This window comes from Mycobacterium sp. ZZG (genome assembly GCF_054786995.1).
In genome coordinates this window covers 111,206-167,735 of the sequence record NZ_JBTBFV010000005.1, presented here as the reverse complement: position 1 = coordinate 167,735, position 56,530 = coordinate 111,206, and the positions used below count along the sequence as shown (strand labels likewise).

General features: G+C 67.9%; 52 protein-coding genes, 1 tRNA gene and 2 pseudogenes (1 of these 55 only partly in view). 28 read left to right on the top strand and 27 right to left on the bottom strand.

Annotated features, from left to right (window positions below):
* Nucleotides 1-21: 21 nt before the first annotated feature.
* A complete protein-coding gene (locus ACXMYJ_RS05580; RefSeq protein WP_460354534.1) occupies nt 22-693 on the bottom strand; it encodes a TetR/AcrR family transcriptional regulator in 672 nt (223 codons plus the stop codon).
* Between the two features lie 283 nt (nt 694-976).
* Here ACXMYJ_RS05580 and ACXMYJ_RS05575 point away from each other — a divergent pair, with 283 nt between their 5' ends.
* Complete coding sequence (locus tag ACXMYJ_RS05575) at nt 977-1,402, top strand: MmpS family transport accessory protein (protein ID WP_460354532.1); 426 nt, start codon at nt 977-979, stop codon at nt 1,400-1,402.
* On the top strand, nt 1,399-4,329 hold the full coding sequence (locus ACXMYJ_RS05570) for an MMPL/RND family transporter (RefSeq protein WP_460354529.1): 2,931 nt from the start codon (nt 1,399-1,401) through the stop codon (nt 4,327-4,329). Before ACXMYJ_RS05575 ends, ACXMYJ_RS05570 begins: the two co-directional genes overlap by 4 nt.
* 101 nt (nt 4,330-4,430) lie before the next feature.
* Here ACXMYJ_RS05570 and ACXMYJ_RS05565 read toward each other — a convergent pair whose 3' ends face one another.
* Nucleotides 4,431-5,510, bottom strand: coding sequence for a glycosyltransferase (locus ACXMYJ_RS05565; protein WP_460354527.1), 1,080 nt, complete (start codon nt 5,508-5,510; stop codon nt 4,431-4,433).
* A 280-nt stretch (nt 5,511-5,790) separates the two neighbouring features.
* Between ACXMYJ_RS05565 and ACXMYJ_RS05560 the strand changes: the two genes are divergently transcribed.
* Nucleotides 5,791-5,928, top strand: a complete 138-nt coding sequence (locus tag ACXMYJ_RS05560) for a hypothetical protein (protein ID WP_460354524.1) — start codon at nt 5,791-5,793, stop codon at nt 5,926-5,928.
* 75 nt (nt 5,929-6,003) lie between these two features.
* Here ACXMYJ_RS05560 and ACXMYJ_RS05555 read toward each other — a convergent pair whose 3' ends face one another.
* Complete coding sequence (locus tag ACXMYJ_RS05555; protein ID WP_460354522.1) at nt 6,004-8,436, bottom strand: S15 peptidase family protein; 2,433 nt, start codon at nt 8,434-8,436, stop codon at nt 6,004-6,006.
* Nucleotides 8,437-8,692: 256 nt separating this feature from the next.
* Here ACXMYJ_RS05555 and ACXMYJ_RS05550 point away from each other — a divergent pair, with 256 nt between their 5' ends.
* A complete protein-coding gene (locus tag ACXMYJ_RS05550) occupies nt 8,693-10,327 on the top strand; it encodes a fatty acyl-AMP ligase (RefSeq protein WP_460354520.1) in 1,635 nt (544 codons plus the stop codon).
* Between the two features lies 1 nt (nt 10,328).
* Here ACXMYJ_RS05550 and ACXMYJ_RS05545 read toward each other — a convergent pair whose 3' ends face one another.
* From ACXMYJ_RS05545 to ACXMYJ_RS05525, 5 genes are all read right to left on the bottom strand, one after another.
* Nucleotides 10,329-11,405: a fatty acid desaturase family protein gene (locus tag ACXMYJ_RS05545; RefSeq protein WP_460354517.1), complete on the bottom strand. Its 1,077-nt coding sequence runs from the start codon at nt 11,403-11,405 to the stop codon at nt 10,329-10,331.
* Nucleotides 11,406-11,522: 117 nt separating this feature from the next.
* Nucleotides 11,523-11,726 (bottom strand): cold-shock protein, encoded by a 204-nt coding sequence (locus ACXMYJ_RS05540; protein WP_260757014.1) that lies wholly within the window; start codon nt 11,724-11,726, stop codon nt 11,523-11,525.
* A 121-nt stretch (nt 11,727-11,847) separates the two neighbouring features.
* Nucleotides 11,848-12,333, bottom strand: coding sequence for a DUF5994 family protein (locus tag ACXMYJ_RS05535; RefSeq protein WP_460354513.1), 486 nt, complete (start codon nt 12,331-12,333; stop codon nt 11,848-11,850).
* Nucleotides 12,330-12,470, bottom strand: coding sequence for a hypothetical protein (locus ACXMYJ_RS05530; protein ID WP_260757012.1), 141 nt, complete (start codon nt 12,468-12,470; stop codon nt 12,330-12,332). Before ACXMYJ_RS05530 ends, ACXMYJ_RS05535 begins: the two co-directional genes overlap by 4 nt.
* Before the next feature lie 149 nt (nt 12,471-12,619).
* On the bottom strand, nt 12,620-13,963 hold the full coding sequence (locus ACXMYJ_RS05525; protein ID WP_460354511.1) for a cytochrome P450: 1,344 nt from the start codon (nt 13,961-13,963) through the stop codon (nt 12,620-12,622).
* A 161-nt stretch (nt 13,964-14,124) separates the two neighbouring features.
* Here ACXMYJ_RS05525 and ACXMYJ_RS05520 point away from each other — a divergent pair, with 161 nt between their 5' ends.
* Both ACXMYJ_RS05520 and ACXMYJ_RS05515 read left to right on the top strand, forming a co-directional pair.
* Nucleotides 14,125-16,320, top strand: a complete 2,196-nt coding sequence (locus ACXMYJ_RS05520) for an MMPL family transporter (RefSeq protein WP_460354509.1) — start codon at nt 14,125-14,127, stop codon at nt 16,318-16,320.
* A 51-nt stretch (nt 16,321-16,371) separates the two neighbouring features.
* On the top strand, nt 16,372-16,809 hold the full coding sequence (locus ACXMYJ_RS05515) for an ATP-binding protein (protein ID WP_460354507.1): 438 nt from the start codon (nt 16,372-16,374) through the stop codon (nt 16,807-16,809).
* Here ACXMYJ_RS05515 and ACXMYJ_RS05510 read toward each other — a convergent pair.
* The 5 genes from ACXMYJ_RS05510 to ACXMYJ_RS05490 all read right to left on the bottom strand — a co-directional run bounded on the left by ACXMYJ_RS05510 (nt 16,806) and on the right by ACXMYJ_RS05490 (nt 20,610).
* Complete coding sequence (locus ACXMYJ_RS05510; RefSeq protein WP_460354504.1) at nt 16,806-17,045, bottom strand: DUF6480 family protein; 240 nt, start codon at nt 17,043-17,045, stop codon at nt 16,806-16,808. The genes ACXMYJ_RS05515 and ACXMYJ_RS05510 overlap by 4 nt on opposite strands.
* On the bottom strand, nt 17,042-17,719 hold the full coding sequence (locus ACXMYJ_RS05505) for an IF2 family translation initiation factor (protein WP_460354502.1): 678 nt from the start codon (nt 17,717-17,719) through the stop codon (nt 17,042-17,044). Before ACXMYJ_RS05505 ends, ACXMYJ_RS05510 begins: the two co-directional genes overlap by 4 nt.
* A 24-nt stretch (nt 17,720-17,743) precedes the next feature.
* Nucleotides 17,744-18,280, bottom strand: a complete 537-nt coding sequence (locus ACXMYJ_RS05500; RefSeq protein ID WP_260757006.1) for a CsbD family protein — start codon at nt 18,278-18,280, stop codon at nt 17,744-17,746.
* Nucleotides 18,281-18,353: 73 nt separating this feature from the next.
* Nucleotides 18,354-20,111, bottom strand: coding sequence for a serine/threonine protein kinase StpK7 (gene stpK7 / locus ACXMYJ_RS05495; protein ID WP_460354499.1), 1,758 nt, complete (start codon nt 20,109-20,111; stop codon nt 18,354-18,356).
* Between the two features lie 301 nt (nt 20,112-20,412).
* Nucleotides 20,413-20,610 carry a hypothetical protein gene (locus ACXMYJ_RS05490; RefSeq protein ID WP_260757004.1) on the bottom strand — a complete coding sequence of 66 codons (198 nt, stop codon included), beginning with the start codon at nt 20,608-20,610 and terminating at the stop codon, nt 20,413-20,415.
* 315 nt (nt 20,611-20,925) lie between these two features.
* Between ACXMYJ_RS05490 and ACXMYJ_RS05485 the strand changes: the two genes are divergently transcribed.
* From ACXMYJ_RS05485 to ACXMYJ_RS05470, 4 genes are all read left to right on the top strand, one after another.
* Complete coding sequence (locus ACXMYJ_RS05485) at nt 20,926-21,594, top strand: winged helix-turn-helix transcriptional regulator (protein WP_260757003.1); 669 nt, start codon at nt 20,926-20,928, stop codon at nt 21,592-21,594.
* A gap of 133 nt (nt 21,595-21,727) precedes the next feature.
* Nucleotides 21,728-23,326: an aldehyde dehydrogenase (NADP(+)) gene (locus tag ACXMYJ_RS05480; protein ID WP_460354495.1), complete on the top strand. Its 1,599-nt coding sequence runs from the start codon at nt 21,728-21,730 to the stop codon at nt 23,324-23,326.
* 32 nt (nt 23,327-23,358) lie between these two features.
* Nucleotides 23,359-24,288 (top strand): 5-dehydro-4-deoxyglucarate dehydratase, encoded by a 930-nt coding sequence (locus ACXMYJ_RS05475; protein WP_460354493.1) that lies wholly within the window; start codon nt 23,359-23,361, stop codon nt 24,286-24,288.
* A 3-nt stretch (nt 24,289-24,291) separates the two neighbouring features.
* A complete protein-coding gene (locus tag ACXMYJ_RS05470) occupies nt 24,292-25,587 on the top strand; it encodes a glucarate dehydratase family protein (protein ID WP_460354491.1) in 1,296 nt (431 codons plus the stop codon).
* Here ACXMYJ_RS05470 and ACXMYJ_RS05465 read toward each other — a convergent pair.
* Nucleotides 25,579-26,481 (bottom strand): metal-dependent hydrolase, encoded by a 903-nt coding sequence (locus ACXMYJ_RS05465; RefSeq protein WP_460354489.1) that lies wholly within the window; start codon nt 26,479-26,481, stop codon nt 25,579-25,581. The two genes, ACXMYJ_RS05470 and ACXMYJ_RS05465, sit on opposite strands and share 9 nt — an antisense overlap.
* Nucleotides 26,482-26,620: 139 nt before the next feature.
* On the opposite strand from ACXMYJ_RS05465, the gene ACXMYJ_RS05460 reads away from it, so the two are divergent.
* The 3 genes and pseudogenes from ACXMYJ_RS05460 (at nt 26,621) to ACXMYJ_RS05450 (ending at nt 29,260) form a co-directional block, all read left to right on the top strand.
* On the top strand, nt 26,621-27,640 hold the full coding sequence (locus tag ACXMYJ_RS05460) for a hypothetical protein (protein ID WP_460354487.1): 1,020 nt from the start codon (nt 26,621-26,623) through the stop codon (nt 27,638-27,640).
* Nucleotides 27,641-27,672: 32 nt separating this feature from the next.
* Nucleotides 27,673-28,344, top strand: a pseudogene (locus ACXMYJ_RS05455) (TetR/AcrR family transcriptional regulator).
* Nucleotides 28,345-28,360: 16 nt separating this feature from the next.
* The gene (locus tag ACXMYJ_RS05450) at nt 28,361-29,260 is read left to right on the top strand and encodes a LysR substrate-binding domain-containing protein (protein ID WP_260756995.1); all 900 of its coding nucleotides are present in this window, start codon (nt 28,361-28,363) and stop codon (nt 29,258-29,260) included.
* Between the two features lie 308 nt (nt 29,261-29,568).
* On the opposite strand, the gene ACXMYJ_RS05445 is transcribed toward ACXMYJ_RS05450, so the two are convergent.
* Nucleotides 29,569-30,522, bottom strand: a complete 954-nt coding sequence (locus ACXMYJ_RS05445; RefSeq protein ID WP_260756993.1) for a 2-hydroxyacid dehydrogenase — start codon at nt 30,520-30,522, stop codon at nt 29,569-29,571.
* Nucleotides 30,523-30,831: 309 nt separating this feature from the next.
* On the opposite strand from ACXMYJ_RS05445, the gene ACXMYJ_RS05440 reads away from it, so the two are divergent.
* From ACXMYJ_RS05440 to ACXMYJ_RS05400, 9 genes are read left to right on the top strand one after another with little or no spacing between them, the layout of a single operon-like run.
* A complete protein-coding gene (locus ACXMYJ_RS05440; protein WP_260756992.1) occupies nt 30,832-32,406 on the top strand; it encodes an ABC transporter substrate-binding protein in 1,575 nt (524 codons plus the stop codon).
* Nucleotides 32,407-32,433: 27 nt separating this feature from the next.
* A complete protein-coding gene (locus ACXMYJ_RS05435) occupies nt 32,434-33,363 on the top strand; it encodes an ABC transporter permease (protein ID WP_260756991.1) in 930 nt (309 codons plus the stop codon).
* 21 nt (nt 33,364-33,384) lie between these two features.
* A complete protein-coding gene (locus ACXMYJ_RS05430; RefSeq protein WP_460354482.1) occupies nt 33,385-34,374 on the top strand; it encodes an ABC transporter permease in 990 nt (329 codons plus the stop codon).
* A gap of 11 nt (nt 34,375-34,385) precedes the next feature.
* Nucleotides 34,386-35,408 carry an ABC transporter ATP-binding protein gene (locus tag ACXMYJ_RS05425; RefSeq protein WP_460354479.1) on the top strand — a complete coding sequence of 341 codons (1,023 nt, stop codon included), beginning with the start codon at nt 34,386-34,388 and terminating at the stop codon, nt 35,406-35,408.
* A complete protein-coding gene (locus ACXMYJ_RS05420) occupies nt 35,401-36,414 on the top strand; it encodes an ABC transporter ATP-binding protein (RefSeq protein ID WP_460354477.1) in 1,014 nt (337 codons plus the stop codon). Before ACXMYJ_RS05425 ends, ACXMYJ_RS05420 begins: the two co-directional genes overlap by 8 nt.
* Entirely contained in the window at nt 36,411-37,133 is a 723-nt protein-coding gene (locus tag ACXMYJ_RS05415; protein WP_460354475.1) for a sulfite exporter TauE/SafE family protein, read from the top strand. The genes ACXMYJ_RS05420 and ACXMYJ_RS05415 overlap by 4 nt, the downstream gene beginning before the upstream one ends.
* A gap of 10 nt (nt 37,134-37,143) precedes the next feature.
* Complete coding sequence (locus ACXMYJ_RS05410) at nt 37,144-37,944, top strand: IclR family transcriptional regulator (RefSeq protein WP_460354473.1); 801 nt, start codon at nt 37,144-37,146, stop codon at nt 37,942-37,944.
* A gap of 16 nt (nt 37,945-37,960) precedes the next feature.
* Nucleotides 37,961-39,298, top strand: a complete 1,338-nt coding sequence (locus tag ACXMYJ_RS05405) for an enolase C-terminal domain-like protein (protein ID WP_260756985.1) — start codon at nt 37,961-37,963, stop codon at nt 39,296-39,298.
* Between the two features lies 1 nt (nt 39,299).
* The gene (locus ACXMYJ_RS05400; RefSeq protein WP_460354470.1) at nt 39,300-40,265 is read left to right on the top strand and encodes a 2-hydroxyacid dehydrogenase; all 966 of its coding nucleotides are present in this window, start codon (nt 39,300-39,302) and stop codon (nt 40,263-40,265) included.
* Nucleotides 40,266-40,343: 78 nt separating this feature from the next.
* On the opposite strand, the gene ACXMYJ_RS05395 is transcribed toward ACXMYJ_RS05400, so the two are convergent.
* Complete coding sequence (locus tag ACXMYJ_RS05395; protein WP_260756983.1) at nt 40,344-41,513, bottom strand: DUF7159 family protein; 1,170 nt, start codon at nt 41,511-41,513, stop codon at nt 40,344-40,346.
* A 104-nt stretch (nt 41,514-41,617) separates the two neighbouring features.
* Here ACXMYJ_RS05395 and ACXMYJ_RS05390 point away from each other — a divergent pair, with 104 nt between their 5' ends.
* On the top strand, nt 41,618-42,721 hold the full coding sequence (locus ACXMYJ_RS05390) for a DUF2855 family protein (RefSeq protein WP_260756982.1): 1,104 nt from the start codon (nt 41,618-41,620) through the stop codon (nt 42,719-42,721).
* On the opposite strand, the gene ACXMYJ_RS05385 is transcribed toward ACXMYJ_RS05390, so the two are convergent.
* Complete coding sequence (locus ACXMYJ_RS05385; RefSeq protein WP_460354462.1) at nt 42,671-43,630, bottom strand: AraC family transcriptional regulator; 960 nt, start codon at nt 43,628-43,630, stop codon at nt 42,671-42,673. The genes ACXMYJ_RS05390 and ACXMYJ_RS05385 overlap by 51 nt on opposite strands.
* A 165-nt stretch (nt 43,631-43,795) precedes the next feature.
* Between ACXMYJ_RS05385 and ACXMYJ_RS05380 the strand changes: the two genes are divergently transcribed.
* Complete coding sequence (locus ACXMYJ_RS05380) at nt 43,796-44,017, top strand: hypothetical protein (RefSeq protein WP_260756978.1); 222 nt, start codon at nt 43,796-43,798, stop codon at nt 44,015-44,017.
* A 17-nt stretch (nt 44,018-44,034) separates the two neighbouring features.
* Here ACXMYJ_RS05380 and ACXMYJ_RS05375 read toward each other — a convergent pair whose 3' ends face one another.
* The 4 genes and pseudogenes from ACXMYJ_RS05375 to ACXMYJ_RS05360 all read right to left on the bottom strand — a co-directional run bounded on the left by ACXMYJ_RS05375 (nt 44,035) and on the right by ACXMYJ_RS05360 (nt 49,053).
* Entirely contained in the window at nt 44,035-44,775 is a 741-nt protein-coding gene (locus ACXMYJ_RS05375; RefSeq protein WP_260756977.1) for an SDR family oxidoreductase, read from the bottom strand.
* Between the two features lie 87 nt (nt 44,776-44,862).
* Entirely contained in the window at nt 44,863-46,302 is a 1,440-nt protein-coding gene (locus tag ACXMYJ_RS05370) for a UDP-glucose dehydrogenase family protein (protein ID WP_460354459.1), read from the bottom strand.
* A gap of 207 nt (nt 46,303-46,509) precedes the next feature.
* A complete protein-coding gene (locus ACXMYJ_RS05365) occupies nt 46,510-47,334 on the bottom strand; it encodes a LuxR C-terminal-related transcriptional regulator (RefSeq protein WP_460354456.1) in 825 nt (274 codons plus the stop codon).
* A gap of 595 nt (nt 47,335-47,929) precedes the next feature.
* Nucleotides 47,930-49,053 (bottom strand): annotated as a pseudogene (locus tag ACXMYJ_RS05360) (PE-PPE domain-containing protein).
* A 359-nt stretch (nt 49,054-49,412) separates the two neighbouring features.
* Between ACXMYJ_RS05360 and ACXMYJ_RS05355 the strand changes: the two are divergent.
* Nucleotides 49,413-51,191: a PQQ-dependent sugar dehydrogenase gene (locus tag ACXMYJ_RS05355; protein ID WP_260756973.1), complete on the top strand. Its 1,779-nt coding sequence runs from the start codon at nt 49,413-49,415 to the stop codon at nt 51,189-51,191.
* 53 nt (nt 51,192-51,244) lie between these two features.
* Complete coding sequence (locus ACXMYJ_RS05350; RefSeq protein WP_260756972.1) at nt 51,245-51,403, top strand: DUF3349 domain-containing protein; 159 nt, start codon at nt 51,245-51,247, stop codon at nt 51,401-51,403.
* Here the strand turns inward: ACXMYJ_RS05350 and ACXMYJ_RS05345 are convergent.
* A complete protein-coding gene (locus tag ACXMYJ_RS05345) occupies nt 51,369-51,791 on the bottom strand; it encodes a nitroreductase family deazaflavin-dependent oxidoreductase (protein WP_443187872.1) in 423 nt (140 codons plus the stop codon). The two genes, ACXMYJ_RS05350 and ACXMYJ_RS05345, sit on opposite strands and share 35 nt — an antisense overlap.
* An 80-nt stretch (nt 51,792-51,871) precedes the next feature.
* Nucleotides 51,872-51,954 (bottom strand) — tRNA-Tyr (locus ACXMYJ_RS05340).
* Between the two features lie 154 nt (nt 51,955-52,108).
* On the opposite strand from ACXMYJ_RS05340, the gene ACXMYJ_RS05335 reads away from it, so the two are divergent.
* On the top strand, nt 52,109-52,600 hold the full coding sequence (locus ACXMYJ_RS05335) for a YajQ family cyclic di-GMP-binding protein (protein WP_460354452.1): 492 nt from the start codon (nt 52,109-52,111) through the stop codon (nt 52,598-52,600).
* Between the two features lie 8 nt (nt 52,601-52,608).
* Here ACXMYJ_RS05335 and ACXMYJ_RS05330 read toward each other — a convergent pair whose 3' ends face one another.
* The gene (locus tag ACXMYJ_RS05330; RefSeq protein ID WP_260756969.1) at nt 52,609-53,085 is read right to left on the bottom strand and encodes a WXG100 family type VII secretion target; all 477 of its coding nucleotides are present in this window, start codon (nt 53,083-53,085) and stop codon (nt 52,609-52,611) included.
* A gap of 111 nt (nt 53,086-53,196) precedes the next feature.
* On the opposite strand from ACXMYJ_RS05330, the gene ACXMYJ_RS05325 reads away from it, so the two are divergent.
* Nucleotides 53,197-54,222, top strand: a complete 1,026-nt coding sequence (locus ACXMYJ_RS05325) for an NAD(P)H-dependent glycerol-3-phosphate dehydrogenase (RefSeq protein WP_260756968.1) — start codon at nt 53,197-53,199, stop codon at nt 54,220-54,222.
* 2 nt (nt 54,223-54,224) lie between these two features.
* Here the strand turns inward: ACXMYJ_RS05325 and ACXMYJ_RS05320 are convergent, their stop codons facing one another.
* The 3 genes from ACXMYJ_RS05320 to grcC1 form a co-directional block, all read right to left on the bottom strand.
* The gene (locus tag ACXMYJ_RS05320) at nt 54,225-54,761 is read right to left on the bottom strand and encodes a hypothetical protein (RefSeq protein WP_460354449.1); all 537 of its coding nucleotides are present in this window, start codon (nt 54,759-54,761) and stop codon (nt 54,225-54,227) included.
* Between the two features lie 77 nt (nt 54,762-54,838).
* The gene (htpX, locus tag ACXMYJ_RS05315; protein ID WP_260756965.1) at nt 54,839-55,717 is read right to left on the bottom strand and encodes a zinc metalloprotease HtpX; all 879 of its coding nucleotides are present in this window, start codon (nt 55,715-55,717) and stop codon (nt 54,839-54,841) included.
* 78 nt (nt 55,718-55,795) lie between these two features.
* Nucleotides 55,796-56,530, bottom strand: the 3' portion of a protein-coding gene (grcC1, locus tag ACXMYJ_RS05310) for a nonaprenyl/(2E,6E)-farnesyl/geranylgeranyl diphosphat synthase (protein WP_260756963.1). Its footprint extends 273 nt past the window's final position; 735 of the gene's 1,008 nt are visible here — the last part of the coding sequence; the start codon falls outside the window, past its right edge; its stop codon occupies nt 55,796-55,798.

The following is a 56,530-nucleotide window of genomic DNA, read 5'->3' as shown; positions in this document are numbered from 1 at the left end:
GGCGCACCGAGGGCCCGGCGACTACGGCTCCACCACAGCAGTGGGCGGCCAGCGGTTCATCGCGGCCTCCAACTCGGCCTGAGTCAAAGCGCCGACCGGCAACCGGTCCTGCCCCGTGTGACATCGCAAGCCCTGCAACAGGATCGCGACGTAACGTCGCCACAGGTCGGCCGACACCTCGGCCGAATACTCGCTCACTGCGCCTGCCATCAAGCCCAGCAGCGGCATATCCGTCGCCGACACCTCGGGACGCAGATATCCGTCCCGTTCGGCCCGCTCGACGAGTTTCGAAATCCGCGGGTGCAGCCGGGTTCGGCCGGCGTCCACCCGCCCCCCGCAGGACGCCCGACTGAACGCGATCTCGCGCAGGCCGCGGTCGGTCGCGGTCATCTCGCTCAGCTGCCAGACGAAGCTGGACAACCCCTCCCACGAGTCCTCGGCCTCCAGCGCGGACTCGGCCAGCACCACGAGTTGGTCGATCCCGTCCTCGAAGATGGCCTCGAACAACGCCTCCTTGGTGGGGAAGCGCCGGTACACCGTGCCGACACCGAGACCGGCGTGGTGGGCAACCTCGTTGAGCGTGGCCTCCAGCCCGCGCGTGGCACACAGCTCGCGGGCTGCTTCGATGATCCGTCGCCGGTTGCGCTCGGCATCCTTGCGCAGGCCCGACGCCTGCGGATCCCCAGCACTCATGACGGCGAGTCTACGGACCGCAGCCGCCGGCCTTCGGCACCCTTGCCCACGCCCCAGCAGCAATTGTCAAATCACCGGCCCAATTTAGTGATGTGCCTTACCAAAACACAATAAACGGATTGACTCTATCCACTTGCAGGCTTAGATTCCCTAACGATCGCATGCCGTCTGATGTCCCGCGGCGCCCCTCATCGAAAGGCACGACCTTGCCTGCCGCTTCCGCGTGCGCAGAAACTTCCCGGAAGTCGCTGCACGGCAACCTCACTCAGTTCCGGAGCGAACAGTGATCACCGTCGTCAAACGGGTGTGGCTGCCCCTGCTGGTGGTGGCCGCGGTGGCGGTCGGCGTGCTGAGCGTGTCGCAACTGCGCTCCGTATTCGGATCTGACGGCGCGATCGTGACCCCGGTGGACGCCGACACCGCAGAGTCGTTCAACCCCAAGGTCGTCACGTACGAGGTCTTCGGGTCCGGCTCGTCGGCGACCATCAACTACGTCGACCTCGACGGCAAGCCGCAGCGCACCGGCGAGGTGCCCCTGCCCTGGTCGCTGACGCTGGAGACCACGCTGCCGTCCGTGATGCCGAACATCATGGCCCAGGGCGACGGCCACACCATCGGCTGCCGGGTCATCGTCGATGACGAGGTCAAAGACGAAAGGACGGCCGACGGGTTGAACGCCGCGACGTACTGCCTGGTGAAAGCAGCATGACTCTCCTGAGCAGGCGGACCGGCGACAGCCCGGACGACGCGCCCACCGACTCGATCCCGGCGGCGCGGCATGCGGCGGCCTCGCGGCCCCGGCTGCCGCGATTCATCCGCACCTTCGCCATCCCGATCGTCCTGGCCTGGATCGGTATCGTCGCGTTCCTCAACACGGCCGTGCCGCAGCTCGAAGACGTCGGCAAGCTGCGCGCGGTGTCGATGAGCCCCAACGACGCGCCGGCGCTGATCGCGACCAAGCACGTCGGCGAGAAGTTCCAGGAGTACAACACCTCCAGTTCGGTGATGATCGTGGTGGAGGGCGAAGAGCCTCTCGGGCCGGACGCGCATGCGTTCTACGACGAGGTGGTCCGCGAACTCGACGCCGACACCACCCACGTCCAGCACATCCAGGATTTCTGGGGTGACACGCTCACCGCCGCCGGCGCGCAGAGCATCGACGGCAAGGCCGCTTACGTCCAGGTGTACATCGCCGGCGACCAAGGCGAGGCGCTGGCCAACGAATCGGTTCGGGCGGTGCGTGACATCGTCGAATCGAACCAGGCTCCAGACGGGGTCAAGGCCTACGTCACGGGTCCCGCGGCGCTCACCACCGATCAGAACATCGTCGGTGACGCCAGCATGAAAACCATTGAGGGCGTGACGATCGCGATCATCATCGTGATGCTGCTGATCATCTACCGGTCGGTCGTCACGATGCTCGTCACCATGACGATGGTCTTCGTCGGATTGTTCTCGGCCCGCGGCATCGTCTCCTTCCTCGGCTACCACGAGGCGTTCGGACTCACCACGTTCGCCACCAGCATGGTGGTGACGCTGGCGATCGCCGCGGCCACCGACTACGCGATCTTCCTGATCGGGCGCTATCAGGAAGCCCGGCGGTCGGGCATGGACCGGGAATCGGCGTACTACGACATGTTCCACGGCACCGCCCACGTGGTGCTCGCCTCGGGCATGACGATCGCCGGGGCCACGGCGTGCCTGCACTTCACCCGGCTCCCGTACTTCCAGAGCATGGGTTTCCCGCTCGCGATCGGCATGACGATCGTGGTGGCCGCCGCGCTCACGCTGGGGCCGGCGCTCATCTCGATTGTCACCCGCTTCGGAAAAGTGTTGGAGCCCAAGGGCAACGGCCGTGCCCGAGGCTGGCGGCGACTCGGCGCGGCCACAGTGCGCTGGCCCGGAGCGATCCTCGTGATGGGAATGGTGCTGTGCCTGGTGGGGCTGCTCGCACTGCCCGGCTACCACACCACCTACAACGACCGCATCTATCTCCCTGATGACGTGCCCGCCAATGTCGGCTACGCCGCGGCTGACCGGCACTTCTCCGATGCCAAGATGAACCCCGACCTGGTGATGGTCGAATCCGATCACGACATGCGCAACCCCGCCGACTTCCTGGTGATCGACAAGATCGCCAAGGCGCTGGTCCGCGTGCACGGAATCGCCTCGGTCACCACGATCACCCGCCCGGACGGCAAACCCATCAAGCATGCGTCGCTGGCGTACACGCTGGGTCAGAGCGGCACCGGCCAGTTGCTGAACAACGACTTTCAGCAGACCGTGCTGGACAACACGCTCCAGCAGGCCAACGAGATGCAGGTGACCATCGACTCGATGGAACAGATGCAACGCATCACCCTGGAACTCGCCGATGTCAGCCGCCGAATGGCCGACAAGATGAGAGACACGTCGGCGAACCTGACCGAAGTTCGTGACCACCTGGCAGATTTCGACGACCAGTTCCGTCCGCTCCGCAACTACTTCTATTGGGAGCCGCACTGTTTCGACATCCCGATGTGCTGGGCGCTGCGCTCGATCTTCGACAGCCTCGACGGCATCGGCACGATGTCTGACGATTTCACCGAACTGGTCCCCGACATCGAGCGGATGGCGCAGTTGACGCCACAGATGGCGGCGCTGATGCCGGCGATGATCCAGACGATGAAGAATCAGAAGCAGATCATGCTGAACCAGTACCAGGCGCAGAAGATGCAGCAGGATCAGAACATCGCCATGCAGGAGGACAGCACGGCGATGGGCGAGGCGTTCGACACGGCGCGCAACGACGACACCTTCTATCTGCCGCCGGAGGCGTTTGAGACCGCGGACTTCCAGCGGGGGATCAAGCTGTTCATGTCGCCGGACGGTAAGGCGGTGCGCTTCACCGTGTTCCATCAGGGTGAGCCGCTGAGCGAGGACGGCACCGAACGGATCGAGCCCTTGCGGATCGCCGCCGCCGACGCCATCAAGGGCACCCCGCTGGAGGGATCGACGGTCTATGTCGGCGGCAGCGCGGCGATGTACAAGGACATGCAGCAGGGCGCTGACTACGATCTGCTGATCGCTGCCGTCGCGTCGTTGATCCTGATCTTCCTGATCATGGTGATCCTCACCCGTGCGGTGGCCGCGGCAGCGGTCATCGTCGGCACCGTGGTGCTGAGTCTGGGTACGTCCTTCGGGCTTTCGGTGCTGATATGGCAGCACATCATCGGCATCCCGCTAGGTTGGATGGTGTTGCCGATGTCGGTGATCGTGCTGTTGGCCGTCGGCGCCGACTACAACCTGCTGCTGGTGTCGCGGATGAAGGAGGAGATTCACGCCGGGCTCGGCACCGGGATCATCCGGTCGATGGCCGGCACCGGATCCGTGGTCACCGCAGCGGGTTTCGTGTTCGCGTTCACCATGATCGGCATGGTGGTCAGCGACATGATCGTGATCGGGCAGGTCGGCACCACCATCGGGCTGGGGCTGCTCTTCGACACCCTGGTCGTGCGCTCATTGATGACGCCGTCCATCGCGGCGCTGATGGGCCGCTGGTTCTGGTGGCCGATGCACGTGCGTCCCCGACCGAAGCCAATGCCGTGGCCTCGCGTCGCCGAGCCGGCCGAAGCCGGATCCACCGTGCAGAGCTGAGGGACTGGCTACGCCGGGCCGCCGAGATCGCGTCTGCTGCGGAGGATCCGGCGTAATGGCCGCGTGGAATGCGATTTCGGCGAGGGTTATGCGGCGACGGTTCACCCTCGTGTGCGGCGCTCCCGCAGTACCTGCGCCGCCAGCTCCAGATATGTGCCGGCCACGACGGGCCACGCCATGGCCAGTGCCAGTTGCCGCGCGTTGGCGGCCATCGTCCCTGCAAGTCGCGGCTGCGTCAGCACACGGCGCAGTGCGGTGGACAGCGCTTCGGGATCGTCATGGGGGACAAGGATGCCCGCGCCGTCACGGAGAAGCTCCACCGCATGCGGGAATGCGGTCGACACGACGGGCCTGCCGCTCGCGACCGCCTCTCCGAGAAGACCCGAGGTCGCCTGATCGACGGAGTCGTAGGGCAAGACGATGACGGCGGCCGACTGGAACAGCGCGGACCGGGCCGCGTCGTCATAGCCGCGGTCCTCGAAAGACACCGAGTCGGCCACCCCCTGGCGGCGGGCTTGCTCGATGCGGGCGTCCCGATACGACTCACCCTGCTGCGCAGAGACTTTCGGATGGGTCCGACCGGCGATCAGGTAACGGGGGCGGCCCGGCACGCTCTGCAGTGACGACATCACGTCGATGACACGCTCGACACCTTTTCCAGGTCTGAGCAGGCCGTACGTGAGGATGATCGGCCTGCTGCCGCGCTTCACGCGTGGGCCGGTGGGCAGCACCGCACCATGCGGAATCACCGTGACCTTCCGGCGATCCACACCATAATCCCGACAGAGCCTTTCGCGTGCCGACTCCGACATCACGACCATGCGGTCGGTGGTGGCGGCCATCCGCTCCATGACCCAGCGCTGATGCGGTGCGGGATTCTTCAGGACACTGTGGACAATCGCGATGGTCGGGATCCGCAACCGATCGATGATGCCCAGCAGCTCATCCCCGTGTGCTCCCCCGTAGACGCCGTACTCGTGCTGGATCACCGCGACGTCACCGCTGTTGAGTGCACCGACACATTCCGACACCGACTGGGCTGAGCCGTTGACCAGCTCCCCCACCACCCCGGCACCGGGTGTATGCGGGCCGTCGGCGACCCGCACGATCTTGACCTGGGAGCCGTGCGCGCTCATCGCCTGCGCCAGCGCGCGGCTGAAGTTCCCGAGCTCGCTGGACATCGGAGGGTAGCTGCCGAGCAGGCCGACGCGCAGCGTGGCAGACGGTGCGCGGTTCGCGGCGGGGGCGACTCGAGATTCGAAGGTGGGTACAGCGTTCAAGACAATCCCGACGTAGGTGGTACCGGCGCGGTGGCTTGAGCGGTTGCTCGTCGAGATCGATTCGAGCCCGGCTGGGTTCCCAATTCCTGTCAGGTTACACCTGATGGAGCTCACCCACTGGACACGCCGAGTAGGGTCGGACTATCGGGACCGTTCAGGCCCCCTTGATGAAGGGCCTGCCATGTCTGACAAGTCTCCCCGCCAAGCCATGTCGAAGAAGTCCGGAAAGTCTCTCAAAGAGAAACGGGCTGACAAGCACGCCAAGTCGGCGGCCAAGACGTCGGCCGCCGAATCGCACTACGACGCCAGGAAGCGCTGACCCAAGCCCGTCGAGATCGCGTCTGCTGCGGAGGATCCGGCGAAATGGCCGCGTGGAATGCGATTTCGGCGAGGGTTATGCGGCGACGGTCTCGTCGGAGGCCGTCGCGGCGACCGTCGGCAACGTGATCGACATCCCCTCGACGGTCACGTGGCCCCACGAGTAGAAGTTCAGGAACGGGAACGTCGACGTCACAATCTGCACCGTCACCGACTGGCCCGGCTTGAGCGTGTGCGCCACCTGTTCCAGCGAGAACGTCACCGTGCGCGACTCCCCGTCCAGCACAACGGGAATCGGCGTCGCCTGGTTGCCCAGCACCAAACCGGTCTCGTCGTCGACGATCTGGGCGTACACGTGCTTGGCCGTGCCGCGGCCCGAGTAGGTCAGCGTCAGCTCCGGCGCGCCCACGATCCGCGTCTCGACCTCGGCGTCGGGCACCCGTAGGTTCACCGCGTTCAGCGCCGGCGCCGCCGATGGCAGCCCGACCAGTGTGCGCACCAGGCCACGCAGCAGAATCGCCGGGTTCGGGCCGGACCCGCCGATGAACGGCACGAACGGCAGCGTCTTGCGGTCGTCGCTGGACGCCTCGATCGGCGCACCCGTCGAGCCCACCGGATAGGTCTCCGAGGAATGCCACTGCCCGTTCTGGTCCACCCACTCGAACTGCGGGCCTGTCTTGACGTCCTCGCCCTTGACGTAGCGGTCGAGCCATTCCAGCGTCTCGCCCCACACCTTGCGGCCGTCGTTAAAGCTGCTCAGGCACGCGCCGTGCCCGCCGCAGTACCACAGCACCTTGGTCGTGGTTCCGTTCTCGATCAACTCCACCGCGTTGCGGTGCGCCTGGTCCAGCGTGAACAGTGTGTCGACCGTCCCCTGGATCAGCAGCGTGGGAATCGTGATGTCGGCCAACTGATCCTGATAGCCGAAGCTCTCCACCAGCTCGATGTCGGCCGGATCGGCGTAACCGAACAGCACGCCGGCGATGGCCACCGGGAAGATCCGCGGGTGCTCGCGCGCCAGTGTCAACGCCAGCACCGTCGGCAGCAGCGTGCCCCACCCGCTGGCGACCGCGTTCCTCGGGAACAGCACATCGGTCAGGTTGTTCCACGCGATCGTCGGCACGATCGCGTCGATGCGACGATCGATTGCTGCGGCGGCCAATTGGATGCCGCCCCCGTAGGAGGCGCCGACCATGCCGATCTTCGGGTCACCGTCGACCTTCTCGACCGCATCCAGTGTCGACAGCCAGCTGATGATGTGCGAGACGTCGCGGCCCTCATAGTCCGGCGAGTCGAGGAACATGGTGCCCTCGGAATGCCATTCACCGCGCGGATCCCACGTGACGACGTTGTAGCCGGCTTTGCGCAACATGCCGACGCCGACCACGTCGTTGGGCAGGAACCCGTCGATGTCGATGCCCAGCGTCGTCGCCCCCGGCAGCCCAAGCCCCGGACCGGACAGCACCGTCGGCGCGCTCTCGCCGGCCTTGAGCCCCTTGGCCGGCATGAAGTGCACGTAGATCTTGGCTCCGTCGAACGACGTGACCCGCACTGTGCGCGGCTTCGGGTCGCCGGGCGCCGCGTCGTGGTCCACCGGCCACCCGATCAACGGATGCAGGAACTCTCCGACGAACGGCAGTGCGTGCACCAGGTGCACCAGCGGCGTGATGACGAACCGGCCGAGCACCGGGATGTGCTGCAGCCACTCGAACGGCGGCTTGAAGTCCTCGACCACGACGTCGGTCGGGATCGGATACTCGTCGGCGGCCAGGCTTGAGCTGACCTGGTCGCCGACCGACTGCGGGGTCTCGTTGGTGGCCTCACGCCCGGCGGCCAGCACCGACATCACCAGCGACGCGAGCGCCCCGCCGGGTGTTTCGGGTTCGTCGGCGGGCAGCCCGGGGACCGTCGCGTCGGAGAGCTCCCTGGTCTCGGTGTCGGCCTCGACCGATTCGGGCTCCTCGTGGGCGACGGGCTCGGAAACGACGGGCTCGACGGATGGCTCACCGGTGACGGGCTCAACGGCGGGCTCGGTGGCGGTCTGTTCGCCCGCCGGCTCCTCAGCGGGCGCTTCCTCAGCGGGCGCTTCCTCGATCACCGAGTCGTCGCCCTCGTCGCTGAGGGCCTCGTCGACCGGCTCGGCGCCCTCGGTGACGTCTGCCTCGTCCTCGATCTCGGGCGTGGCATCCCGGTCCCTGTCGGCGGGTTCGTTGGTGACGGGCTCGTCGGCGGGCTCCTCGGCGACAGGCTCGTCGACCAGCTCGTTGTCGGTTTCCGCGACCTCCGCTGCCTCGGATTCGGATGCGTCCGAGGTATTTTCATCGGCAACGACTCTTGCGGGACCTGCCTCCCCCGAGGAGGACGTGTCGGCGGACTGCGACGTCTCGGACTCCGTGCCGCCGCCGCTGTCGTCGGCCTGCGCCACCCCCGCCCCAGTTAAGACCGCTACGCCGACCCCCAACGCGACCGCCAACCCGCCAACCCGACCCACATACGCTCCGGCACCCATGACTTATGTATCTACCCCGCGCCGACCGCCTGGGGGAACCCCTTTGCCAAGATTTCTTACCGGTGAGTCAGTTGAGCGCCGCGCGGCGCGTTCGACGCTGCGCACCACGTCCCGTCGGTACTCTGAGCCCTACTGCGACCCTCGTACCGTCCGGCCCGAGGCCCATCTGGGGTGAATCCGAGGACGCCACGCTCAACCCGCAGTGTCGCACTCCAGCGGCTCGTCAACTGTTCACAGACCCAGCCTTGGAGGCCGCATGAGCCATTTCACCGACACGATGTTCGCCAATGCCCGGGACAGTCTCCGCGAATTCGTGACCGGAGAGCCCCACGCACCCGTGCGCCAATCGTGGGCCGAGGTGCATCAGCGGGCCCGGCGGGTCGGCGGTGGGCTTGCCGCCGCCGGGGTTGGGCGCGGGGATTCCGTTGCCGTGCTGGCGGGCTTTCCAGTCGAGATCGCCCCAGTGGCGCAGGGTATCTGGATGCGTGGCGCCAGCGCGACCATGGTGCATCAGCCCACGCCCCGCACCGACCTGCTCCGGTGGGCCGAGGAGACCACGGCCGTCATCGACATGCTCTGCGCCCGAGTGGTGGTGATCTCCGACCCGTTCCTGGCCGCCGCGCCGGTGCTGACCGGGCGCGGCCTGACCGTGCTGACCGTGGCCGAACTGCTGGCGCACGCGCCCACCGATCCGGTGGACAGCAGCGACGAGGATGTGGCGTTGATGCAGCTGACCTCCGGGTCGACCGGATCGCCGAAGGCCGTGCAGATCACCCACGCCAACATCGTCGCGAACGCCGAGGCGATGACCGCCGGCTGCGATTTCAACATCGACACCGACGTGATCGTGAGCTGGCTGCCGTGCTTCCACGACATGGGGATGACCGGCTATCTGACCGTGCCGATGTACTACGGCGCCGCGCTGGTCAAGGTGACCCCGATGGATTTCCTGAACGATATTCTGTTGTGGCCCAGGCTGATCGACAAGTACCGCGGCACCATGACGGCGGCGCCGAACTTCGCCTACAACTTGCTCGCCAAACGGCTGCGCCGGCAGGACAGCCCGGCCGGGCTCGACCTTTCGTCACTGCGCTGGGCACTGTCAGGCGCCGAACAGGTCGACCCGTGCGACGTCGCTGACCTCTGCGACGCCGGCGCCCCCTTCGGCCTCAAACCCGCGGCGATCGTCCCGGCCTACGGCATGGCCGAGACCACCGTCGCGGTGTCGTTCTCCCCGTGCGGAGCAGGCATGGTCGTCGACGAAGTGGACGCCGACATGCTGGCCGCCCTGCGTCGCGCCGTCCCCGCCGCGAAGGGCCGCACGCGGCAGCTGGTCTCGCTGGGCCGGGCGCTGCAGGGCCTCCAGCTGCGGGTGGTCGACACGGACGGCGCCGAGCTGCCACCGCGCGGGGTCGGGGTGCTGGAGGTCCGCGGCGCCGCGGTGACCTCCGGCTACACCACGCGGGCAGGCTTCATCGGCGCTCAGGACGCCCGCGGCTGGTACGACACCGGCGACCTCGGCTATCTCACCGAGACCGGCGAGGTCGTGGTGTGCGGCCGGGTCAAAGACGTGATCATCATGGCCGGCCGCAACATCTTCCCCACCGACATCGAACGGGCCGCCTGCCGCGTCCGCGGTGTCAGACCCGGGTGCGCGGTAGCCGTCCGGCTGGAGGCCGGGCACTCCCGCGAGACGTTCGCGGTCGCCGTGGAGTGCAAAGGATTCGGCGACGACGCCGAGGTACGCCGCGTACAGCGCGAGGTCACCCACGAGGTCTTCGCCGAGGTCGACGCCCGGCCCCGCAGCGTTGTGGTGCTCGCCCCCGGCATGATCCCGAAGACGCCGTCGGGCAAGCTGCGCCGCGGACACGCGCTGGCCCTGGTGGGCTGACTCAGCGCCGCCGGTCGGGCAGCGCGAGCCGGTTGATCGTGCACCACACCTGAAAGTACTGCCGCGCAAGCGGTCCCGTGGTGTACGGCAGACCGTACTTCTCGCACACGGCACGCACACGCTCGGCGATCTGCGCGTAGCGGTTGCTCGGCAGGTCCGGAAACAGGTGGTGTTCGATCTGGTAGCACAGGTTGCCACTGGCGAACGCCAGCGCCGGTCCGGCAGTGAAATTCGCCGAGCCCAGGATCTGACGCAGATACCACTCACCGCGGTTCTCCGAAGCGAGCACGTCCTCGGTGAACGTCTCGGCGCCGTCGGGGAAGTGCCCACAGAAGATCACCACGTACGCCCACAGGTTGCGCGCCAGGTTGGCCGTCACGTTCGCACCGAGCGTGCGCCGCCACCGCGATCCGCTCAGCGCCGGGAAGGCGACGTAATCCTTGAGCACCTGCCGGGCGATCTTGCCGACGAAGGTCTTGCGCGACCGCGTCACCGCCGCGGAGTCGGGCGTCAGGCGGTCACGCTCCGAGTGGATCCCGTGCAGACCGATGCCCCACTCGAAGATCATTGCCAGCAACGCATTCCGGAACGGCTGGGCCAGATGCTCGGGCCGCCACGGCACGTCGCGGGTCACCCGCATGATGCCGAAGCCGAGATCGTCGTCGACACCGACGATGTTGTTGAAGACGTGATGGCGGTAGTTGTGGGAGTAGCGCCATTGCGAGGACACCGCGACCATGTCCCATTCCCAGGTGTTCGAATGGATCTCGGGATCGTTCATCCAGTCCCACTGACCGTGGCTGACGTTGTGGCCGATCTCCATGTTCTCGACGCTCTTGGCGAACGCCAGCATCGAGGTTCCCAGCACCCAGCCGGCGCGGCGCCGGCTCACGGCGAGGGTCAGGCGGGCAACGACTTCCAGTGCACGCTGGAATCGGATGGTGCGGCGAATGTAGGCGGCGTCCCGTGCGCCGAGTGATTCTTCGACGTCGCGGCGGATCGCGTCGAGTTCGCGGGCGAGTTCGTCGACGTCCGCGTCGGTCAGATGCGCGTAGGCAGCGACGTCAGTGATAGCCAAGGAAAATGCACCGGATTCGTTGTGGGTTCTGGCGATAACGTCGGTTCCTCGCCCTGAAATGGAGAGTGGGCTGACAGGATTTCTCCTGCCAGCCCACACTGCGGATCTGAAGTCTGTTTAGACCGCGGTCACTCGGACGGCCTGCGGCCCCTTGTTCCCCTGCTCCACCTCGAACTCGACGCGCTGATTCTCGTCGAGCGAGCGGTATCCGCTGCCGGTGATCTCCGAGTAGTGGACGAACACATCCGGTGCGCCGCCATCGGGAGCGATGAAGCCGAAGCCCTTATCGCCGTTGAACCATTTCACAGTTCCCTGTGCCATACATTTCTTCTCTCACTTTTGATCGAATGTCAGACAGACATCCAAGATCAGGCTAGCACGGCCCGGGTGCACAACCTAGGCATGCTCAAATTTGTATCCAAATTCGCTGCAGCGCAACGAATCAGATTTCGACCGTCTCGTTCCACTTCTTACTCTCGGCCTCGGCCAGACGCATCACCACGCACGCGGTGTTGAACAGCCGTCCGTCACCCAGCCCCTCCGAGGTGGGCAGTCGCGCGGCGGTCCGCAACACCATCGCGCCCAGCGCCTGCGACGTCATGCTCGGCACCACCAACAGTTTGACGCACGCGGTGCGGCCGTCGATGTTCATCAAGCGTGGGCGCCGATGGTGCTCGCCGGGGAGTTTGTGGATGGAGGCCGTTGCGATGGTCTCCAGGTCGAGCTGCCCTTCGGTGGCCGACCAGTTGACCCGGATTCCGAGTACCTCGCCCAACTGCGGGTGTAATGCGCCGATCAGATCGGGCAATTCGCGCGCCATCGCCGCCGAGTGCGGCCACCACGCGCCGTCGATGCCGGTGCCGAGTTCTTTGGCCAAGGTCACCCTGACCGGTCTTGCCGCCCGCCGTGCGAGCGGTATTCCGTTCACCGCGAACGCGATTCGGTGGGTGAACCGTTCTGCTGAAGATCGGAGAAGATCGGGTTCTGCACCCGCTCGTCGGAGGTGTTGCCGAGTGGCTCGGCCTGCGCAGTCTGTCGATGCGAGAACAAGTCAGACGTGTCCATAGTGAAAATCCTTGAGTGGTGCCGGGCGTGCCCCGCACAGTGTCCGAGCGAAGAGAATCGCGTCGCGGGTCGAGTACATACCTGCCACGTTGTGGCGGCGGACCCACTGTCCGCGAACTCGACCTGTGTTCGAGAGTACACCTCGACCCTCAGCCGGGATGGCTGACCGGACAGGACGGTGCAGCGGATTGCGCCGCCGCGGGCGCCGCGTACCTGGCCCGGACCCTGATCCGTGCGCCGCGGTGCGGTTCGAAGATGACGGCCCGCAGCCGGCGCCGCTCCCCACGCGCGTTGGTGGTCTCCAGCTCAACGCGGCGCAGGATCTCGCGCAGCACCACCCGGAACTCGACGTTGGCGAACGTCGCGCCCAGACAGCGCCGGTTGCCGCCGCCGAACGGCAGGTACGACGACGGGCTGAGCGTCGCCCCGACCATCCGGTCGGGATCGAAGCGCTGCGGGTCGGGATACAGCCGTGGATCCATATGCACCAGCACCAGGCCGGGGATCACCATCACCCCGTCCGGAAGCAGGTGGCCGGCGAGCGGGACGGGCTCGGTGAGCACGCGGCCGACGTCGAACACCACCGACCGGTTCCGCAACGTCTCCTTGCCGACCGCGTCCAGGTACTCGTCGTCGCCGTCGCGCGCCGCGCGCACCGCCTTGGCCAGCAGTGCAGGGTGACGGGTGAGCCGCTCCAGCGCCCACGACAGGCTGGTCGCGGTGGTGTCGTGCCCGGCCGCCAGCAGCGTCATCAGCTGATCGCGCAGTTCCTGATCGGTCATGCCGTCGGCGCGGACCAGCATCGCGAGGGCGTCGGTGCGGCCGGCCAGGTTCGGGTCGGCGCGACGGTCGGCGATCTCGGCGTAGAGCAGCCGGTCGGCCTCGGCGATGGCGTCGCGCACCGAGCGCCACGGCCGCCGGCGGAGCAGGTCCGGGTTCGCGATGCCCAGTGTCTGCCAGGGTCCGACCCGCAGCACCCGGGGCATCACCGCCCGCAGCGCCGCCAGCCGGGCGGGGTCACTGGCTCCGATCACCGTCCGCAGGATCACTTCCAGCGTGATCTCCGACATCTTCGGCGCGGCCGGGAACGTCCGGCGCAGCGGCCAGCCGGCGATGTTGTCCGCGGCGATCTGCGCAATGGTCGACTCCTGCGCCGCGACCGCGTCGCGCGCGAACGGCGCGAGCATCAGCCGCCTGCGCTCGCGGTGAACGTCGCCGTCGATCACCAGCACCGACGACTTACCCAGCAGACCGGCCAGCATCGCGTTGGCCTCGCCGGCATGAAACACCCGCGGGTCCCCGGCGAACACCGTCTTGATGTCGGCGGGATCGGTCAGGTAGACCAGCGTGCCCATTCCTGCCACCCGCAGCGTGAAGGTCGCCCCGTAGCGGCGCCGGCACGCGGCCAGATAGCGCGGGCCGCATCTCAGCATCAGCGTGGCCTGCAGCGACTGGGGTAACCGCGGGCCCGGCGGCAATGACGTCGTCGTCATCGTCCCAGCGTACGAGCCGTCCGCGGGTGCGGAACGGTTATCCGGGCCTCAGGCGGGTAGCCCCGGTCGCACAGATCACACCGCGGCGCACGCGTAACCGGTCGGCGCAGCGGGCACAGACAGCCCAGATTTATCCGTCTGCATGAACCGTGAGGAACACCATGTCGCGCTACCTCTATGCGCTCGGTGCGTTCAGTTTCCGTCGCCGGTGGGTCGTTCTGGGCGCCTGGCTCGCCGTGCTCGCGGCGGTGGCGCTGGCGTTCGCCGGATTCCGCGGGGAGCCCAGCGACAACTTCACCATCCCCGGGACCGAGTCGCAGCGCGCCGTCGAGCAGTTGCAGCAGGATCTGCCCGCCTACGGCGGAGCGCAGACACAGATCACGTTCGCCGCGCCCGAGGGACGCGCGGTCACGGACTTCACGCCGGCTATCGACGACGCCGTCGCGCGCCTGTCGACGCTCCCCGACATCGCCGCAGCCGCCGGCCCGGCCCAGACGCGGCAGGTCTCCCCCGACGGACGCGTCGGGCTGGGCACCGTGCAGTGGAAGGCCCCGATCGGCGAGGTGAGTGACCGGGCGCTGACCACACTCGAGGACACGATGAAACCGGTGCAGGACGCCGGTCTGCAGGTCGAATACTCCGGCGCGGTGTTCCCGGGCTACAAGGTCGCCGTCCCGCACCTGCCCGAGATCATCGGTATCGGCGTGGCGTTCCTGATCCTGCTCATCACCTTCGGCGCGATCGTCGCCGCCGGTCTGCCGATCCTGACCGCGAGCATCGGCGTGGGCATCGGCGCGCTCGGCATCTTCGTCGTCGCGGCGTTCGTCGAGATGCCGACGGCGTCGCTGTCGCTGGCGTTGATGCTCGGCCTGTCCTGCGGCATCGACTACGCGCTGTTCATCCTGAACCGGTACCGCAACAATCTGCTGCTGCTGATGCCTCGTGAGGAGGCGGCCGGGCTGGCCGTCGGCACCGCGGGCGGGTCGGTGGTGTTCGCCGCGCTGACGGTCGTGATCGCGCTGTGCGGACTGTCCGTCGTCGGTATCCCGTTCCTGACGTACATGGGCGTCGCCGCGGCGGTAGCCGTGGTGATCGCGATGCTCATCGCATTGACGCTGCTGCCTGCGCTGTTCGGGTTCGCCGGCGGCAAGGTCGCCACGTTCATCGAACCGCCGTTGCAGCCGCACCGCCCCAAGGAGGTGGCCCAGGTCGCCGCCTACACCCCGCAGCGCACCCTCGGCGCGGCGTGGGCCCGGTTCGTGGTGCGGTTCCGCAAACCTTTGCTGCTGGGCGGCTCGGCTGCGTTGATCGTGATCGGATTACCGGCGCTGTCAATGCATCTCGGCCTGCCCAGCGGATCGTCGCATCCGGAGTCCAACACCTCCCGGCAGGCCTACGATCTGACCGCCGAACACCTCGGCCCCGGCTTCAACGGGCCGCTGCTCGTGGTCGCGGACCTGACCACCGCGTCCAGCCCGGATGCGGTGCAGACCGTCGCGTCGAACATCGCCCGCGAAGACGGCGTCGTCGCGGCGGCTCCGGCCGGCGGCGACGCCCGCACCGCGGTGATCCAGGTCATCCCGGAGACCGGACCCAACGACACCGAGACCGCGGACCTGGTCAAACGCATCCGCGCCGACCGCGCCGCCATCGAAGCCGATACCGGGGTGACGTTTCTGGTCGGCGGCAACACCGCGTCCAACATCGACACCTCCGACAAGTTGGCCGCGGCACTGCCGGTGTTCGTCGTCGTGGTCGTCGGGCTGGCGTTCCTGCTGCTGACCGTCGCGTTCCGAGCGGCGATGGTGCCGCTGACCTCGATCGCCGGATTCCTGCTGTCGGTGTTCGCCGCACTCGGCGTGCAGGTGGCGGTGTTCCAATGGGGTTGGGGTGCCGGCCTTCTCGGCATCACGCCCGGGGAGACGATCAGCTTCCTGCCGATCATCGTGCTGGCCATCATTTTTGGGCTGTCCAGCGACTACGAGGTGTTCGTGGTGTCGCGGATCAAAGAAGAGCTCGGCACCCATTCCGGGCCGGACGCCGCGCTGGCCGCGGTCCGCACCGGGGTGGGCCTGTCGGCGCGGGTGGTGACGGCCGCGGCGCTGATCATGTTCGGGGTCTTCATCGCGTTCCTGGCCGGCAGCGACCCCATCATCAAATCGGTTGGCCTGACCTTGGCCGTGGGGGTGTTCCTGGACGCATTCGTGGTGCGGCTGACCCTGATTCCGGCGGTGATGGCGATGCTCGGCGACAAGATGTGGGCGCATTCGAAGTGGTTCGACAAGTACGTGCCTGACCTCGACATCGAGGGCACCGCTCTGGAGGCCAAGCATCGCAGTCCGGTGACGACGTCTTGAAGTGACGAAATCCGTTGTCTGATCTTGCAGGAAGTCGGGTAGCCCCAAAACATGACTGTTATCTCGCCGCTGACGTCACAGACCTCCGAGCAACTAACGGTCAGCCGTGCGGCGACAGCGACCAACGCCGCTGAGCTGCGGCAGCGGTTCAGCGAGTGGCTGCGTGAGCGCGGCGTCGCCGACGTCCAGCGCAACGACATCCTGATGGCGGTCAACGAAGCCTTGGCCAACTGCGTCGACCACGCCTACGCCGACCAGTCGGCCGCCGGGCCGATGACCGTGCGGGCCGACTTCGAACCCACCAACCAGTGCCTGAGTGTGTGCATCACCGACCACGGCAGCTGGCGTGCGCCCGAGCCCGGCCCACAGCCTCGGCACAACCGCCGCGGACGCGGGGTGGCGCTGATGCATGCGCTCGCCGACCACTGCACGATCAGCGGGCGCCGCGAGGGCACCACGGTGTGCCTGGACTACCGCTGCTGTTCCTAGCCCACCACATCGATCAACAGAAAGATCGCCGTCGCCACGAACAGCAGCACGAACAGCCCCACCACGACGAACGCGATGATCGCTCTCGGCGTCAGGTTGCGTCCGGCCGCGGGATCGGGGTTGGCCGTCGCCCGCGTCTGAGCAGAATCCGGAGGGGTGTCGCCCGGGGAAACACCCCCGGCACGCTCGGTGCCGGGGGTGTCCTTGGGATCGGGATCGGGAGGTAGCGCGGTCACAGGTCGCGCTTTCCGGCCGCCTGCCGCTTCTCCTTCTCGGTTTCGCTGAACTCCTCCAACCGGTCGGCGTGCGCCCGGGCCCCCGCGGCCGCACCGCGCTTGGACGCCGCGTCGTCGAGCTGCTTGTCGGCCGCCGAGGTGACGACCTTCTCGGCGGCACGGCTGCGGTTCTGTGCGCTGCGCTTGGCCTGTTCGGCGGCTTCGACCTTCTGGCCGGCCGCCTGGTCAACCTCCCGCTTGGCCTCCGCGGTACGAGAGGCGACGCTCTGCGCCACGTCCTGGGTGCGCTTGTCGGCCTTCTCCTGCGCGTTCTGCATCCGCTGACGGGCTTGCCGTCCGGCTTCCTGCGGTGCGGTGGCGGCCTTCTCGCGCTTTTCGCGCAGTTCGTCGGCGGCCTGCTGCTTCTTCTGGCCGGCCACCTCGTCGAGGCGCAGCGCCTCCCCGAGTGCGGCGGCCTTCTCGATCCGCACGATGCCCTGCTGCTCCAGTTCGCTGTCGCGCAGGAAACTCCCGGCGCTCGCGTCGACGGCGCCGATGGCACGCTCATAGAGCAGCTTTGCGGGTGCTTCGTCGTCGAACCGTGTCATGACCGTGTTTTCGAGCAGCCGCAGCGGCGTGCGCGCCAACCGGTACTGGAATCGCAGCACGGCGAACGGAAGGTCGGTGATCCTCATCGTCAACTCCTTGGTGTCGTCTGCTTAGTCGGTGCCCTCGGCGCGGGCCCGCAGCCGCTCAGCCTGGGCCTCGGCACTTTCGGCTTCCGCCGTCTGCTGCTGGTAGTCCGCAGCGGCCTCGTGGTACTCCTCGGCGGCCTCGGCGATCTGGGCCCGGCGCTCCGCGTCGGCCTGTCTGGCCTCCCTTTCGGCCGCAGCCTCGATCGTGTCCTGCGCCCGGGCCATGTCCTGGCGACCGGCCTGCTCGACCCGCTGCCGTTGCGCGGCCTGCTCGTTGCGCACCGCGCTCTCGGCGGAGGCGGCTTTCACCTCGGCCGTGGCGCGCTGCTGGGCGCCCTCGAGCTCGGCTTCACGGGCCACCGCGCGAGCCTCGGCGGCCTGCGCGTCGGCTTCGGCCTCGGTGCGGCTGGCTTCGCGGCGTTCTTTGGCCTCGGACTGCTGCAGCTGCCCCTCGGCGGTCAGGGAATCGTTGCCGGTGACCGCGCCGGCCACCTCTTTGGCCTTGCCCTTCACCGAATCCACGAAACTCTGTCGTGTCTGGGCGGCCTTGTCGTCGCTCATCGGCGTCTCCTTCGGATCGTCGTGAACCGCCGACGTACCCGCCCCGCGCCCGTTTACACCGGGGTGTGACGTATCACCTGGTGGCGCCGTTGACGACCGGCTCGTCGATCATGCCGCGCTCGACGCCCCACATCGTGGCGATGGCCCGGTACTCGCCGGTCTCCATCAGGTGCTCCAGCGCCAGCCGCAGCGGCTCGATCAATTCCGAGCCCTTGGCCACCGGCCACCCGTACGGGGCCGAGTCGAACACGTCCCCGGCGGAAACCAGGTCGCCGCGGCTGAGTTTGATCGCGAAACCGGTCACCGGGGAGTCGGCGGACATCGCGTCCACCTCACCCTTGATCAGCGCGGTGGTGACTTCGTCCTGGCTCTTGAAGACCACCATGTCGATCGGAGCCATCCCGGCCGCCGTGCACTGATCGCTCTTGCTCGGCAGTTCCTCGGTTTCCTGCAGGGTGGCTTCTGCTACACCGACTTTCAGTCCGCATGCCGATGCCGGCCCCAGCGCGGTGCCCGGCCTGCGTGCCCACTGGGTGCCGGCCTGGAAGTAGGTGATGAAGTCGACGAGCTCCTCACGCTCCTTGGTGTCGGTGACCGAGGACATCCCGACGTCGAACGTCCCATCCACCACCGCGGGCAGGATCGCGTCGAACGTGGTGTCGCGGTAGTCGGGCACCAGGCCGAGCACCCGCGTCACCGCATTCATCAGCTCGACGTCGAACCCGACGAGCTGACCGTCGGCGTTCTTGAACTCCATCGGCGCATACGGCACGTTCACACCGATGACCAGGCGTCCGGACCCGCGCACGTCCGCGGGCACCATCGACGCAATCTCCGGCACCGCGCCGGCGGGCAGCTCGGAGGCGTCGTCGTCCTTCCACGGCGACCACGCCCACATCCCGACCGCGGCCACCGCGACCGCCAGCGTCGTGGCCGCCGCGACCAGCAGCGCCCTGCGCGGCTTTCTGGGTTGCGACCGGGCCGCGTGCCGCGAGCTGCCGGCACCCCGGCGGACCGGCGCGTTGAGCGCCCGCTTGGCCGCCTGGGCGAGTTCGCCGGCGCTCTGGTAGCGCTGGGCCGGCTTCTTGGCCATGCCCTTGGCGATCACCTCGTCGAACGCCGACAGCCGAGGATCGACGTCGGACGGGCGCGGGATCGGCGAGACCATGTGCCCGGCGATCTGCTGCTCCAGGCTGTCGGCGGGGTAAGGCCTTGAGCCGGTGAGACATTCGTAGAGCACGCAGGTTAGCGCGTAGATGTCGGAACGGGCGTCGACCTCGCCGCCTTCGAACCGCTCCGGCGCCATGTAGGCCAGCGTGCCCAGCGTGCTGCCCGCGGTGGTCAACCCCTGTTCACCCGCGCTGCGGGCCAGCCCGAAGTCGATCAGGTACACGAAATCGCGTCCGGTGATCAAGATGTTGGAGGGCTTGATGTCGCGGTGGATCAGGCCCAGCTTGTGTGCGGAGTCCAGGCCGTTGGCAACCTGCTCGACGATCGACACCGCGAACGCCGGGCCGAGCGGCTTGTCGGATTCCTGCAGCATGGTGCCGAGGTTGCGGCCCTCGATGAGCCGCATGTCCAGGTAGAGACGGCCGTCGATCTCGCCGTACCCATGGATCGGGACGACATGCGGGTCGTTGATGCCCGCGGCGGCCTGCGACTCGCGGCGGAACCGGGCCTGGAACGTCTCGTCCTGGGCCATGCTGTGCGGCAGCACCTTGAGTGCGACGACGCGGTCGGTCTTGGTGTCGTAGGCCTGGTAGACCTCACCCATGCCGCCCCGGCCGATCAACTTCTGGAGCCGATAGCGCCCGAATGTTGTCGCATTCACCGGCGCTCTCCTCGGCTGCGGCCAAACGGACTGTCGGTCGACGCTACGTGACGTTTGCCGGGGCTGCCCGGACGCATGTCAGTCGCCTTCCGTCCCGTTGCCCGATTTGAACGGCCCGGTCCAAGACGACGCCGACGGCGTGCTTCATGGGTGCAGCATTCTTACCACGATGCGGTGTCAGACGACACGCTCTGCCACATGGTTCACGCGTGACTACGCGCCCGTTCGGGTATTCCGCTACGCCTTCCGTCCGACCGAAACGCCTCTGCCTCGCGTTTTGGTGCCGCCGAACCGGGCAGGGTCAGAGCCGGTACATCTCCCGGGCCATCGCCGAGCTCTCCATGAAACGGTCCCGCTGCGGCGGGTAGTGGCGCCTGCTGCGCAACTCCGGTCGCCCCGCGGCCGCGTCCTCGGCGTGGCCGACGGTGGTCGTGGAACGTTGCCAGAACCACGTCCAGCGCCAGCGTGGCCAGGGCCGCAAACCTGCGATCGATGCCATGTCGTTCACCCTTCTGTCGTGTGGTTTGTCCACGGGTCTGCGGTGGGGCTTCTCCACGGGTAATGCGGCAGCGCCGACTTCGATTCGCTTCGGGCGGCAATAGATGGCGCAACCGCGCCGACCACGCGGTAGGTCGCGGTCGGTGACGTCACCTCGCGGGCGATCTGGGCCCGCGCCAGTGCGTTCATCGCGAGGCCTTTCTGCAGGTTCAAGGCTTGCGCTTCCTGTTGTCGAACGTAACATAAGATTTAGAAGTACCCAACAGATATATGAGTTTTAGTAGGAATCGTGAGTGAAGTGGCTAGGATCGGGTCTGTGTCCCGACGCACTTACGCGCAGTTCTGCGGTCTCGCCCATGCCCTCGACGTGGTCGGCGAGCGCTGGACGCTGCTGATCGTCCGTGAGCTCGCCTCCGGGCCGAAGCGCTACACCGAACTCGCCGACGCGCTCGCCGGCATCGGGACGAGCCTGCTGGCCTCCCGGGTGCGCCAACTCGAGGCCGACGGTGTGGTGGTCCGCAAGCTCGCGCTCGATCAGCCCGGATCCGCCGTCGTGTACGAATTGTCAGATGCCGGAAGGGAACTCGCGGCCGCGGTGGTGCCGCTGGCCATGTGGGGCGCGCGCCATCAGATGACCGACGCCGACGTCGACGCCGAGATGTTCCGCGCCGAGTGGCTGCTGAGCTTCCTGGCCGCCGACATCCGCAAGGACGGGCCGCACGACCTCGATGCCGTCTTCGAGTTTCACGTCGACGACAGCACCGCCTGTCTGCGACTGCGCGACGGGCGGGCTCGCGTGACGCCGGGCCCGAGCGCGACCCCGAGCGCGGTCACGGTGCGTTGCTCGGCGGCCACCATCGCCGCGGTCGTCGGGCGGCGCACGACGGTCGCCGACGCGCTGACCGACGGGCGCCTCGAGGTGACCGGGGACCCGGCCGCGGTCACGGCGCTGCTCGGCGTGATCGAGCGCGTGCTCGCCCGCTGATTTCTCCACCGAACGTGCATTCCAGCCTACCGGAACGCAATTTCGCGGATGTAGAGCATTGATTCAAGGCTGGTATCAGTGATCGGGGAATCGGTCTTGGACAGGCATGGATATGCCTCCTACGGTCGAAGGCATGACTGCCACGATCTCCGGCACCGCCAGCCTCACCGGCCAGATGCTGATCGCCGGGACACCGGTGCGCGGCACCGGCACGGAAATCCGCGCGTTCGACCCGGCGGCGGGCACCGACCTGGATCCGGTGTACCGCTACGGCGACGCCACGCACGTCGACGCGGCCTGCGCCGCGGCCGCCGCCGCGTTCGGCACGTACCGGGCCACCACCGCCGAGCAGCGCGCCCGGTTCCTGGAGGCGATCGCCGCCAACATCGAGGCCGTCGGCGAGACGCTGATCGCGCGCGCAGTCGCCGAATCCGGCCTCCCGCAGGCCCGCATCACCGGCGAGGTGGGCCGCACCACCGGCCAGCTGCGGTTGTTCGCCGAGGTGCTGCGCGAGGGCAGCTGGAACGGCGCCCGCATCGACACCGCGCTGCCCGACCGCACCCCGCTGCCCCGCCCCGATCTGCGGCAGCGATTCGTTCCGTTGGGGCCGGTCGCGGTGTTCAGCGCGTCGAACTTCCCGCTGGCGTTCTCGGTGGCCGGGGGTGACACCGCGTCCGCGCTGGCCGCGGGTTGCCCCGTGATCGTCAAGGGACATGACGCCCACCCCGGCACCTCCGAGCTCGTCGGCCGCGCCATCAGCGACGCCGTCGCCGCGTCCGGCCTGCCCGCGGGCACGTTCTCGCTGCTGTTCGGCGCAGGCCCCGACCTCGGCATCGCGCTGGTCACCGACCCGCGCATCAAGGCCGTCGGATTCACGGGGTCACGCTCCGGCGGGCTTGCTCTCGTCGCCGCCGCGGCGGCCCGGCCCGAACCGATCCCGGTGTACGCGGAGATGAGCGCGATCAACCCGGTGTTCCTCCTCGAGGGTGCCTTGACCGGCCGCGGCGACGAACTGGGCCGGGCGTTCGTCGCGTCGCTGACGATGGGCTCGGGCCAGTTCTGCACCAACCCGGGCCTCGTGGTCGCCGTCGACGGGCCGGGACTGGACTCGTTCGTCGCTGCCGCCCGCGACGCGCTGGCCACTTCGCCGGCCACGCCGATGCTGAGCCCGAACATCGCCCGCAACTACGCCTCCGGGGTCCAGGCACTGGCCGGCACGGCCGAGCTGGTCGGCCGCGGTGAGCCCAGTACCAGCGAAACCTCCTGCCATGCCGCGTTGTTCACCACCGACGCGCAGACCTTCCTGGCCTCCGAGGCGCTGCAGGCCGAGGTGTTCGGCTCGTCGAGCCTGATCGTGCGCTGCGCCGACGTCGAGCAGATGCGGGCCGTCGCCGAGGGCATCGAAGGCCAGCTGACCGCCACCGTGCACGCCGACGACTCCGACCTCGAGGAGGCGGCCCGGTTGTTGCCGCTGTTGGAACTCAAGGCCGGCCGGATCCTGTTCGACGGCTGGCCTACCGGGGTGGAGGTGTGCCACGCGATGGTGCACGGCGGACCGTTCCCGGCCACGTCGGACTCGCGCACCACGTCGGTCGGCTCCCGGGCGATCGAGCGCTTTTTGCGGCCCGTCTGCTATCAGAACGTCCCGAAGTCGTTGCTGCCCAGCGCGATCGCCGACGGCAACCCTGACAACCTGTGGCGGCGGATCGACGGCCGACTCACCCAAGCCTGACCTCTTACCTCCTCACCTCCGAAAGGCCCGTCATGCGTCCGACCTTTGACAGTGTGCTGTTCTTCCCCGTCACCCCGATGACCGAGTCCGGAACCGTCGACCTCGACGCGCTGGCCCGCCACCTTTCCAAGGGCGTGGAGGCCGGTCCGGGCGGCGTGTTCATCGCTTGTGGCACAGGGGAATTCCACGCCCTGGAGGTCCAGGAGTACACCGAGGTGGTGCGTACCGCCGTCGACGTGGTCGCCGGGCGCGTTCCGGTCTACGCCGGCGCCGGCGGCGCGGTGGCCCAGGCCAAGCGATTCGCGGCAGCGGCCGAGCAGGCCGGCGCCGACGGCCTGCTGCTGATGCCGCCCTACCTGGTCGAGGTGCCGCAGGCGGGACTGGTCGACTACACGCGGGAGGTCGCCGCGGCCGCCGATCTGCCCGTCATCGTCTACAACCGCAACAACGCCCGCTTCACCGAGGAATCCGCGGTCGCCGTCGCACAGATCCCCAACGTGGTCGGGTTCAAGGACGGCACAGGGAATTTCGACGTGGTCGCGCGCATCGTGCAGGCCGTCAAGACCAACGTCGACCCGGACTTCCTGTTCTTCAACGGGCTGCCCACCGCCGAGACCACGCAGCTGGCCTACCGGGCCATCGGCGTTCCGCTGTACTCGTCGGCGACGTTCGCGTTCGCCCCTGATCTCGCGCTGGCCTTCTACAACGCGCTGGACTCGGGCAACGAGCAGCTCGCCGACGCGCTGCTCAACGCGTTCTTCATTCCGCTGGTCCGCCTGCGTGACACGGTGCCCGGCTACGCGGTGTCGCTGGTCAAGGCCGGCGTCACGATGGAGGGCGTCCCCGCCGGGCCGGTGCGCCCGCCGCTGGTGATGCCGAGCACCGACGACGTCGCCGAGCTCGCCGCGATCGTCGAGGCCGGCCGAGCGGTGCTGTCCGGTGCGCTGGCCCACGCGGTCTGACCGGTGACCGCGATCCGCATCACCGGCGCGCGCATCACCCCGGTCGCGTTCGCCGACCCACCGCTGCTGAACACCGTCGGGGTGCACCAACCGTACGCGTTACGGGCGATCATCCGACTCGACACCGATGCCGGGCTGGTGGGGCTCGGCGAAACCTACGCCGACACCCGCCACCTGGCCCGCCTCCAGGCCGCCGCCGACGCGATCACCGGTCTGGATGTGTTCGCGTTGAACGGTATTCGCGCGGCGATCGCTGACCGGCTGGAAGGCGACACCGCTGCTGTCGGCACCGCCGGGATGATCACCACGGCCAGCGCGGTCGACCAGGTGCTCTCACCGTTCGAGGTGGCGTGCCTGGACGTGCAGGGGCACGCGCTGGGACGGCCGGTGTCGGACTTGCTGGGCGGCAGAGTGCGTGACGCGGTGCCGTTCAGCGCCTACCTGTTCTACAAGTGGGCGGCCCACCCCGGCGCCGAGCCCGACGGGTTCGGTGAGGCACTCGACCCGGACGGGCTCGTCGCGCAGGCGCGGCGCATCATCGGCGAATACGGCTTCACCGCAATCAAACTCAAGGGCGGAGTGTTCCCGCCCGAGGAGGAGATGGCCGCGGTCGAGGCGCTCTCGCGTGCCTTCCCGGGAACGCCGCTGCGGCTGGACCCGAATGCGGCGTGGACTCCGCAGACGTCGGTGAAGGTGGCGACCGGACTGGCCGGCATCCTGGAGTATCTGGAAGACCCGACGCCCGGGCTGGACGGCATGGCGGAGGTGGCCCGGCAGGCGCCGATGCCGCTGGCGACCAACATGTGTGTCGTCGCTTTCGACCAGCTGAAGCCCGCCGTGGCCAAAGACTCCGTCCGGGTGGTGCTTTCGGACCACCACTATTGGGGCGGACTACAGCGCTCCCGGCTGCTGGCCGGTATCTGCGACACGTTCGGGCTGGGGCTGTCGATGCACTCGAACTCGCACCTCGGCATCAGCCTGGCCGCGATGGTGCACCTGGCCGGCGCCACGCCGAACCTCACCTACGCCTGTGACACGCACTGGCCGTGGAAGACCGAAGACGTCGTCCGGGCCGGCACGCTGAGGTTCGTCGACGGGTCCGTACCGGTGCCCACCTCTCCCGGCCTCGGCGTCGAGATCGACGACGACGCTCTCGCCGCGCTGCACGAGCAGTACCTGCGCTGCGGGATCCGCGACCGCGACGACACCGGGTACATGCGCACCGTCGAACCGTCGTTCGAGTTGTCAGCCCCCGTTGGTGAATCGGCCCCGGGGTGCGTCGCCCGGGTTTTACCGTGAATACCACCGGGCCACAGCGGCGGGCTCGTCGTCGTACCTGCGGAGCCACCGCGCCGCGAAGGAGGGCAGAGTCTCGCGCTCGGGGTCGTGCCCGGGCGCCTGGGAGCGCACGAGGCCCAGCAGCATCGCCGCCAGTTCGCGGCGCGGCACACCCGCGTAGGTCGGCGTTTTGTTGACTTCTCTTGCCGCCGCGAGGCTCTCACGGATTGCGTGGTAGGACAGCCCCTTTGGCATCAAACGGCCGAGGTCGCCGCCGTCCTCGGCCGGCACGTGTGCCTGGAAGCCCTGGGAGGGGATCGCAAGGATCTCAGCCAGGTGCCGAACCACGCCGGGCACCGCCTGTAACCGGTACAGGTAGCTGTCATGCACGGCGTTGTACACGATCAACGCCGAACTGCGGTGTTCGATCTCCTCGACGAAGTGCCAAAGGAACAGCGAGGCGACCCGGTCGTCGCCGGGACGAAAGAGTTTGTCCTCGTGATCGAGGAACACCTTGAAGTACGGCGTGAACGTTGCTTCGACGATTGCGGCGTAGGCCAGGCGCCAGGCGAGCGGCTTGGTCGCCGTCAGCCGATCGTAGGACTCGACGACCGCGTCGCGCGTCGCCTGCAACCCGGGCCACCGCTTGATCAGTGCTCTCAGATGACTTGCGTGCGCCGCCGAATGCTGCGCTTCCTGTCTCAGATAAGCCTCGGCTTCCTCGACATCGGCGGGACTGCGCATCAGCGGGATGGCCTCGCGGGTCGCATCGACGATGAACTTCTCGAAACCCGGCGCGAAGAAGGAGATCAGGTTGCACTGCATGCCGAATGCCGGGCGGTGCGGCTGCCAGTTGAAGGGCACCTCAGTGCTCTCGAAATCGAAGCGGACGCGCCTTACCCGTAGGTCCGTCATGAGTTTGAGGCTAAACAGCCGGCCGACTCTTGACAAGACGTTATTCGATTTATGTATGGTCTATCTGTTTGGTCCTCCCTCCCAGAAGGACGCATTCGTCATACCGTTGTGCAACTTTCGTCCAGGCAGGCAGGTAACCGTGGACCTCATCGTCTTCAACGACCCGGCCGAACTTCCGTGGCAGACCACCGTGTGGGATCTCATGCTGGTGACGATCTTCGCCGCAGCGGCGGTGTACAGCATCGACCAGTTCCGGCGAGGCCGAAGGATCTACAGCGTGGTACTCATTGCCGCGACGATCTACGGCCTGGTGCTGGAATTGGCGGGCATGGCCCTGCTGGACATGTATCAGCAGGGTGACTTCATGATCATGCTGAACTGGGAGGCTTTCCCGCTCTGGCACGACACCACCATGATGCCTGCGTACGTCGTCATCTTCTACCCGGTGTTCCTGTTCACCGGGTTCAAGGTGGTCGAGTCACTCGGAGTCCAAAAGCGTTGGCAGGCAGCAGTTGTGGGCGGCCTCTTCATGATCGCGTTCGACGCTCCCTACATCATCGAAGGCAACCTGCGCCATGTCGTCTGGTGGACCTGGGACCCCGATTTCGATCTGTTCCAGTACTGGGTCGGCTGGCCGCTGGTCGACCTGTGCTGGCAAGGCATCTGGGACGCGCTGTTCATCTATCTCATGCTGTGGGCGATGCCACGGATCGACACGACCGCAGAGGGATTCATGCCACGCTGGTCACATGCGAAGGCACTGTTCGCGTTTCCGCCACTGGCAGCACTCACGGTGTTGATCGTCGGACCCATTCTGATGTTGCCGGTCACCGTTGCCACTGCGCTCGGCCTACCCCAATGGCCTGTCGTCGTCGCCCTGATCGCGGGTTATGTGGTCGTCGCCGCCATCGCGCTGCGCACGGCGAGGCCTTTTCCTGCAGAGAGATTCACGCTCACCATCGTGTTCATCTACGTGGGTACGATGGCCGCGATGGCGAGCGGCAACATCGTCCACGAACGCGGGCTCACTCAGTACATCGTGGTCCAGGCCGTGGGGCTTGCGGTCGTGGCGGGCCTTGCGCTGCTGCCGGTGAGTCTCCGGCGCCGCGTGATCGCATCCGACCTCAGCGAGAAAGCGGAAACCGTTGATGGGACTTAGCGAACCGACAACCCTGCCCATAGAACTCATCGGTGCGTAGTCACGGCTGCTCGAGGAACACACCCGCGACCGAGGAAGAGGACATCCGACGCATCCTCGACGCGACGGACGAGCGTGGCCGAAAAGGGCTCGGCGATGCGGATCTCGACACCGCGCGGGCTCTCGGCGTCACCCGACAGGCCGTCTACCGCTACTTCCCCGGCACCGAGTCACTCCTCGTCGCGAGTGCGATGCGCACACGCCACGGTTTCCTCGACCAGTTGGCTGACCACACAGCGGCCTCACTGAGCCCGCAGCCGCCCTCGTCGAAGGCGTGGCATTCGCCGCCGAGGCGCTCGCCGAGGACCGCCAGATCGAGCACCGCCTGCGCACGCGCAGCGACGGTGGGTCGTCGGTGTCACTGACGTCGGAAACCGCGCGGGTGTTCAGCCGCGCGATGTTGCACCGCCTCGACGTGGACTAAAAGAAGAACGGGTGCGACGAGGCCGCGCTGGATGAACGCGCCGAGAGCGGTCTGCGCCCGCTGGCTGGGGCCTGTGATCATCTGCCCGCGGCTGGCCCGTGCGATGGATGCGTTGCGTCCACCCACAGGCACGCCGACCTCGCCCTCGCCACGACACGGCATGCTGACGACCGAATCCGATTCTGTGGCCATCGGCCGCACCTACACTGATGCTCGCTCGCGGCGCTTCGCGCGCCGCTGATACGAGGAGTGCATCAGTGTTTTCCCTGGCGAGGTTGTCCTGCTTCGTCGCCGTCGCCGAAGAGCTGCACTTCGGCCGCGCCGCGGAACGGCTGCACATGACCCAGCCGCCGCTGAGCCGTCAGGTCCAGCAGTTGGAGAACGAACTGGGGGTGCAGCTGATCGACCGCACCACCCGTGCCGTCACCTTGACGCCGGCGGGCGCGGCGTTCCTGCCCGACGCGCGGCGCATCCTGCAGCTCGCCGAGGGGGCCGCCCAGACCGTCAAACGCATTCCGGCCGGCGATCTCGGCACCGTCGTCGTCGGCTTCACGGCGGCCTCGGCGCATGCGGTGCTGCCCCGGCTGCTGGAGCGCGCCCGAGAGCGGCTCCCGGATGTGCAGCTCGACCTGCGCGAGATGGTCACCGCCGCGCAGATCGACGGATTGATGACCGGCGAGCTCGATCTGGGGATGGCCCGCCCCCCGCTGAAACGCCCCGGTCTGGTGTCACGGCCGCTGCTGCACGAGCAGTTGCTGGCCGCGCTGCCCGAAGGACACCCGCTGGCCGACATGACGCGGGAGCTGACGCTGATCGACCTGGACGGGCAGGACTTCGTCATGTATTCGCCCGTGCAGGCCCGGTATTTCAACGAGCTGCTGATCTCGACGTTCACCATTGCGGGCACCACGCCGCGCTACGTTCAGTACGTGACACAGGTGCACACCATGCTGGTGCTGGTCCGCTCGGGCATCGGTATCGCGTTGGTGCCGGCGTCGGCGGCGACACTGCATCCCGAGGGCGTGGTGTTCCGGACCATCGGCGCGTTCCGCGAGCGTCCGGTGGAGCTGGACGCGGTGTGGCGCGGCGACTCGACCAACCCGGCGCTGCTTCGGGTGCTCAGAGACGTGCTCCCGCAACAGGAATGGACCACCTGATACCCCCGCCGAAATCGCATTCCATGCGGCCATTTCGGGGTTTGACGCGCGTGGAATGCGATTTCGGCGATTACCGGAGCAGAGTGTTGAGCGCAGGTTCGGCGAGGTCTAGCGTCAAGAGGAGCCAACAAAGGAGTTCGTCATGGCCTCCAACAGTTCGAATCAACCAGTGAAGAATCGCGACAACAAGCGTCCGGCGCCTCAGACCGACGGTCACTGCCGGTGCCAGTGCGGCAACTGCAGATCCTCGGCGCACTGCCGCAACGTGGCCGCCGGCTGCGCCATGCGTGGCTGATCTCGGCGGATTCTCAGACGGGTGTGACGAGCGTGCCCGTCTTGAGAAAGCTGTCCAGGTTGCGCAGGGTGAGCGCTTCCATCGCGGCGCGGGTCTGCACGGTCCCGCTGGCCACGTGCGGTAGCAGCACCACGTTGTCCAGCCCGAACAGTTCCTCGGGCACCTGCGGCTCGTCAGCGAAGACGTCCAGACCGGCGCCGGCGAGCCGGCCCTGCACCAGCGCCGCGACCAGTGCCTCCTGATCGACGACGCTGCCGCGCGCGATGTTGATGAGATAGCCCTGCGGACCGAGCGCGTCGAGCACCTCGCTGCTCACCAGCCCCCGAGTGCCCGCACCACCCGCGGCCGCGACGATCAGCACGTCAACCCGCGAGGCCAGCTCTGCCGGTGACGCCGCGTAGGTGTACGGCGAATCCGTCACCTCGTGCCGGTTGTGGTAGCTGATGGTGCAGCCGAAAGCGCTGAGCCGCACCGCGATTGCGGTGCCGATCCGGCCGAGACCGATGATGCCGACGTCGGTGTTGCTGACCTGACGGGTCAACGGGTACATGCCGTCGACGGGCCAGCGGCCGGCCCGCACGTAGCGATCGGCCGCCGAGAACTGGCGCAACGTGTCGATCATCAGACCGACGGCGGTGTCGGCGACGCAGTCGGTCAGCACGTCGGGGGTGTTGCTCACCCCGATGCCGCGGGTGGCCGCGGCGTCGACGTCGGTGGTGTCGTAGCCGACGCCGAAGTTGATCACCGCGCCCAGATTGGGGAGTGCGTCCATCAGCACCGCGTCCACACCGGTGCGTCCCGACGTCACGACCGCGGTGATCTCGGCGCCGTGTTCGGCGAGGAACGCCGTCCGCTCGGCCGGCTCGATGGGCAGGCGGCGGGCCGCGTAGTCGTCGGCGAGTGTGCGCGCCAGCGACGGCATCAACGGCCCGACCTGCAACACGGAGCGGTTCTGTGCGGTGCTCATAGTGGTTTTCACGGTACGGCGAGCTGCGGATACCGGTCCACGTCCAAATTGGCATGGACTTATGCCCAAAGCGCATGCGTGCGCCGAGGGCTCGCGGCTCCGTGCATCACACGCCGCTCCCGCGGCGACAATCTGCAGCTCAGAGCGTATTTCCCGAGGTGCTGTGCGGATGCCCGGTGACCCCGCTGACCCGAAAAAGGGCCGTTTGAGCGGGGTTGACGCTGTTTTCCCGGCGCTCCTACGGTGTGGTTGCCATCACAGCCCGCATCTACATACGTGGACGTCACTATCCCCGGCCCGGGAGGATCGATGAACCCCAGCACCGTGTTCGAGCCCCGGCGGCAGGTCGCCGTGCTGGCCCTCGCGGCGGCCACCGTCGCGGCCGGCGGCTGCACCGTCGCCAACTCCGGCGGCGGCGGGTACGACCCCGAGACCCTGCGCATCGTGCTCCAGCAGGAACCCCCGACGCTGGAGCCCTGCGAGAGCTCACTGACCTCGACCGGCATCGTGGTCCGCTCCAACATCACCGAGCCCCTGCTCGAGCGCGATGCCAGCACCGGCGATCTGCGTCCGCTGCTGGCCACCGAATGGCAGCAGACCAGCCCCACCGAATGGACGTTCACCCTGCGCGACGGGGTGACCTTCTCCGACGGCGCCTCGTTCACCTCCGAGGACGCCGCGTTCTCGATCGACCGGGCGGTCAACTCCGATCTGCAGTGCAACGTCGACGGCTACGTCTTCGGTGACGAGGAGCTGAGCCTGCGCACCCCCGACCCCACCACCGTCGTGGTCGGCACCACCGAGCCCGATCCGATTCTGCCGCTGCGTATCTCGTTCATCGAGATGGTGCCGCGCACCACCAGCACCGTCGAAAAGGTCCGCGAACCCATCGGCACCGGGCCCTACGCGATCGAGCGCTGGGAGTACGGCCAGAAGCTCACCCTGGCCCGCAACCCGGGCTACTGGGGCAGCCCACCCGCCTTCGCCAAGGCCGAATACCAGTGGCGCAGTGAGGGAAGCGTGCGGGCGGCGATGATCACCAACGACGAGGCCGACATCGCGGTCGGCCTGGGCCCCGAAGACGGTGCCGGCGATCTCGGAGTGCCGTTCCAGAACAACGAGACCACCGCGCTGCGCATGCAGGCCACCGAACCGCCACTCGACGACATCCGGGTGCGCCAGGCGATCAACTACGCGGTCAACCGCACCGGCATCGTCACGGCGCTGTTCCGCGACCTCGGCCAGCCCGCCGCGCAACTCATCCCCTCCGGCGTCGTCGGATACAACGACGAGCTGCAGCTGTGGCCCCACGACCTGGACAAGGCCAGGGCGCTGATCGACGAGGCCCGGGCCGACGGGGTGCCCGTCGACCGCCGGATCCGGCTGATCGGGCGCACGGCGCAGTTCCCGAAGATCACCGAGACCATCGAGGTGCTGCAGAGTGAGTTCACCGAGATCGGGCTCAACGTCTCGATCGAGATGATGGACACCGCATCGCAATTGGAGTACCAGTTGCGGCCGTTCCCTCCGGACACCGGCCCGTATCTGCTGATGATCATGCACGGCAACCAGGCCGGCGACGCCGCGTTCACCCTCGACCAGTACATGCTGTCCGACGGCCCGCAGGCCGCTTACGGCACACCGGAATTCGACGCCAAGATCCGGGCGGCCGAGGCGCTGACCGGTCAGGCCCGCCAGGACGCGTTCGCCACGCTGTTCGCCGAGGAACCGCAGGAGATCACACAGATGGCCTGTATCGCCCACATGAAGGGGATCCTCGGCAAGTCCCCGCGCATCGACTACACCCCCAATCCGGCGACCGGCGACGAAATGCTGCTGGCCGCAATGACTCCGGTCGGCACCGACCGCACCGACCAGTCCTGACTCCGACGTTCAAGAAGGGCCGCCCTCATGTTCTCCTTCGTCCGGCGCCGGATGTACACCAGCGCACTGCCGTTGATCATCGTGCTGCTCGGGGTGTTCCTGCTCGCCCGGCTCACCGGTGACCCCACCAACCTGTACCTGCCCGAATCCGCGACGCAGGAACAGCGCGAGGCGTTCGCGGCCGCCAACGGGTTCAACGATCCGCTGATCACCCAGCTGGCTGACTACTTCTCCGGGGTCATCCACCTTGACTTCGGCTCCTCGCTGCGCACCGGCGAGTCCGCAGCCGAGATGGCGCTGCGCGCGTTCCCGGCGACCCTGCAGCTCGCACTGACCACGATGCTGCTCGCGATCGTCGGCGCCATCGTGATCGGCTGCTGGGCCGCCTACCGCCCGAACTCGCTCGCCGACCGGTTCTCGTCGCTGCTGTCGATGACGGCCGCGAGCATCCCCGACTTCTGGTTCGCCATCACCGGAGTGTGGTTGTTCGCGGTGCTGCTCGGCTGGCTGCCCACCTCGGGCACCGACGCCGGCATGCTGTCGTGGATTCTGCCGATCGCGACGCTGATGATCCGTCCGCTGGGCGTGCTGACCCAAGTCGTGCGCGGCGCAATGGTTTCCGCGCTGTCGGCGCCATACGTGCGGTTGGCGCGCAGCAAGGGTGCCGGCGACTTCCGAGTGGTCACCCATCACGCGCTGCGCAACGCCGCGGCACCCGCACTGACCGTCGCCGGCGACCTCGCGGTCGGTCTGATCAACGGCGCGGTCGTCGTCGAGGCCATCTTCGGCTGGCCCGGCATCGGCAAGCTGATGATTGACGCGATCCTGCAACGCGACTTCGCGGTTCTGCAGGCCGCCGTCCTGCTCACCGCGGTCAGCATCTTCCTGCTCAACATCGTCATCGACGCCTGCTACGCACTGCTCGACGCCCGGGTGCGCGAGCCCGCCCGAGTCTGAGACGGCATAGGAGACCCCACCATGACTCAGATCGACCTTGTCCCGGTCAAGCCGACCACCGCGATCGTCGGCGCGGACGACACCGAAACCTCCCGCAAGCGGGGCGGATCCCCGTGGTTGCGGCTGCTGGTCCACGACCGCGTCGCCGCCGCAGCGGCCTGCATCCTCGGATTGGTGTTCCTCACCGCGATCTTCGGGCCGATGCTCGTCGGCGACCTGGCGACGAAGATCGACCTGGACAACTCCAACCAGCCCCCGTTCACGCTGACACACGGCTGGGCCAATGTCCTTGGCACCGACCCCCTGGGTCGCAGCATGCTCGCTCGCCTGATCGTGGCCTGCCAGACCACGCTGTCGGTGGCCGTTCCCGCGGTGATCATCTCGGCGGTCGTGGGCTCGGCGATCGGCATGTGGGCCGGCTACTACCGCGGCTGGCGGGAGACACTGGCGATGCGCGTGGCCGACGTGATCATGAGCTTCCCGTCGCTGCTGCTCGCCGTCGTCGTGCTCTACGTGTTCTCCCCCAGCGCCGCGAACATCGTGCTGGTGCTGGCGATCACCCGCATCCCGGTCTACCTGCGCACCGCCCGCGCCGAATCGGCCGAGTTGCAGAGTCGGGTGTTCGTCGACGCCGCGCGCACCTTCGGCGCCGGCGCCAACTCGATCATCTGGCGCCACGTGCTTCCGATCGTGCTGCCGACGCTGTTGACCGTCGCGACGTTGGACTTCTGCTACGTGATGCTGGCGGAAAGCTCCTTGAGTTTCTTGGGCATCGGCATCCAGCCGCCCGACGTCAGTTGGGGTCTGATGGTCTCGCAGGGCCGCACCTATCTGCACAGCGCGTGGTGGCTGTCCTTCTTCCCCGGCCTGGCCATCGTGATCACCACGGTGTCGGCGACGATCCTTGCGGCGTGGGCCCGGATCGCGACCGACCCCGCCCAGCGGTGGCGGCTGACCGTCCCGCAGAAGCGCCTGAGCACGTTCACCAAAATCGGAAAGCGCCTCCCATGAAAGGTCCGAGCATGACCGCACTCGTTGATCGCGACGTTCCCGCGGACTCCGTGGACGCCACACCCGTGCTCGACGTCGAGGGCCTGACCGTCGAGGTGCGCACCATCACCGGAACGCTGCGCGCCGTCGACGGCGTCTCCTTCCAGGCCCGCCGCGGTGAAACCCTGGCGCTGCTGGGCGAATCCGGCTGCGGCAAGTCCATGACGGCCACCGCGCTGGTCGGGCTGCTGGAGCCCGTCGCCGACATCGTCGGCGGCACCGCCAAGCTCGCGGACGTCGACCTGCTCAGCGCCGGCCGCAAGAAGCGCCGCGAGATGGCCGGCACCGAGCTGGCGATCGTTTTCCAGGACGCGCTCACCGCGCTCAACCCGCTCTATACCGTGGGAACCCAACTGGCCGAGCCGTTCCGGATTCACCACGGCCTCGGCGCCAAGGAAGCCAAAGGCAAGGCCGTCGAACTGATGACGCGCGTCGGGATCCCCCAACCCGAAACCCGGCTCAACTCCTACCCGCACCAGTTCTCCGGCGGCATGCGGCAGCGCCTGCTCATCGCGATGGCGGTGGCGCTGAACCCGAGCGTGCTGATCGCCGACGAACCCACCACCGCACTCGACGTGACGGTGCAGGCGCAGATCATGGCGCTGCTGCGGGATCTGCGCACCGAGTACCGCATGGCCGTCGTGCTGATCACCCACGACCTCGCGCTGGTCGCCGAGGAAGCCGACCGCGTGGCGATCATGTACGCCGGCAACATCATCGAGACCGGCACCGTGGCCGAGGTTTTCGCCGACCCCAAGCATCCCTACACCAAGGGCCTGCTGAACTCCGTGCCCGTCGACGCCCGTCGCGGCGATGCGCTCAAATCCATCGGAGGCACCCCGCCGGACCTGCACTCCATCCCTGAGGGTTGCGTCTACCAGGCCCGCTGCCCGCTGGCCGCCGACGTGTGCCGCACCACCCGCCCGGCGCTGACGGGCGTGGGTGCAGATCGCAAAGCCGCCTGTCACTTCCCGGAAGAGGTCTGCAATGTCTGAGATTCCCAACACCTTGCTCGAGGTCCGCGACGTCCGCAAGAGCTTCCGCGTGCCGCACGCCGGCAAGAACAGGCTCTGCGCGCTCGACGGCGTCACCTTGGACCTGCGGCGCGGCGAGACGCTCGGGCTGGTCGGCGAGTCCGGCTGCGGAAAGTCCACGCTGGCGCGCACTTTGCTGATGCTTGAGCGTCCTGATGAGGGCAGCGTGCAGTTCGACGGGGTCGACCCGTTCAGCCTCAAAGGCGCCGACCTGCTCACGTTCCGCCGCCGCGTGCAGATGGTGTTCCAGGATCCCTACGCGTCGCTGAACTCCCGGATGTCGGCCGCCGAGATCATCGCCGAGCCGTGGCGCAGCCACAAGGGCATCATCAAGAATCGCCAGGACCGCGACATGCGGGTCCGGGGTCTGCTCGATCTGGTCGGCCTGGGCGCCAAGGCGGCGGACAAATACCCGCAGGAGTTCTCCGGAGGCCAGCGTCAACGCATCGGCATCGCCCGCGCCCTGGCTCTGAACCCGGACGTGATCATCTGCGACGAGCCGGTTTCCGCGCTCGACCTGTCAGTGCAGGCGCAGGTGCTCAACCTGCTCAACGATCTCCAGGAGCAGCTGCAGATCTCCTACATCTTCATCTCGCACGACCTGTCGGTGGTGCGCCATGTCGCCGACCGGGTCGCGGTGATGTACCTGGGCCGGATCATCGAGAACGGGCCCACCGAGGCCGTGTTCGAGCGGTCCAACCATCCCTACACCGCGGCGCTGATGTCGGCGGCGCCGACGCTGGACGGCACCCGGCGCAGACAGCGGATCCTGCTCCAGGGCGAGGTGCCTTCCCCGATCAACCCGCCGTCGGGTTGCCGGTTCCGGACCCGCTGCTGGAAAGCCACCGACGTGTGCGCGACGGCGACGCCCGCCGCCGCCGTGGACGCCGATGTCCCCGGCCACAGCGCGCTGTGCCACCACCCGCTGCCGCTGGAAGGGAGTGCCCGTGAAACCGTACCGGCATGAGTGTCACGGCCTATTGCGTTCTCGCGACGGCGATCCTGCTCGCCTCTGCGCTGCAGGCGTCGATCGGATTCGGCATCGGGATGTTCGCCGCGCCGATCGTCGCGCTGGTGGACCCGGCGCTGATTCCCGCCACACTGATCATGGTGGCGACACTCGTGACGCTGATCGTCGTGGTGCGCGAACGGGAGTCGATCGACCTGCGGGGCACGGGCTGGGCGCTGGTCGGCCGGGTTCCGGGGACCGTCGCCGGGGCGCTGCTGCTCGCTGCGCTTCCGCACCGCGTGTTGTCGATCCTGCTCGCCGGCGTGGTGCTGGGCGGTGTGGTCCTGACCAGCAGCGGGTGGATCCCGTCGCCGCGGAGGCGCAATGTCGTGGCCGCCGGTGCGGCGTCCGGACTGCTCGGTACCGCGACCGCGATCGGTGGTCCGCCGATGGCGCTGGTGTGGCAGCGCAGCAGCGGTGCGCAGCTGCGCGGCACGATGAGCGGCTTCTTCCTGGTCGGTTCGCTGCTGTCGCTGGGGATGCTCGGCCTGACCGGTGCGGTCGACCACCGCACCTGGTGGGGCTTCGCGGTGATGGCGCCCGCCGCGGTGGCCGGTTATCTGCTTTCCACCGTCATGAACCGGCATCTGAACCCGCAGCGGTTGCGCTGGTTGGCGATCGGAGTGTCGGCGACGGGCGCCGTCGTGCTGATCGCGCGGGAGCTGCTCTCGATGTGAGGAGTGCGGCGTGACCGAACAAGACCTGTCGGTGCGCAAGGTCAAGTCCGCGGTCCGCACGGTGGAACTGCTTGAGTATCTGGCCGCCCGGCCCGATGAGCCGGCGCGGCTTCGCGAAATCAGCGACGCACTGGGTATGCCCCGCAGCAGCGCCCACGCGTTGCTACGCACCCTGGTCTGCCAAGGCTGGGTGCGCTCAGATCACACAGGAACGTTGTACGGCATCGGGATTCGCGCCCTGCTGGTCGGCACCAGTTACCTTGACAGCGACCCTTATCTGCCGTTGATCATCCCGTTCCTCGACGAACTGCGCGCCGAGTTGGACGAGACGTTCCACCTCGGTCGCCTCGACGGCACGGACATCGTGTACCTGGCGACCCGCGAATCCACCAAGTACACCCGCACATCCAGCCGTGTGGGCAGGAGGTTGCCTGCGTACGCCACGTCGCTCGGTAAGGCGTTGCTGGCCGAACGATTCGGCGCCCGGCGTGACGAGCATGTCCCGTCCACCCTGAAAAGCCTGACACCGCGCACCATCACCGACCGCTCGCTTCTCGACGATGTCCTCGACGAGGTCAGGATCCGGGGCTACGCGTGTGATGACGAGGAGAACACCGTAGGCCTACGTTGTTTCGCGGTGCCGTTGCGCTACTGCAAGCCCGCCCAGGACGCCATCAGCGCGTCGGTGCCGGTGGGACGGCTCGACCCGCAACGTGAACGTGACATCGTCGACGCGCTGCGCACCATGGGAGACAAGGTGTCTCGCGTGGTGCGCCCGTTGGCCAACGGCGACAAGTGGTTCGCGTCATGACAATCGGAGGAAACGCATGAGCACACCCGTCGTCACCGACGTCACCGTCATCCCCATCGCGGGTCATGACAGCATGCTGCTGAACCTGTCCGGCGCCCATGGACCGTTCTTCACGCGAAACCTGGTGATCATCCAAGACTCGTCGGGGAACACCGGTGTCGGCGAGGTGCCGGGCGGCGAAGCGATCCGCGCCACCCTGGAGGAGGCGCGCGCGATCGTCACCGGCCGCCGCATCGGGGACTACCATGCCGTGCTCGGTGACATCCGCCGGGTGTTCGCCGATCGTGACGCCGGCGGCCGCGGCGCCCAGACGTTCGACCTGCGCGTCACCGTGCACGCCGTCACCGCAGTGGAATCCGCGCTGCTGGACCTGCTGGGTCAACACTTGGAGGTCCCGGTGGCCGCGCTGCTCGGCGACGGGCAGCAGCGTGAGCGGGTGCAGGCGCTGGGCTACCTGTTCTTCGTCGGTGACCGCACCCGGACCGACCTGGCCTACCGCTCCCCCGCCGATGAGGCGCCCGACGCGGACGAGTGGTTCACCGTCCGCCACGAGGAGGCACTGACCCCGGAGGCGGTGGTGCGGCTTGCCGAGGCCGCCCACACCCGATACGGTTTCGCCGACTTCAAGCTCAAGGGCGGTGTGCTGCCCGCGCCCGAGGAGGCCAAGGCCGTCATCGCACTCGCCGAGCGTTTCCCGGACGCCCGGATCACGCTGGACCCCAACGGTGGATGGCTGCTCACCGATGCGATCAGAACCTGCCGTGAGCTGACAGACGTGCTGGCCTACGCCGAGGATCCGGTGGGGCCCGAGGGCGGATTCTCCGGGCGCGAGGTGATGGCGGAGTTCAAGCGGGCGACCGGGCTGCCGACCGCGACCAACATGATCGCCACGGACTGGCGGGAGATGGGTCACGCCATCCGTTCCGGGGCCGTGGACATTCCGCTGGCCGATCCGCACTTCTGGACGATGGCGGGGTCGGTGCGCGTCGCGCAGCTCTGCGATGCCTGGGGACTGACGTGGGGTTCGCACTCCAACAACCACTTTGACGTGTCGTTGGCGATGTTCACCCACGTCGCCGCTGCCGCGCCCGGTGACATCACCGCGATCGACACGCACTGGATCTGGCAGGATGGCCAGGCGATCACCACCGACCCGTACCGCATCGTCGACGGCTACCTGACCGTGCCGGACGCTGCGGGCCTGGGCGTGCGGCTCGATGAGGCCGCGGTGGCTGCGGCCCATGAGCTGTATCGACGCGAAGGTTTGGGTGGCCGGGACGACGCGGTCGCGATGCAGTACCTGATACCCGGGTGGACGTTCGACGCCAAGCGGCCCGCGCTGGACCGGGACTGACGTGAACATCGTTGTCGCGGACCCCAACCTGGTACCGCATCGCGAACGCCTCGAAACGGCGGTGCCGTCGGGGTCCGAGGTGCACTGGCACATCGGTGGCGTGCCGGATCAAGCGCTGCGCGACGTCGAGGTGTTCATCGGTTCGCGATTCACCGCAGACATGGCCGCGATGGCCAAGACCCTGCGGCTGGTGCACCCCGCGGCCGCGGGGACCGACAAGATCGATCTGGCTGCACTGCCCTCGGACATACTGGTGGCCAATACTTTCCACCACGAGCGGTCTATCGCCGAGTACGTGGCGGGCGCTGCGGTGATGCTGCGTCGCGGATTCCTCGCCCAGGATGCGCAGCTGCGGCGGGGTGTCTGGGCTACCTCGGTGTACGACCGGTCGATTCCGCAACCCACCACACTGAGCGGCGCCCGCATCGGGTTCGTGGGCTTCGGGCACATCGGGCGGTACTCGTGGAAACTGCTGCGCGCGTTCGGATGTACGGCTGCGGCAGTGACCGGTTCAGGCCGCGTCGCCGATGAGTGCGGGCTGGACTGGGTGGGCGACACCGGCCAGTTGCATCGGCTGCTGCGCGACTGCGACGTTGCCGTGGTGTCAGCGCCGCTGAACCGTCACACCGAGGGCATGATCGGCGCGGGCGAACTGGAGGCGCTCGGCCCGGACGGGGCATTGATCAACGTGGGCCGCGGCGCGCTGGTCCAGGAGCGGGCACTGTACGACGCGCTGACCGGCGGCGCCATCAAGGGTGCGGCCATCGACGTCTGGTACCGGTATCCAGCCGACGGATCAGGTTGCCCGCCAAGCGTTCTCCCGTTCGGTGAGCTGTCCAACATTCTGATGACGCCGCATTCTTCGGGTGTCACCACCGACAAGTTCACCGGCCGCGTCGATGACGTCGCCGCCAACATCGGGCGGCTGCAGCGTGGCGAACCGCTGCACAACCTCATCCCCCACTGACCGCCGAGATTGCGTCCAGCGTGGGATTTTCCCGACTTGACGCGCGTGGAATGCGATTTCGGCGAACTAGTGCCCTGATCAGTACTGCGGTTCGTGGAAGCGGTTGATGATCGGGAGGCGCTCGATGATGCGATCGCGCAGACGCGGCTGCGGAGCCGGCGGTACCTGCGGCACCACGGCCGGCACCTGCGCGGGCGGGGCGGCCGGCGGCACGTAGGCCGGCGCAGCGGGAGCCGGCGGCAGGTAGTTGGCCGGCGGCGCAGGCGGCACATAGGCCGGTGCGGGCGGGATCACCGGCGCCGGCGCGGCGGGCTCCTCGTATACCGGGGGCGGGGCCTCGGGCAGTGGGGGCGCGACGGCCTCGGGGGCCGGCAGCTCGACGGCGACGGGCTCGGCCACCGGCGGCGGGGGCGGCGGGGCCTCCGGCTCGGGCGCCTGCGGGGCGGCCTTGGCGGGCTTGGGTGGTGCCACGGGCTCGGCGGTCGGCTCGGTCACCGCGCGCGCCATCTCCGGGGCCGGATCGTCGGGGGTCAGGCTCATGCCGACCGCCACCGACAGCGACACCACGAACGTCACCACCGCGGCGGCCAGCACCGAGACCAGCGTCGCCGTCGGTGACAACCTGCGCCGCCTCGGTGCGGCCTCCGCGTCGAGGAGCGACACCGCCGATCCGGACGCCAGCGCCGCACCGCGGGCCAGCGCCAGGTCAGCCTCGTCGGCGGAGACCACCGGCACCTGCAGCCGCTGCTGCAGCGCGGCCACCACGTCGGCGACGTCGCCGGAGCCGAGCACGAAAACGGCGTCGGGATCCAACCCGTCGACCTCGGCGAGCGCGGACGGGTCCACCCGGTCGGCCGTCACGCCGTCGGGTGTCACCGCGGCGATCAGCGAGGTTCCGGGCTCGGCGATGCACACCACCACCCGCTCCAGGCCGGCCAGGTCGGCGATACCGCAGGCCAGAGCCTCGGCGGCCTCGACGTCGGACACCGCGATGACGTTCTCGACCGCGCGGTCGGTCAGCGCCTGCCACACCGCGCTGGCGGTGCTCTCCGCTTCGATGGTCCAGGTCAAACCGATCGCGTGCACCGGCCGGTCCAGCAGCCGAACCACCAGAGCGGCGGCGCTGAAGGCGCCGTCGACGGGCACGGTGCCGCGGTCGACAGTGCGGCTTTCCCCGCTCATCGCATCGTCGACGAGGACCCAGCGGATCGATGACGCCGTCATCGACAAACCGAGTACGAGGTCCATAGTTGAGCTACCAATCTTCCTGAGACTGGTTCTCGACATTACAGCGAGAGATCGCCACCGCACAGCCGCCGCCGACCGGGCCCCCCGGGGTTACCATCGCTGCGGTGACGACGCGGCTCGTGATCCAGCGGCACGACATTCGGCAAACCCGCTGGCAGGACACCCCTTCGCCGGCTCTGGGCGACGGTGCCGCGCGGCTGCGCATCGACAAGTTCGCGCTCACTGCGAACAACATCACTTACGCCACGTTCGGCGAGCTGATGAACTACTGGCAGTTCTTCCCCACCGGCGATCCGGCCACCGGCTCGCTGCCGGTCTGGGGCTTTGCGGCGGTGGCCGAGTCGCACTGCCCGGGTGTGGCGGTCGGTGACCGGTTCTACGGCTACTACCCCGTCGCCGACGAGGTGGTGCTGTATCCGGAACGGCTCGACGAGGGCGGGTTCACCGACGGCGCCGGCCACCGCAGCGATCTGCACCCGGTCTACAACCGGTACGTGCGATGCAGCGCCGACCCCGGCTATGCCGCCGAGTTCGAGGATCAGCAGGCGTTGTTGCGTCCGCTGTTCTCCACGTCGTTCCTGCTCGACGACTTCCTGGCCGACAGCCGTTTCTTCGGCGCCGACACCGCGATCCTGTCCAGCGCGTCGAGTAAGACGGCCTACGGCACCGCGTTCTGCCTGTCGCGGCGTGCGGGGGACGTACGCACCGTCGGGCTGACGTCCCCGGCCAACCTGGATTTCACTCGCTCACTGGGCTGCTACGACGATGTCCTGACCTACGACGATGTCCTGACCTACGACGACGTCGAAGCGCTGCCCGAGTCGACGGCGGTGTACGTCGACTTCAGCGGCAGCGCATCGGTGCGGGCCGCGGTGCATCACCGGTTGGGCGAGCGACTGGTCTACGACTGCGCGGTCGGCGGCACCCACTGGGACGCGCTCGGCGGCGACGCCGGCCTGCCCGGTCCGGCCCCGATGCTGTTCTTCGTTCCGGACTGGGCCGCCAAGCGTGTCTCTGAATGGGGCCAGGCGGCGCTGCTGGAGCGCGTCGCGGCAACCTGGATCGCATTCATGGAACCGGTGAGCCACGCCGAGGACCCGTGGCTGACGGTGGTGTCCGGCCATGGCCGCGACGCCGTCGACGCGTGTTACGCAGCGCTACTGGACGGCACGGTTCCCGCCCGCGAGGGCCACATCCTGTCGCTCTGACCGCCCGCGGGCGAACTCCGTCGGCGAGCAGCCCGCCGCCCGGGTGAAGGCCGTGGTGAACGCCGTCGCCGACTGGTAGCCGACCCGCCGCGCCACCTGCGCCACCGACGGTCCTCCGCTGCGCAACAGATCCTTGGCCATCGCCACGCGCCACTCCAGCAGGTACTGCATGGGCGTCATTCCCATTGTGCGCGTGAACCTTTGGGCGAAAACCGCTCGGGACACCGCCGCCGCCCGGGCGAGTTGCTCGACGGTCCAGCCGTGCGCGATATCGGCGTGCAACTGCTGCAGCGCGGGGGCGAGCACCGGGTCGGCCAGCCCCGCAACCAGCCCGCGTCGGGGACGATCGAGATCCGTCGCGGTGTGCACCCGGACCGCCTCGATCAGAAGCACTTCGACGAGCCGCGTGAGGATGGCGTCCCGGCACGGGCCGTCGGCATCGGCTTCCTCGATGATCAGCTCGGCGAGGCGGTGCAAGCGCTGCGCGCCGGCCTGGTCGGCCCGCACCAGGATCAGTGGCGGCAACAAGGCGACCAGCAGCGTCGCGTTGGCGGGATCGAAGCGGAAGTAGCCGCCCAGCATGCGCATCGTGACCGGTTCCATAGCGCCGCCGTGCCGGGTGTGGCGGGAATGGTCGAGCGTGCTCGGCGTCGGGGCGATGCCGCTGTCCGCGCCGAGCGTGAACTCCGGGGTCTGAGGCAGCAGCAGGAAATCGCCCTGGTGCAGCTCGACAGGGTCGAGCCCGTCGGCATCGAGCAGGCACGAGCCCTGCAGCATCAGGCAGAATGCGGGGCCGCCGTAGCGAGGTTTGCGAACACTCCATCGACCGCCGCCGGTGATGACCTTCGACAGCACCGCCTCCGGGCTCAGCAGGGACATCAACTCGTCCATCGGCTCGGCGTTGCCCACACGCAGACGCTAGCGCGCCGTCCACCGATCGGGGGACAAACCTTTCCACCGGCGCATCCACCGGTAGGCGGACAGACGCCGCGGCGCCGGGCGGGCATTCTTGGTTCATCGCCGGAACACTCCGGCCGACAACCTCAAAGATCAACTCACACAGGAGAATCCACTATGAACAAGCTCACCCGCATCATCGCACTGCCGCTGGTCTCGGCCGGCATCCTCGCCGGAACGCTCGGTCTGGCCGGCACCGCCGGCGCGGCGGTCAGCTCCAACAGCACCAACGGCAGCCACTCCATCGTCGCCACCCCCGACAAGCACAGCAACAACCCGACCATCAACACCTGGAAGCAGCGGCACCGCCACCACCACAACAACCACTGGCGCCACTGAGGGCCGCGCCGGTTCGGCTAGCGGGCGGCCAGGGCGACGGCGTCCGCTCCGGCGGCGTACCGGAGCCGATCGGAGGGATCGGTGGCCGCTTCGAGAACGACGTCGGCGACATCGCCCGGGGTGGTCACCGCCCCGGGCGATTCGAATGCCGCCAGGATCGGCGCGGCGAAGGCCTGGTAGTCGGCGGGGATCAGGCCGGCCATCCGCTGGGACCCGTTGCCCGCGAACTGCGTCGACGGCCCGTAGCCCGGCTCGACGAGCTTGGCGCGCACGCCGAAGTACGCGAGTTCCAACGCGAGGGACCCCGTGAACCCTTCGATCGCGGTCTTGCTCGCGGTGTAGGCGGCTGCCAGTGGCATCGCCGCCAGGGTCACACTGGAGGTGACGTTGACGATGACGCCCGACCGCTGGGCCCGCATCTGCGGTATCACCGCCTGTGTCATCGCCATCACGCCGAACGTGTTGGTTTCGAACAACTCTCGGACGGTCCGCGCCGGGGTCGCTTCGAAGGCGCCAACCGCACCGATTCCGGCGTTGTTGACCAGCACGTCGACCGGGCCCGCGGCCTCGACGGCGGCGGCGATGCTGTCCGGTTCGGTCACATCGAGCGCGAGGATTCGCAGCCGGTCAGACCGGGGGAGCACGTCGACGCGCGGGGATCGCATGGTGGCGACGACCTGCCAGCCTTCGACGAGGAAGCGCCGGGCCGTGGCGAGGCCGTAACCGGACGAGCAGCCGGTGATGAGAACGGTGTTCATGATTGAGAAGTCAAGCCGTCGTGCGACCGCCGCTCAACGCCGCGGCGTCTGGAAGTTCTTCGCGATCGTCTCGGCTCCGATAATCGACTATCCGGTGTCGGCCACGTCGCCCCACGACCGGAGCCGCTGCATGACGATCTCACTCCACACCTTGGACGACGAAATCGACTGGGTCTGTACGGGGTGGCCGCCTTCGGGATAGGTGACACCCCTGCCCATTCCGCGGTACTGCCATCCCGCACCGCGCCACCGTTGCGGGTCCAGGCAATTCCGTCCGTCGATGATCCGGCGTTTGTCCACCACCGGCTCCAGGTCCGCGGGCCGGAGCTCCCGGAACTGCTGCCACTCGGTCAGGACCAGCACGACGTCGGCGTCCCGGCACGCCTCGACCGCATCCGGCGCGTAGTCGAAGTTCGGGAACACCGCGCGGGCGTTGTCCATGGCGTGGGGGTCGAACACGCAGATCGAGGCGCCCTCCGCGTGCAGCTGGCCGGCGATGTTCAGCGCGGGTGAGTCGCCGACGTCGTCCGAATCGGGGGTGAACGACGCTCCGAGCACGGCGACGCGGGCACCCGCGAGCCCGCCCCCGAGCATGTCGCGGGCCAGACCCACCATCCTCGACCGGCGCCGCACGTTGATGCTGTCCACCTCGCGCATCAGCATCAACATCTGATCCGCTCCCGCCTCGCCGGCGCGGGCCATCACCGCGCGAACGTCCTTCGGCAGCGCTCCCCCGAACCCGACGCCGGCGTCGAGCAGGTCGCGGCCGATCCGCGGGTCGCGCCCGACCGCGTCGGCCACGAAGCAGACGTCCGCACCGACCGCATCACACATCTCCGAGACCGCGTTGATGAACGAGATCTTGGCAGCCACAAAAGAGCTCGCCGTCGCCTTGACCATCTCGGCGGTGGTCAGGTCGGTCACCAGCAGCGGCACGCCGGCGTCGACGAACGTGGCGTACACACCCCGCAGCACCCGTTCGGCATAGTTCAACCGATCGGTCTCGACGCCGAGCACGATCCGGTCGGGGGCCAGGGCGTCCTGAACCGCGTGTCCCTTGCGCAGGAAGTCGGGATTCCAGCCAAGATTGACGGCGTATCCCGCCGGGGCGAGCTGGCGGAGCCGGGCACTGACCTGCCTGGCGGTACCCACCGGCACCGTCGACTTACCGAACACCACCGCCGGCTTGGTCAACCGGGGCGCCAGGTGGTCGACGACGGTGTGCAGCGCGGTGAGGTCGGCGCCGAGTTCCCCGGCCTTCTGCGGCGTGCCGACGGTGATGAAGTGAACACGGGCGAACGTCGTGGCCTCGTCGTAGGAGGAGGTGAATCGCACGGCTCCGCGCTGGACGTGCCGTCGCAGCAGTTCTGCCAATCCCGGTTCGTAGAACGGTGTTTCGCCTGCCTGCAGGCGAGTCAATCTGGGCAGGTCGACGTCGACGACCATGACGTCGTGGCCGAGCTCGGCCATGCACGCCGCATGGGTGACACCGAGATGCCCTGCCCCGATGACCGCGATCCGAGCCACTTCCGTCAAACCCCTTCGGCATAGCTCGGCAAACACCTGTGACGACTCATGTTGACCGCAGCCCCTCTCCCGCGAGTGGTGCCGGCCGGATCGAAGCGACGATCCCGTGGAGGCCGTAGCTAACGATCCGAACGACGTGCTCCACTATCCGGTGGCACCCGCAGGCGGTACATAGACCGTTGGAGCCAATTTCGGCTCAGATCTGGACTAGTCCGCCGGTTCCGTCTCGGTCACCCGGACCGTCCGGAACCGCGCGGCGGCCTCCGCTCGATTGGCCACCCCGAGCTTGGTGAGGACGCTGTGGACATGGTTTTTCACGGTGTGGACCGCGATGCAGAGCCTGTCGGCGATGTCGCGGTTGGAAAGACCTTGCTCGAGCATCCGAAGGATCTGGACCTCGCGGGCGGTGAGGACTAGTTCCTTGGCCGCCGGTTCCCGTTGAGAGGCCAGGCTGGAAAGCCGGCGCAGCAGGATCGCCGACACTTTCGGCGAACAGAGCATCTCCCCTTGAGCAACCCGGCTCATGACGGTGAGCAGGTCGTCGAGTGATTCGTTGCGCAGGTGGTATCCGGCGACGCCGGCCTCCGCGCAGGCGACGATGCCGTCGTCATCGTCCTCGGCCATGCCGAGCACGATCACCCTTGTGCGCGGGTCGACCTCGAACACCGCGTGCAACAGCACCACACTGTCGCGGGTATTGATGTTCAGCAGCACCAGGGCCGGCGGGCTGGCGGTCAGAGCGGTGAACAGCGAAGGCAGATCCCACGCCACGCACACCGAGCCCGCACCGTTCCTGCTGAACACCGCCGCCAGGTTCTCCCGGTTCAGTGTGCAGTCATCGATGATCAGCACACTCGAATCACACAACGACCGGCACTCGGCGCCGGACGCCGCGGCGACCGGCGAACCATTGGTGATTGCCGGGGCCGGTGCCGGCTGCGTCGGCGACGACTGCCATGCCACCCCGTCGCGCAGCGCATCCCGCAACGGGCTCGGCGACAGCGGGCGCTGATACACGCATTCAGTCGACATACCCCGCCCGTCTCGCCCCGGCCGGCGGCGCACCGCGATCACCGCCGAGCGCGACCCCCAGCCAGCTGGATTTGCTGATGATTGCTCAGTTCCTACAAGTTTCGCCGGCATTCCTAACCCCCGATAGGTCAAACCAACGTCCTGACATCATCGGACGCAACGTAATTGTGGCCCACGCAGGAGGTGGCTGCGCCGCTTTCGCTGCCGCCAATTTGCAGGTAGTTGCACATGATGCTTAGTTGCCAGATATTCCCATTAGCGTATGCATATCCGGTTGACGCCGGATGATACGGACATATTTGTATCTGGGATTGTCGTTACACACAGTGGTTGAACTGCAGAAATAGTGTTCAGCAGGTAGGTCCAGTACCAGATCTGCGGCCTCGATCAGATGTCCCAGATCCGATCTAGCTCTTGAGAAATGTTTGCCAGATTTGCAATCATCCGCACAAAATCGAGAGAAGCGGCGGGCGTTGCACCTTAGCCCCGCGGCTGGGAGCGGCCCCGGTGGGCAAGCCTGGAAGCCACTACAGCGACCATCCAGCAAGTCTGCAGGGCTCTGGCAGGTGCAATCGTTGCTCGTGGACCTGTGCCCTCAGGCGGCCTCGCCGGCGTCGGCACCGGTGTCCGACGGCGCCGTCGCCGGTTCGTCGTCCTCGGTCGACTCCTCCGGCCCGTCCTGCCCGTCGCTCTCCCCGGCCCCGTCATCGACCGGGGTGGTCTCCGACTCTTCGTCGACCACCGCCGACGTGTCGATGTCGTCCGCAACGTCGTCATCGTCGGCCTCGATCGCCTCGGTGGCGCTGTCGTCGCCGGGCTCTCGGACCTCGTCGCTGAGGTTCTGGACCTCGCTGATCTCGACGGCCTCGTCATCGCGGCGGCGCTGGGTGTCTTCGTCGGTCTCTGCTGCCGGACCTTCGGGCACCTCGGACTGCTCCTCGACCACAGGCTGGGTCTTGGTCGGCGGCGTGAGCGGCGCGAAGAACGTGGAGCGCTTCGGCACGCTGTAATCGCTTCTTTCGTAGGCGAGTTCGATGAACTTGCGCAGCGGGGCGTCCAGCGCGGCGATGACCGGATCGGGCAGCCACGCCACCGGCATCAGCAGCGGCACCGGATAGGTCTTGAGCACGTAGTAGTGGGTGTTGGAGTCCGCGTCGAACTGGTAGTAATCCGAATCCCCGGACTCCTTGGCGTCTTCCAGCTCCCCGGCGGTCAGGTCAAGCTGAATGTTGCCGTGTACGAAGATGATTCCCATGATCGCATTCGCGATTGCCACTGGGTTCCACAAATAGGTCGGGAAGTCGGCCCACCCGTCGTACTGGCGCACGACGTCGTGGGTGAGGTCCCGTTGTTCGGGGTGGCGCCGTCGAAGGTCAAGTCCACGATCGGGACAGTGATCCCCTTGAAGCGCTGCATCACACCGCCGTTGGGCCGGTTCGGGTTCGCGACGAGAACGTAGGTGTTGCCGGTGTGCGCGCCCTTGTACTGAGATGCGACGACCGCGCCCTGGGAGAATCCGAAGATCACATCACCGGCGGCCGGGTCCCGGGCTTCCAGCGCCCCAACACCCTGGCGCACCGACTTGTTGAACGTCAGGTCGCGGAAACCGCCGTGTGAGACAGGCCAGAAACCGCCGTTGTAATCGACTTTCTGGTAAGGCGAGTCCGGCGGCGTCACTCCGGCGCCGTCGATCACCCTCCCGATGAAGTCCTGGTACATCTGCTCGCTGGGCAGGTAGCCGATGCTGGTGCCGCGCAGATAATGCAGTGACGCCGTCAGCGCAGGAGCGACCGACACCGCGGGCGCGACGCCGATCGCGGCGGCGCCGGCCAGTGCGACGCCGGCGGTACCGACCGCCGATACCGCTGCCTTGATGCTCTTCTTGCCCATATGTCCCCCTCCAGCGCCGCCGCTGTTCTGCAAGCCCACCGAGTGTAGGCAGATCAATTTGCTGACGCCAAGGACGGATTTTTGCTGGAACGCGGCGAAACGCAGTGATCTAGAAGCTCGGTGCCTAGAGTTCGATGAGTTGTGTACGTCGTGCTCGGACAGGCGGTGTGCTTTCGCGAGGAGGCGGCATGGGGGGATCGGGCGGGTACGCGCGGCACGTGGGGCGGATCGGTGGTCTGGCGTTTGCTCTCGGGGTGGGCACTGCGCTGCTGACCGGCACGGCGGTGGCGGCCGCGGGAACGGGTGAGCCGGGGACGCCGACGACGAACTCGTCGGCATCGGCACCGGACGGCACGGATTCGGGACCGGCCACCGACTCCCCGACAGCGTCGCTCGGCGGGTCCGAGGAGCCCGACGACGTCGAGGACGACACCGACGTCGCGGCCGACGATGCCGATGCCGAGGCCGAGTCGGAGGACACGAAGGCCGACGACGCTGCCGAACCCGAACCCGAACCCGAAACTGACAGCGAGACGGAGCCGGAAGCCGAGGGCGAGGGTCCGGATACGACGTCGCGTGCCGAGGGCGGGTCACCGGACCCGTCGTCCCGCACCGCCGCCGGAGTCGCCGCCGAGGTCGAGGAGCCGAGTTTCTTCGAGAAGCTGTTCTCCAACACGTCGCCCACACTGGATCACCGGCCCGCCGAGGACACCGTGATCGAGGGCCGGGTCGTCGGCGACCTGCGGGCCCAGGACCCGGACTCGTCACGGCTGACCTATACCGCGACCCGGCCCCAGCACGGCTCCGTCGTCGTCAACGCCGACGGCACCTTCCTCTACACACCCGACGACGACTATCCGGGGCAGGACACGTTCCAGGTCACGGTCAGCGACGCCCGCAGCGGCTTCCACATCCACGGCGCCGCAGGTCTGCTCAACTTGTTCACCTTCGGGCTGCTCGGTAGCAGCGGGCACCGCACCACACAGACCGTGTTCATCGGCTACGACCGCGCCACGGTCGTCGACGGCCTGGCCTCGCCGGTGGATTTCCGCTTCCTGCCCGACGGTCGCATCCTCGTCGCCGAGAAGGCCGGCGCGATCCGGGTCGTGGAGAACGGCGTGCTGCGCGCTGATCCCCTGATTCAACTGGCGGTGCGCACGGATTCCGAACGCGGCATCGCCGGGCTGGCCGTCGATCCGGCGTTCGCGACCAACGGCCGGCTCTACGTGGCGTACGTCGCCGCCGACACCACCCGAAACACGTTGGCCCGGTTGGTCGTCACCGGTGACACCGCGACCCTGGACAAGGTCCTGGTCGAGTCCTCGCTGTCAGCGGCGCCCAACCACCACGGCGGCGCGCTCGGTTTCGGCCCCGACGGCGCGCTGTACTGGGGTGTCGGTGACAACGCCGTCGGCGCCAACGCCCAGAACCTCGGCAACATCCACGGCAAGATCCTGCGGCTGCACACCGACGGCAGCGTCCCCGCCGACAACCCCGTGATCAACGGCGCGCGCACGCACATCTACGCGTACGGGTTGCGCAACCCGTTCCGGCTCACGTTCACCCCGACCGGGCAGCTGCTGGTGGCCGACGTCGGGAACGCGGGCTTCGAAGAGGTCAACCGCATCACCGCGGGCGGCAACTACGGCTGGCCGAGCTCGGAGGGCGTGTGCACCGCCGGGTGCGCAGGTAAGTCGGATCCGGTGTTCACCTATCCGCGCGGCGGCGGCGCGGCGATCACATCGGTGGCCGTGTACCAGGGCCGGGTGTTCATCGCCGACACCGTTCAGGGCTGGATCCGGACGCTGACCTGCACGCCGGACTACACCTCGTGCGGGGATGTGCGAACCTTCGACCCGGCAGCGGGTGCCACCGTCGTGCTGGCCGCGGGACCCGACGGCAATCTGTACCAGCTCACGTACTCACCGGGCCGGCTCGTCACGATCACACCGGCGACGTCGGTTTGACGACGGCCGTCGGCGGGAACAATGGCGCCACATTCGACCCGCAGGAGGTGGACATGCCAGGCCCGTTGCTCAAGGTGCTCGACTTCTGCCGCGCCGGATATCCGCCCACGGGCGTTCCGGCGCACGGGTACGTCCCGCTGATCGCGCTGTACGGACGCCGCGACGCCGACGCTGCGATCAGCTCGACCGCACCAGCTCGACGACGGGGATGACCCGGGAAGTCAACGTCTGGTAGTCACCGAACTGCGGTTCCGCGGCGACCTGCTTGGCGTAGATCTCGTCACGCTCAGCGCCCGTCAATGTGCGTGCCGTGGCCTGAAACGTCTCGGCGCCCAGCTCGATGGTGACGTGGGGATGCGCGACCAGGTTGCGGTACCAGTCGGGGTCGGTGTCGGAGCCGCCCTTGCTGGCGAAGACGAAAATGCGGCCGTCGTCGAGCAGCGGGACCAGCGGCGCGATGCGTTCGATGCCCGACCTGGCGCCGATGTGGTGGACGAGCACGAGCGGCTTGCCCTCGAATATGCCGCCGGCCATGCCGCCGGTGGCGCGGAACTCGTCGATCACCGCGCGGTTCATCTCGTCGAACGCTGCTTTATCCATGTCCGGTATGGACGCCTCGGCCTGCGGTCGATATTCCCGGCGACGAAATCAGGCCCCCTCGAAAGGGGGCCTGACCAGCGTGGCAGGTAGTGGATTCGAACCACTGTAGGCGTAAGCCGACGGATTTACAGTCCGCTCCCATTGGCCGCTCGGGCAACCTGCCGGGGTACTGCATGTGCGCTGCACAGCGCGCTCAGCAGGATACAACGAGGACGGTGCCCGACTACAAATCGCCGGGTGGGGGGCGGTGTCCGGCAGGTCGCGGGCAGCGGCCAAGATGGACCCCAGCACCGACACCCGAGGGAGGGACGAGTCCAATGGCGGATTCATCGTTCGACGTCGTCAGCAAGGTCGACCGCCAGGAAGTCGACAACGCGCTCAACCAGGCTGCCAAGGAGCTGTCGACCCGCTTCGACTTCCGCGGCACCAACACCAGCATCGCCTGGAAGGGCGAGGAGGCCATCGAGATCGTCTCCTCCACCGAGGAACGGGTGAAGGCCGCCGTCGACGTGTTCAAGGAGAAGCTGGTCCGTCGGGACATCTCGATGAAGGCCTTCGATGCCGGCGAGCCGCAGCCCAGTGGCAAGACCTACAAGGTCAGCGGCACCCTCAAGCAGGGCATCTCCAGCGAGGACGCCAAGAAGATCACCAAGATCATCCGCGACGAGGGCCCCAAGGGCGTCAAGGCGCAGATCCAGGGCGACGAGATCCGCGTCAGCTCGAAGAAGCGGGACGACCTGCAGGCCGTCATCGCGCTGCTCAAAGGCTCCGACCTCGACGTCGCGCTGCAGTTCGTCAACTACCGCTGACGACCCACTCAGCGCAGCACGCCGCGCAGGCCGGCCGCGGTGCCGGCATCGATCCGGTCGAACAACTGCAACAGCCGCCGGATCAGCGCGGTGAAGCCCGGCTCGAACCCGCGGAGCAGCGACGGGAACTGCGGGGCGATCGCGTGACCGGCGTCGGTCACCGTCCACCCCGACGCCCGTAACGCCTCCACCAGCCCGGTCAGCCCGTCGCGCGCCTGAGCCAATTGCGCGCCACCGGAATCCAGTGTGCGGCGCACCGCCTCCAGCCGCTCTCGAAGTCGCACCTGCGCGGCCAGATTCTGTTCGGCCTGATCGACGGTCACCTCACCAGAGGCACCGCGCCACGCACCACGCAGCCGTTGCACGGACCGGCGCTGCTGCGCGATCAGCTCGTCGAGCTCACCGATCTTGGCGCCCAGATCGGCCGCCGCGCCCGTCAGGCTCCGCGGATCGAAACCCTCGACCGTCGACACCGTGAACGGCACCAGCAACCCCCTCAGCAGTCGAGTCCCATTATCGCCGCCGCGAGGGCGGGGTTGGTGCACGTATTCCAAACCAGCCCTCGCACCGGGGGTCTCGTCCTAATGTGATGTCCCATGGCACCAGCGCAACGTGAGCCCAGAGTCGTCGTTCTCGGAGGGGGTTCGTGGGGCACCACCGTCGCCTCTATCTGCGCCCGGCGCGGGCCGACACTGCAATGGGTGCGCTCGGAGGAGACTGCGGCCGACATCAACGAGAACCACCGCAACTCGAAATACCTTGGCGACGAAGTGGAATTGGCGCACACGCTGCGCGCCACCACCGACTTCACCGAGGCCGCCGAGTGCGCCGACGTGATCGTCATGGGGGTGCCGTCGCACGGGTTCCGCGGGGTGCTGACCGAGCTGGCCGCGCACCTGCGGCCATGGGTGCCGGTCGTGTCGCTGGTCAAAGGCCTCGAGCAGGGCACCAACTACCGGATGAGCCAGATCGTCGACGAGGTCCTGCCCGGGCATCCGGCCGGAATCCTGGCCGGTCCCAACATCGCCCGCGAGGTCGCCGAGGGCTACGCCGCGGCCGCGGTGCTCGCGATGCCCGACCAGCATCTGGCCGCCAACCTCGCACAGTTGTTCCGCACCAAGCGGTTCCGGACCTACACCACCGACGACGTGGTCGGGGTCGAGATGGCCGGGGCGCTCAAGAACGTCTATGCGATCGCGGTCGGCATGGGCTACTCCCTCGGGATCGGCGAGAACACCCGGGCGATGGTGATGGCTCGAGCGGTGGCCGAGATGTCCAAGCTCGGGGTCGCGGTCGGCGGTAACCGCGACACGTTCGCCGGCCTGGCCGGCATGGGCGACCTCATCGTGACGTGCACGTCGCAGCGCAGCCGCAACCGGCACGTCGGCGAGCAGCTCGGGCAGGGCAAGTCCGTCGAGGAGATCATCGCGGCGATGAACCAGGTCGCCGAGGGCGTGAAGGCCGCCAGCGTGATCATGGAGTTCGCCGACAAGTTCGGCATCGCGATGCCGATCGCGCGCGAGGTGGACGGCGTGGTCAACCACGGTTCGACCGTCGAGCAGGCCTACCGCGGGTTGGTGGCCGAGAAGCCCGGCCACGAGGTGCACGGCACGGGGTTCTAGGCCTAGTTGAAGTACGGGTTGGTGCCCTCGGGCCGCGCCAGCAGCGGGTTCACCTGGTTGACGATCCAGGAGCCGCCCGGGGTGACGACGAAGCCGGCCTGGTTGCGGCTGTCGACGCAGGAGGTCAGGGTGCCGTCGCCGCCGCAGCTGACGGTGCCGAAGCTCAGTCGCGTGTTCGGTGGCAGCTCGTTGACCGGCCCGCCGAAGATCGGCGCCGGCGCCGACGCCCAGCCCGGCACTGAACCGGAGACACCGCTGACCAGGTTCGCGCCCTGCGGCGCGCCCGGCAGCACGCCGTTGCAGCCGTAACCGCCGGAGCGCTGCAACATGCAGGTCAGGCCGTTGGAGCTGAACGCGTACGCGGTGCCTTCGAGCACGGCGTAGTCCTTCGGGTTGGCCGGCGGATAGGCGTTGATGTTCGGGGCGGGCGGAGGCGGTGGGGGCGGTGCCGGCTGCGCCGCGGCCACACCCGACGCACTGAGGACACCGGCCGCGGCCACACCCAGGGCACCCACGACGATTCTGCTGCGCACGCTCACAGCCTAGATGTCGCCGGTAACCCCGGCAGTGTTAGCGAAGGTAGTGAGCACAGGGTCGGCAGTGGGTGGCCGGTGTGTCAGTACTGGCCCGGTCCGCGTCCGGCCATCGCTTCCAGCCGCGCGATTCGATCGGCGACCGGCGGGTGGGTCGAGAACATCTTGCCGATCTTCTCGCCGGCCCGGAACGGGTTGGCGATCATCAGGTGGGCCTGGTCGGCCAGCTGTGGCTCGGGCGGCAGCGGGGCGCGCTCCACGCCGGCGCTGATCTTGCGCAGCGCGCTGGCCAGCGCCAGCGGATCGCCCGTCAGCTCGGCGCCGGACTGGTCGGCCTGGTATTCGCGAGACCGGGACACCGCCAGCCGGATCACCGTCGCGGCGATCGGTCCGAGCAGTGAAACCAGAAGAATAGCAAAGGGATTGGTGCCGCCGTCCCGGTTGCCGCCGAACATGCTCGCGAAGAACGCCAGGTTGGCCAGCGCGGTGATCACCGACGCCATCGCGCCGGCCACACATGAGATGAGAATGTCTCGGTTGTACACGTGGGACAGCTCGTGGCCCAGCACCGCGCGCAGCTCGCGCTCGTTGAGGAGCTGCAGGATGCCGGTGGTGCAGCACACCGCCGCGTTGCGCGGATTGCGTCCGGTGGCGAACGCGTTGGGCGCCGCGGTGTCACTGATGTAGAGCCGGGGCATCGGCTGACGCGCCGTGGTGGCGAGCTCGCGCACGATTCTGTACATCGCCGGCGCCTGCATCTCGTTGACGGGCTGGGCGTGCATCGCCCGCAGGGCCAGCTTGTCGCTGTTGAAGTAGACGTAGGCGTTCATGCCGATGGCGAACAGCACCGCCAGGAACATGATGTTGCGCCCGAACATGGCGCCGACACCGACGATCAGACCTGAGAACAGCACCAGCAACAGAAACGTCTTGGCCCTGTTGGCGTGCGGATGCCAAGTCATCTAGCGAGCCCTCCTCAACACCACCTGCATGATCTTCGTCCAGACAACGACCGACCACCCCGCCCGGGTTCCGCGCGGTCAACCGTGCCGATTGATGGTGTACTGCACCAGCGTGGCCAGCGCCTGGCGGCCGGGTCCGTCGGGCAGCAGCGCGAGCTCATCCTCGGCCTCGCGGGCGTAGGCCGCCACAGTCTCCTTGGCTTTCCGGATGCCGTCGGACGCGCGCAGCAGCCGCAACGCCTCGGCGAGGTCGCCGTCGTCGGTGACCGGCTGAGCCAGCAACTCCCGCAGCCGGTCGGCGTCGGGTCCGGTCTCGCGCAGCGCGTACAGAACCGGCAACGTGTGCACACCTTCACGCAGGTCGGTACCCGGCACCTTGCCGGACTCGTCCGGGTCGCTGTCGATGTCGATGATGTCGTCGGAGATCTGGAACGCGGTGCCGACGATGCCGCCGAGGCGGGCCAGCCGCTCGATCTGCTCCTCGTCGGCGCCGGAGAAGGTGGCCCCGAACCGGCCGGAGGCCGAGATCAGGCAGGCCGTCTTCTCGTAGACCACCTTCAGGTAGTGGTCGACCTCGTCGACATGGTCAGCGGCGCCGCGGGTCTCCCGCATCTGACCGGTGACCAGCAGCGCGAACGTGTCGGCGATGATCCGCACGGCGTCGGGTCCCAGCCGGCTGACCAGCCGGGACGCGGTCGCGAACAGATAGTCGCCGGCCAGGATCGCGATGTTGTTGCCCCAGCGGGCGTTGGCGCTGGGGGCACCGCGACGGACCTGCGCCTCGTCCATGACGTCGTCGTGGTACAGCGTGGC

Coding starts and splice junctions, on each gene's coding strand:
- ACXMYJ_RS05580 (WP_460354534.1), bottom strand. CDS start 693: ATGAGTGCTGGGGATCCGCAGGCGTCGGGCCTGCGCAAGGATGCCGAG.
- ACXMYJ_RS05570 (WP_460354529.1), top strand. CDS start 1,399: ATGACTCTCCTGAGCAGGCGGACCGGCGACAGCCCGGACGACGCGCCC.
- ACXMYJ_RS05565 (WP_460354527.1), bottom strand. CDS start 5,510: ATGTCCAGCGAGCTCGGGAACTTCAGCCGCGCGCTGGCGCAGGCGATG.
- ACXMYJ_RS05560 (WP_460354524.1), top strand. CDS start 5,791: ATGTCTGACAAGTCTCCCCGCCAAGCCATGTCGAAGAAGTCCGGAAAG.
- ACXMYJ_RS05555 (WP_460354522.1), bottom strand. CDS start 8,436: ATGGGTGCCGGAGCGTATGTGGGTCGGGTTGGCGGGTTGGCGGTCGCG.
- ACXMYJ_RS05550 (WP_460354520.1), top strand. CDS start 8,693: ATGAGCCATTTCACCGACACGATGTTCGCCAATGCCCGGGACAGTCTC.
- ACXMYJ_RS05540 (WP_260757014.1), bottom strand. CDS start 11,726: ATGGCACAGGGAACTGTGAAATGGTTCAACGGCGATAAGGGCTTCGGC.
- ACXMYJ_RS05530 (WP_260757012.1), bottom strand. CDS start 12,470: ATGGACACGTCTGACTTGTTCTCGCATCGACAGACTGCGCAGGCCGAG.
- ACXMYJ_RS05525 (WP_460354511.1), bottom strand. CDS start 13,963: ATGACGACGACGTCATTGCCGCCGGGCCCGCGGTTACCCCAGTCGCTG.
- ACXMYJ_RS05520 (WP_460354509.1), top strand. CDS start 14,125: ATGTCGCGCTACCTCTATGCGCTCGGTGCGTTCAGTTTCCGTCGCCGG.
- ACXMYJ_RS05515 (WP_460354507.1), top strand. CDS start 16,372: ATGACTGTTATCTCGCCGCTGACGTCACAGACCTCCGAGCAACTAACG.
- ACXMYJ_RS05505 (WP_460354502.1), bottom strand. CDS start 17,719: ATGAGGATCACCGACCTTCCGTTCGCCGTGCTGCGATTCCAGTACCGG.
- ACXMYJ_RS05500 (WP_260757006.1), bottom strand. CDS start 18,280: ATGAGCGACGACAAGGCCGCCCAGACACGACAGAGTTTCGTGGATTCG.
- ACXMYJ_RS05490 (WP_260757004.1), bottom strand. CDS start 20,610: ATGGCATCGATCGCAGGTTTGCGGCCCTGGCCACGCTGGCGCTGGACG.
- ACXMYJ_RS05480 (WP_460354495.1), top strand. CDS start 21,728: ATGACTGCCACGATCTCCGGCACCGCCAGCCTCACCGGCCAGATGCTG.
- ACXMYJ_RS05475 (WP_460354493.1), top strand. CDS start 23,359: ATGCGTCCGACCTTTGACAGTGTGCTGTTCTTCCCCGTCACCCCGATG.
- ACXMYJ_RS05465 (WP_460354489.1), bottom strand. CDS start 26,481: ATGACGGACCTACGGGTAAGGCGCGTCCGCTTCGATTTCGAGAGCACT.
- ACXMYJ_RS05445 (WP_260756993.1), bottom strand. CDS start 30,522: ATGAGCACCGCACAGAACCGCTCCGTGTTGCAGGTCGGGCCGTTGATG.
- ACXMYJ_RS05440 (WP_260756992.1), top strand. CDS start 30,832: ATGAACCCCAGCACCGTGTTCGAGCCCCGGCGGCAGGTCGCCGTGCTG.
- ACXMYJ_RS05435 (WP_260756991.1), top strand. CDS start 32,434: ATGTTCTCCTTCGTCCGGCGCCGGATGTACACCAGCGCACTGCCGTTG.
- ACXMYJ_RS05430 (WP_460354482.1), top strand. CDS start 33,385: ATGACTCAGATCGACCTTGTCCCGGTCAAGCCGACCACCGCGATCGTC.
- ACXMYJ_RS05425 (WP_460354479.1), top strand. CDS start 34,386: ATGACCGCACTCGTTGATCGCGACGTTCCCGCGGACTCCGTGGACGCC.
- ACXMYJ_RS05420 (WP_460354477.1), top strand. CDS start 35,401: ATGTCTGAGATTCCCAACACCTTGCTCGAGGTCCGCGACGTCCGCAAG.
- ACXMYJ_RS05415 (WP_460354475.1), top strand. CDS start 36,411: ATGAGTGTCACGGCCTATTGCGTTCTCGCGACGGCGATCCTGCTCGCC.
- ACXMYJ_RS05405 (WP_260756985.1), top strand. CDS start 37,961: ATGAGCACACCCGTCGTCACCGACGTCACCGTCATCCCCATCGCGGGT.
- ACXMYJ_RS05395 (WP_260756983.1), bottom strand. CDS start 41,513: ATGGACCTCGTACTCGGTTTGTCGATGACGGCGTCATCGATCCGCTGG.
- ACXMYJ_RS05380 (WP_260756978.1), top strand. CDS start 43,796: ATGAACAAGCTCACCCGCATCATCGCACTGCCGCTGGTCTCGGCCGGC.
- ACXMYJ_RS05375 (WP_260756977.1), bottom strand. CDS start 44,775: ATGAACACCGTTCTCATCACCGGCTGCTCGTCCGGTTACGGCCTCGCC.
- ACXMYJ_RS05365 (WP_460354456.1), bottom strand. CDS start 47,334: ATGTCGACTGAATGCGTGTATCAGCGCCCGCTGTCGCCGAGCCCGTTG.
- ACXMYJ_RS05355 (WP_260756973.1), top strand. CDS start 49,413: ATGGGGGGATCGGGCGGGTACGCGCGGCACGTGGGGCGGATCGGTGGT.
- ACXMYJ_RS05350 (WP_260756972.1), top strand. CDS start 51,245: ATGCCAGGCCCGTTGCTCAAGGTGCTCGACTTCTGCCGCGCCGGATAT.
- ACXMYJ_RS05345 (WP_443187872.1), bottom strand. CDS start 51,791: ATGGATAAAGCAGCGTTCGACGAGATGAACCGCGCGGTGATCGACGAG.
- ACXMYJ_RS05335 (WP_460354452.1), top strand. CDS start 52,109: ATGGCGGATTCATCGTTCGACGTCGTCAGCAAGGTCGACCGCCAGGAA.
- ACXMYJ_RS05325 (WP_260756968.1), top strand. CDS start 53,197: ATGGCACCAGCGCAACGTGAGCCCAGAGTCGTCGTTCTCGGAGGGGGT.
- htpX (WP_260756965.1), bottom strand. CDS start 55,717: ATGACTTGGCATCCGCACGCCAACAGGGCCAAGACGTTTCTGTTGCTG.